The 57,477-nt window shown below is 62.4% G+C and carries 52 protein-coding genes, 1 tRNA gene and 3 pseudogenes (2 of these 56 running past the window's edge); 30 read left to right on the top strand and 26 right to left on the bottom strand.

All coding sequences use genetic code 11. The features are described from left to right. Window positions 1-1,290, top strand: partial view of a multicopper oxidase family protein gene (locus YUA_RS0121505; RefSeq protein ID WP_027532573.1) — the 3' portion only. 159 nt of this gene lie to the left of the window's left edge; the window shows 1,290 of its 1,449 coding nt (coding positions 160-1,449); its start codon lies off the left edge, out of view; it ends in the stop codon at window positions 1,288-1,290. Window positions 1,291-2,319: 1,029 nt separating this feature from the next. On the opposite strand, the gene YUA_RS0121495 is transcribed toward YUA_RS0121505, so the two are convergent. The 7 genes from YUA_RS0121495 to YUA_RS0121465 all read right to left on the bottom strand — a co-directional run bounded on the left by YUA_RS0121495 (window position 2,320) and on the right by YUA_RS0121465 (window position 10,353). Next, entirely contained in the window at window positions 2,320-2,724 is a 405-nt protein-coding gene (locus YUA_RS0121495; protein WP_027532572.1) for a hypothetical protein, read from the bottom strand. Between the two features lie 14 nt (window positions 2,725-2,738). Then, on the bottom strand, window positions 2,739-2,939 hold the full coding sequence (locus YUA_RS0121490) for a hypothetical protein (RefSeq protein WP_027532571.1): 201 nt from the start codon (window positions 2,937-2,939) through the stop codon (window positions 2,739-2,741). Window positions 2,940-3,243: 304 nt separating this feature from the next. Beyond that, window positions 3,244-6,189: a transketolase gene (locus tag YUA_RS48460; RefSeq protein WP_084292752.1), complete on the bottom strand. Its 2,946-nt coding sequence runs from the start codon at window positions 6,187-6,189 to the stop codon at window positions 3,244-3,246. Between the two features lie 395 nt (window positions 6,190-6,584). Then, on the bottom strand, window positions 6,585-7,808 hold the full coding sequence (locus YUA_RS44550) for a S1C family serine protease (protein ID WP_084292746.1): 1,224 nt from the start codon (window positions 7,806-7,808) through the stop codon (window positions 6,585-6,587). Window positions 7,809-8,042: 234 nt separating this feature from the next. Beyond that, window positions 8,043-8,600, bottom strand: coding sequence for an NADH-quinone oxidoreductase subunit B family protein (locus tag YUA_RS0121475; protein ID WP_027532569.1), 558 nt, complete (start codon window positions 8,598-8,600; stop codon window positions 8,043-8,045). A gap of 234 nt (window positions 8,601-8,834) precedes the next feature. After that, window positions 8,835-9,557: a metallophosphoesterase gene (locus YUA_RS0121470; protein ID WP_027532568.1), complete on the bottom strand. Its 723-nt coding sequence runs from the start codon at window positions 9,555-9,557 to the stop codon at window positions 8,835-8,837. 4 nt (window positions 9,558-9,561) lie between these two features. Further along, a complete protein-coding gene (locus tag YUA_RS0121465) occupies window positions 9,562-10,353 on the bottom strand; it encodes a nucleotidyltransferase family protein (RefSeq protein ID WP_051383289.1) in 792 nt (263 codons plus the stop codon). A gap of 323 nt (window positions 10,354-10,676) precedes the next feature. Between YUA_RS0121465 and YUA_RS0121460 the strand changes: the two genes are divergently transcribed. Continuing rightward, entirely contained in the window at window positions 10,677-12,137 is a 1,461-nt protein-coding gene (locus YUA_RS0121460) for a PQQ-binding-like beta-propeller repeat protein (RefSeq protein ID WP_198029470.1), read from the top strand. Between the two features lie 62 nt (window positions 12,138-12,199). Here the strand turns inward: YUA_RS0121460 and YUA_RS0121455 are convergent, their stop codons facing one another. Together YUA_RS0121455 and YUA_RS0121450 are read right to left on the bottom strand one after the other, a co-directional pair. After that, window positions 12,200-13,027, bottom strand: a complete 828-nt coding sequence (locus YUA_RS0121455) for a phosphosulfolactate synthase (RefSeq protein ID WP_245285215.1) — start codon at window positions 13,025-13,027, stop codon at window positions 12,200-12,202. Between the two features lie 20 nt (window positions 13,028-13,047). Further along, on the bottom strand, window positions 13,048-14,427 hold the full coding sequence (locus tag YUA_RS0121450) for an MmgE/PrpD family protein (RefSeq protein ID WP_027532564.1): 1,380 nt from the start codon (window positions 14,425-14,427) through the stop codon (window positions 13,048-13,050). A 378-nt stretch (window positions 14,428-14,805) separates the two neighbouring features. On the opposite strand from YUA_RS0121450, the pseudogene YUA_RS52340 reads away from it, so the two are divergent. The 4 genes and pseudogenes from YUA_RS52340 to YUA_RS52645 form a co-directional block, all read left to right on the top strand. After that, window positions 14,806-15,069, top strand: a pseudogene (locus YUA_RS52340) (DUF4167 domain-containing protein); the annotation flags it as partial. A 533-nt stretch (window positions 15,070-15,602) separates the two neighbouring features. Then, window positions 15,603-16,793 (top strand): NADH-quinone oxidoreductase subunit D, encoded by a 1,191-nt coding sequence (locus tag YUA_RS0121435; RefSeq protein WP_027532561.1) that lies wholly within the window; start codon window positions 15,603-15,605, stop codon window positions 16,791-16,793. Between the two features lie 23 nt (window positions 16,794-16,816). Then, on the top strand, window positions 16,817-17,143 hold the full coding sequence (locus tag YUA_RS44545; protein ID WP_051383288.1) for an antibiotic biosynthesis monooxygenase family protein: 327 nt from the start codon (window positions 16,817-16,819) through the stop codon (window positions 17,141-17,143). Further along, window positions 17,140-17,751: a uracil-DNA glycosylase gene (locus YUA_RS52645; RefSeq protein ID WP_084292744.1), complete on the top strand. Its 612-nt coding sequence runs from the start codon at window positions 17,140-17,142 to the stop codon at window positions 17,749-17,751. Before YUA_RS44545 ends, YUA_RS52645 begins: the two co-directional genes overlap by 4 nt. A 522-nt stretch (window positions 17,752-18,273) precedes the next feature. Here the strand turns inward: YUA_RS52645 and YUA_RS0121420 are convergent. Further along, window positions 18,274-19,689 (bottom strand): cytochrome P450, encoded by a 1,416-nt coding sequence (locus tag YUA_RS0121420; RefSeq protein ID WP_027532559.1) that lies wholly within the window; start codon window positions 19,687-19,689, stop codon window positions 18,274-18,276. A gap of 326 nt (window positions 19,690-20,015) precedes the next feature. Between YUA_RS0121420 and YUA_RS51105 the strand changes: the two genes are divergently transcribed. From YUA_RS51105 to YUA_RS0121400, 3 genes are all read left to right on the top strand, one after another. Beyond that, a complete protein-coding gene (locus YUA_RS51105; RefSeq protein WP_198029468.1) occupies window positions 20,016-20,183 on the top strand; it encodes a hypothetical protein in 168 nt (55 codons plus the stop codon). A 188-nt stretch (window positions 20,184-20,371) separates the two neighbouring features. After that, complete coding sequence (locus YUA_RS0121405) at window positions 20,372-22,363, top strand: protein-L-isoaspartate(D-aspartate) O-methyltransferase (RefSeq protein ID WP_027532558.1); 1,992 nt, start codon at window positions 20,372-20,374, stop codon at window positions 22,361-22,363. Window positions 22,364-22,511: 148 nt separating this feature from the next. Next, complete coding sequence (locus YUA_RS0121400) at window positions 22,512-22,904, top strand: VOC family protein (protein ID WP_027532557.1); 393 nt, start codon at window positions 22,512-22,514, stop codon at window positions 22,902-22,904. A gap of 219 nt (window positions 22,905-23,123) precedes the next feature. Here the strand turns inward: YUA_RS0121400 and YUA_RS0121395 are convergent. From YUA_RS0121395 to mnmA, 4 genes are all read right to left on the bottom strand, one after another. Then, window positions 23,124-23,200 (bottom strand) — tRNA-Met (locus YUA_RS0121395). Window positions 23,201-23,436: 236 nt separating this feature from the next. Then, window positions 23,437-23,799, bottom strand: coding sequence for a hypothetical protein (locus YUA_RS0121390; protein WP_027532556.1), 363 nt, complete (start codon window positions 23,797-23,799; stop codon window positions 23,437-23,439). A 268-nt stretch (window positions 23,800-24,067) separates the two neighbouring features. Then, a complete protein-coding gene (locus YUA_RS0121385) occupies window positions 24,068-24,706 on the bottom strand; it encodes a class I SAM-dependent methyltransferase (protein WP_027532555.1) in 639 nt (212 codons plus the stop codon). A gap of 249 nt (window positions 24,707-24,955) precedes the next feature. Further along, a complete protein-coding gene (mnmA, locus tag YUA_RS0121380; protein WP_027532554.1) occupies window positions 24,956-26,137 on the bottom strand; it encodes a tRNA 2-thiouridine(34) synthase MnmA in 1,182 nt (393 codons plus the stop codon). Between the two features lie 278 nt (window positions 26,138-26,415). Between mnmA and YUA_RS0121375 the strand changes: the two genes are divergently transcribed. The 9 genes from YUA_RS0121375 (at window position 26,416) to YUA_RS0121335 (ending at window position 36,273) form a co-directional block, all read left to right on the top strand. Next, a complete protein-coding gene (locus tag YUA_RS0121375; protein ID WP_371259903.1) occupies window positions 26,416-28,092 on the top strand; it encodes a flagellar hook-length control protein FliK in 1,677 nt (558 codons plus the stop codon). 13 nt (window positions 28,093-28,105) lie between these two features. Next, window positions 28,106-28,819, top strand: coding sequence for a flagellar hook assembly protein FlgD (locus YUA_RS0121370; protein WP_027532552.1), 714 nt, complete (start codon window positions 28,106-28,108; stop codon window positions 28,817-28,819). Window positions 28,820-29,215: 396 nt separating this feature from the next. Then, the gene (locus YUA_RS0121365; protein ID WP_002714638.1) at window positions 29,216-29,491 is read left to right on the top strand and encodes a DUF1153 domain-containing protein; all 276 of its coding nucleotides are present in this window, start codon (window positions 29,216-29,218) and stop codon (window positions 29,489-29,491) included. 190 nt (window positions 29,492-29,681) lie between these two features. Further along, a complete protein-coding gene (fliF, locus tag YUA_RS0121360) occupies window positions 29,682-31,298 on the top strand; it encodes a flagellar basal-body MS-ring/collar protein FliF (RefSeq protein WP_027532551.1) in 1,617 nt (538 codons plus the stop codon). Between the two features lie 14 nt (window positions 31,299-31,312). After that, window positions 31,313-32,407, top strand: coding sequence for a flagellar motor switch protein FliG (gene fliG / locus YUA_RS0121355; protein WP_027532550.1), 1,095 nt, complete (start codon window positions 31,313-31,315; stop codon window positions 32,405-32,407). Next, window positions 32,407-33,027 (top strand): FliH/SctL family protein, encoded by a 621-nt coding sequence (locus YUA_RS0121350; protein WP_027532549.1) that lies wholly within the window; start codon window positions 32,407-32,409, stop codon window positions 33,025-33,027. Before fliG ends, YUA_RS0121350 begins: the two co-directional genes overlap by 1 nt. Before the next feature lie 3 nt (window positions 33,028-33,030). Then, window positions 33,031-33,381, top strand: a complete 351-nt coding sequence (gene fliN, locus YUA_RS0121345) for a flagellar motor switch protein FliN (protein ID WP_027532548.1) — start codon at window positions 33,031-33,033, stop codon at window positions 33,379-33,381. A gap of 52 nt (window positions 33,382-33,433) precedes the next feature. Continuing rightward, window positions 33,434-34,819: a sigma-54-dependent Fis family transcriptional regulator gene (locus YUA_RS0121340; RefSeq protein ID WP_027532547.1), complete on the top strand. Its 1,386-nt coding sequence runs from the start codon at window positions 33,434-33,436 to the stop codon at window positions 34,817-34,819. Window positions 34,820-35,124: 305 nt separating this feature from the next. Further along, window positions 35,125-36,273 carry a M20 family metallopeptidase gene (locus tag YUA_RS0121335; protein WP_027532546.1) on the top strand — a complete coding sequence of 383 codons (1,149 nt, stop codon included), beginning with the start codon at window positions 35,125-35,127 and terminating at the stop codon, window positions 36,271-36,273. A 116-nt stretch (window positions 36,274-36,389) separates the two neighbouring features. On the opposite strand, the gene YUA_RS51100 is transcribed toward YUA_RS0121335, so the two are convergent. From YUA_RS51100 to YUA_RS0121310, 6 genes and pseudogenes are all read right to left on the bottom strand, one after another. After that, the gene (locus YUA_RS51100) at window positions 36,390-36,548 is read right to left on the bottom strand and encodes a hypothetical protein (RefSeq protein ID WP_027532545.1); all 159 of its coding nucleotides are present in this window, start codon (window positions 36,546-36,548) and stop codon (window positions 36,390-36,392) included. Window positions 36,549-36,644: 96 nt separating this feature from the next. Further along, the gene (locus YUA_RS0121325; protein ID WP_027532544.1) at window positions 36,645-37,226 is read right to left on the bottom strand and encodes a flavin reductase family protein; all 582 of its coding nucleotides are present in this window, start codon (window positions 37,224-37,226) and stop codon (window positions 36,645-36,647) included. Between the two features lie 32 nt (window positions 37,227-37,258). Next, window positions 37,259-37,354: pseudogene (locus tag YUA_RS52640) on the bottom strand (ABC transporter ATP-binding protein); the annotation flags it as partial. A 137-nt stretch (window positions 37,355-37,491) separates the two neighbouring features. After that, window positions 37,492-38,661, bottom strand: coding sequence for a cytochrome P450 (locus tag YUA_RS0121320; RefSeq protein WP_027532543.1), 1,170 nt, complete (start codon window positions 38,659-38,661; stop codon window positions 37,492-37,494). Between the two features lie 111 nt (window positions 38,662-38,772). Beyond that, entirely contained in the window at window positions 38,773-39,633 is an 861-nt protein-coding gene (locus tag YUA_RS0121315; RefSeq protein WP_027532542.1) for a L,D-transpeptidase, read from the bottom strand. Between the two features lie 403 nt (window positions 39,634-40,036). Next, on the bottom strand, window positions 40,037-40,999 hold the full coding sequence (locus YUA_RS0121310; RefSeq protein ID WP_027532541.1) for an AraC family transcriptional regulator: 963 nt from the start codon (window positions 40,997-40,999) through the stop codon (window positions 40,037-40,039). 217 nt (window positions 41,000-41,216) lie between these two features. On the opposite strand from YUA_RS0121310, the gene YUA_RS0121305 reads away from it, so the two are divergent. From YUA_RS0121305 to YUA_RS0121290, 4 genes are all read left to right on the top strand, one after another. Further along, on the top strand, window positions 41,217-41,987 hold the full coding sequence (locus YUA_RS0121305) for an alpha/beta hydrolase (RefSeq protein ID WP_027532540.1): 771 nt from the start codon (window positions 41,217-41,219) through the stop codon (window positions 41,985-41,987). A gap of 183 nt (window positions 41,988-42,170) precedes the next feature. Further along, on the top strand, window positions 42,171-43,046 hold the full coding sequence (locus tag YUA_RS0121300) for an alpha/beta fold hydrolase (protein WP_027532539.1): 876 nt from the start codon (window positions 42,171-42,173) through the stop codon (window positions 43,044-43,046). 63 nt (window positions 43,047-43,109) lie between these two features. Beyond that, complete coding sequence (locus tag YUA_RS0121295; RefSeq protein WP_027532538.1) at window positions 43,110-43,604, top strand: DUF302 domain-containing protein; 495 nt, start codon at window positions 43,110-43,112, stop codon at window positions 43,602-43,604. Between the two features lie 109 nt (window positions 43,605-43,713). Beyond that, complete coding sequence (locus YUA_RS0121290) at window positions 43,714-44,241, top strand: hypothetical protein (RefSeq protein WP_027532537.1); 528 nt, start codon at window positions 43,714-43,716, stop codon at window positions 44,239-44,241. A 276-nt stretch (window positions 44,242-44,517) separates the two neighbouring features. Here the strand turns inward: YUA_RS0121290 and YUA_RS0121285 are convergent, their stop codons facing one another. Next, the gene (locus tag YUA_RS0121285) at window positions 44,518-45,213 is read right to left on the bottom strand and encodes a PEPxxWA-CTERM sorting domain-containing protein (RefSeq protein WP_156947182.1); all 696 of its coding nucleotides are present in this window, start codon (window positions 45,211-45,213) and stop codon (window positions 44,518-44,520) included. 563 nt (window positions 45,214-45,776) lie between these two features. Here YUA_RS0121285 and YUA_RS52635 point away from each other — a divergent pair. Then, window positions 45,777-46,274: a transposase gene (locus YUA_RS52635; protein ID WP_027532534.1), complete on the top strand. Its 498-nt coding sequence runs from the start codon at window positions 45,777-45,779 to the stop codon at window positions 46,272-46,274. 271 nt (window positions 46,275-46,545) lie between these two features. Beyond that, on the top strand, window positions 46,546-46,740 hold the full coding sequence (locus YUA_RS0121270) for a hypothetical protein (protein ID WP_035971322.1): 195 nt from the start codon (window positions 46,546-46,548) through the stop codon (window positions 46,738-46,740). A 387-nt stretch (window positions 46,741-47,127) separates the two neighbouring features. Here the strand turns inward: YUA_RS0121270 and YUA_RS0121265 are convergent, their stop codons facing one another. The 5 genes and pseudogenes from YUA_RS0121265 to YUA_RS44525 form a co-directional block, all read right to left on the bottom strand. Continuing rightward, window positions 47,128-47,916, bottom strand: coding sequence for a LuxR C-terminal-related transcriptional regulator (locus YUA_RS0121265; RefSeq protein ID WP_027532532.1), 789 nt, complete (start codon window positions 47,914-47,916; stop codon window positions 47,128-47,130). Between the two features lie 562 nt (window positions 47,917-48,478). After that, on the bottom strand, window positions 48,479-48,973 hold the full coding sequence (locus YUA_RS44535; protein ID WP_027532531.1) for a septal ring lytic transglycosylase RlpA family protein: 495 nt from the start codon (window positions 48,971-48,973) through the stop codon (window positions 48,479-48,481). A 215-nt stretch (window positions 48,974-49,188) separates the two neighbouring features. After that, a pseudogene (locus YUA_RS44530) lies at window positions 49,189-49,770 on the bottom strand (LLM class flavin-dependent oxidoreductase); the annotation flags it as partial. Between the two features lie 132 nt (window positions 49,771-49,902). Further along, window positions 49,903-51,129 (bottom strand): acyltransferase family protein, encoded by a 1,227-nt coding sequence (locus YUA_RS0121245; protein WP_027532530.1) that lies wholly within the window; start codon window positions 51,127-51,129, stop codon window positions 49,903-49,905. An 88-nt stretch (window positions 51,130-51,217) separates the two neighbouring features. Beyond that, a complete protein-coding gene (locus YUA_RS44525) occupies window positions 51,218-52,339 on the bottom strand; it encodes a helix-turn-helix domain-containing protein (RefSeq protein WP_371259902.1) in 1,122 nt (373 codons plus the stop codon). Between the two features lie 210 nt (window positions 52,340-52,549). Here YUA_RS44525 and napE point away from each other — a divergent pair, with 210 nt between their 5' ends. From napE to YUA_RS0121205, 6 genes are all read left to right on the top strand, one after another. Continuing rightward, window positions 52,550-52,735 carry a periplasmic nitrate reductase, NapE protein gene (napE, locus tag YUA_RS0121230; protein WP_027532529.1) on the top strand — a complete coding sequence of 62 codons (186 nt, stop codon included), beginning with the start codon at window positions 52,550-52,552 and terminating at the stop codon, window positions 52,733-52,735. Between the two features lie 25 nt (window positions 52,736-52,760). Further along, a complete protein-coding gene (locus YUA_RS0121225) occupies window positions 52,761-53,072 on the top strand; it encodes a chaperone NapD (RefSeq protein ID WP_027532528.1) in 312 nt (103 codons plus the stop codon). 17 nt (window positions 53,073-53,089) lie between these two features. Continuing rightward, window positions 53,090-55,603, top strand: coding sequence for a nitrate reductase catalytic subunit NapA (gene napA / locus YUA_RS0121220; RefSeq protein ID WP_027532527.1), 2,514 nt, complete (start codon window positions 53,090-53,092; stop codon window positions 55,601-55,603). Beyond that, the gene (locus YUA_RS0121215; RefSeq protein ID WP_027532526.1) at window positions 55,600-56,070 is read left to right on the top strand and encodes a nitrate reductase cytochrome c-type subunit; all 471 of its coding nucleotides are present in this window, start codon (window positions 55,600-55,602) and stop codon (window positions 56,068-56,070) included. The genes napA and YUA_RS0121215 overlap by 4 nt, the downstream gene beginning before the upstream one ends. Beyond that, window positions 56,067-56,720, top strand: coding sequence for a NapC/NirT family cytochrome c (locus YUA_RS0121210; protein ID WP_027532525.1), 654 nt, complete (start codon window positions 56,067-56,069; stop codon window positions 56,718-56,720). The genes YUA_RS0121215 and YUA_RS0121210 overlap by 4 nt, the downstream gene beginning before the upstream one ends. Before the next feature lie 265 nt (window positions 56,721-56,985). Continuing rightward, window positions 56,986-57,477 carry the beginning of an ATP-dependent RecD-like DNA helicase gene (locus YUA_RS0121205; protein WP_027532524.1) on the top strand. 624 nt of this gene lie beyond the right edge of the window, so the window shows 492 of its 1,116 coding nt (coding positions 1-492); it begins with the start codon at window positions 56,986-56,988; its stop codon lies beyond the right edge, outside the window.

The following is a 57,477-nucleotide window of genomic DNA, read 5'->3' as shown; positions in this document are numbered from 1 at the left end:
TCAACGACGCTCTACAACGGCCAGTTTCCGGGCCCGCTGCTACGCTTCAAGGAAGGGCAGCTCGCCGTCGTCGATGTCCACAACGATACCGACGTGCCGGAGCTCGTTCACTGGCACGGCCAGATGATCCCAAGCGACGTCGACGGGGCGGCCGAGGAAGGCACGCCCTTTGTCCCGCCACACGGTACGCGGCGCATCTCGTTCGTGCCGAAGCCCACCGGCTTCCGCTTCTACCATACGCATGTCGTCGCCGGGGGCGACCTCAACCGCGGCACCTACACCGGCCAGGTCGGGCCGGTCTACATCGAGCCGAAGAACGAGCCCGGCGCCTACGATCGCGAGGTGTTTCTGGTACTCAAGGAATTCGCGCCGTCCTTCAGCCGCGGCGGCGACATGGCGATGGACTTTCTCGCCGGCGAGGAAATCAGGGAACTGAAGGATCTCGGCAAGAAGTCCGATGACGAGGCCCAGGAACAGGCGAAGGGCTTCGAGGTCGGTTACGATCTCTTCTCGATCAACGGCAAGATGCTGGGACACGGCGAGCCCATCCGCGTCAAGCAGGGCGAACGCGTGCTGCTCCAGGTCCTGAACGGCAGCGCCGGCGAGATCCGGAGCCTCGCGCTGCCTGGCCACTCGTTCAAGGTCGTGGCGCTCGACGGCAACCCCGTGCCGGCGCCGAAGGATGTGCCAGTGCTCTGGCTCGGGACGGCCGAGCGTATCTCCGCCATCGTCGAGATGAACCATCCGGGCGTTTGGATCATGGGCGACCTTGCCGACGACGACCGCAAGCGCGGCATGGGGATCGTCGTCGAGTACGCCGGCGCCAAGGGCAAGCCGCAGTGGGCGAAGCCGAAGCCTTACAAGTGGGACTACACGCTGTTTGGCAAGACAGGCGCGTCGCCGGCCAAGCCGGATGAGACGATGGAGTTCACGATTCTCAAGCGAAACGGCGCGCTGGACGGCTTCAATCAGTGGACGCTGAACGGAGAAGCGTTCTCGATGGAAACGATGAAGCCGATGTACAAGGTTCAGCAGGGTCGCCGCCATCGCCTGAAATTTCGCAACGCCAGCGACGACATCCATCCGCTGCACCTCCATCGCCACAGCTTCGAACTGGTGCGGGTCGGCGGCAGATCGACCTCCGGCGTCCTCAAGGACGTCGTGATGCTCGGAGGCTTCCAGGAAATCGAGTTCGACTTCGTCGCCGACAATCCCGGTACGACGCTCTTCCACTGCCATCAGCAACTGCACATGGACTTCGGTTTCATGGCCCTCTTCGACTACGCGTGACGCATGGATCTCACCGCCGAAACAACACCCCATGCCGAATGACATTAAGGATAGCTCTGGTTCGTTCTAGCTCTGGGTCGGTGAACTCGTGCTATGCTGTATCCCAGCGAGGACCAGCACTTTCGGCCATTTACCGAATACTGCAAAACTTACCTCTGGGACCGGAAGAGATCGGCCGGCTCTCGACGGCTTACGAACAGGCCCTGCGCGCCATTGGTGTGGAAGATCGAAGCGATCCGCTCACCGAACTGATTGCCAAAAAGATAATTGAGATCGGCCAGACCGGCGTCAAAGACCCCGCCCAAATTTGTAGTCGGGCAGTCGAAGCGTTGGACCTGCCGAAAGGGTAACCGGGAGTTGGGCAGGGTGCGGTTATCGAGAGCGGCGTCATCCGTCGTCGTCAGGGTGCACTCATTTGTACAGCGCGGTCTCCTGCCTCTGCGTCAGCTGAACATATGCACAGCGAGCGCATATCGCCCCTCACGCTTGCTGCGAATGATTTTCGGTTTGGCTTCACTTCCAGGCGACGATCGCTCCCGCTCCAGGGCGTTCCAATAGCGGAACTTTCGTATGGCTCACAAGTTTGAATGCTGAGGCAGGACCAGTAGCGAGGGTCCAGGCATGAAGCGCCTTCGGCTGAAGCAAGTGACTACCCTCGAGGAACGTCTCGCCAAGCAGGCCCGCCAATCGAGAGAGCGGGCGATGAGCCTCCCGCCCGGCCAAGAGCGAGAAGCCCTCTTGAGGAAAGCGTGGCACGACGAGACTGCTGCGCATATCACGGAATGGTTGACTTCCCCCGGTCTACGGCCCCCAAGATCCAAGATAGAGACGGTTCTCGCGCAGGAAGTCGAATGCGCGCAAGCAAGGAGCGCAGCGGTCCGACCCAGGAACCGCGCGAAACGCCGACGTCGATGAGTTAAAGACCATCGCGATCATCTGCGGCCTGGGATTGCTGCTCTCCCTCATCGCGGCAATAAGCTACGGCCTGGATCTGGCAGCCTTCTCCTGAAGGGGCCACCGCTCCGTAAATTAGGAAGCGTTCGCCCGCACGCGTTCACGCGCCTCGCGCCGGCGCTCGCGGCGTTCGCGTCGCCGCCTCACCCGCTCGGCGGGCTGCGGCAGCGGACGCACCGGCGCATCGGCCTTATCGGCCGGCACCGTCTCCATCGCCTGATCGGCTCCGGGGCGCGCTTCCATGGATTCCAGGACGAGGCGCCCCTTGGCGGTAATCTTCCAACCGCCCCTTTCGCACTCGACGAGCCTTTGCGAAAAGATGTCGAGGTCCGGCACGCGCGCAGCCAACCGCTTGGTCCGATCGGACCAGTCCCGACCGCTGGTCGCCAGGATCGCCATGTCGCGCTTGAGGTCGGCCATGAGGGCGAAGCCGTCGGGATAGGCCACCAGTATCTTCAGCACCGTGACCTGGAAATTCATCCCGCCCTCGCCGGTCAGCGCCACATGGTCGGAGCTTGCGAGAGCGCTTGGCGCCCGACCTGCTTGAGGTGGTCCGGAGATGTATCGCCTCCGGTCGCGGCTTCCAGGATTTTCGAAGCCACGTGGGCACGGGCGCCGGTCTCGGTCAGGGAAACGGTTTCGCAGACCTCGTCCAGGACCGCGCGCAAAAGCGCGGTGGTAACAGGATCAAACATGGGACCCCCCAGAAGAAAGCACTACGCAACGCAAAAGCTGCGGCGTCGAATTCAAGGGTGTTCAATAATCCGTCGAACTCTACATCCCGGCTCGGATTTGGCAATAGCCTCGACACTGAATTTCAGATCATCGATGCTGAACACCGTTCGCGATGCCCGAGCTTCGTCCGACTGGATCGCCATCCACTACGGACGCTAACGGTCGATACAGCGACAGCCTAAGACGTCGGACTTCGCCCGGCCGGAGCGCATCTGTGCGGGATGATGCGTGCGACCAAGTTTCTGGCACGCTCGGCACAATCGCTTACGCTGCAAGCCGCATTGCGTGGTCCTCGATCGCCCGGCGTGAGATGCCATAGCGATCGAGCAGCTCTTCACTCGCGCCGGAGCGTGGCAACTGCCTGATGCCGAGCCGGTGCACCGGTGCAATCGCCCCGACAGCGGCCGCGACCGCATCACCGAGCCCGCCGTCGACGGCATGATCCTCGACGACAATGATTGCACCGGTTTCGCGCGCTGCCGCCGACAGCGTTTCGCAATCGAGCGGCTTGACCGAATAGGCGTCGATGATCCGGGTCGGCATACCTCTTCCGATGAGACGATCGTGCGCCGCAAGCGCCTCGTGCAGCGTGATGCCGGCCGCCACGATAGTGAGCCGATCGTGCCGCGACGAGCGCAGGACTTTGCTCGCACCGACTGGGAATTCCTCGTCATTGGTATAGATGACGGGCGTTTTCGGCCGCGTCGTCCTGATGTAGACGATACCCTTCTCGCGCGCCGCCGCCTCGGTCAATCGCTCCGCGCTGACAGCATCGGCCGGATAAAGCACGGTGCTCTCGATCAGCGCGCGGAACATCGCGATGTCCTCGAGCCCCATCTGGGACGGGCCGTCCTCGCCGATAGAGACGCCGGCGTGGCTGCCACACAGCACGAGATGTGGCGGCCGGCTGTAGCCGGCCATCCGAATGAAATCGTATGCACGCGTCAAGAAGCAGGCAAATGTTGCGGCATATGGAATCTTTCCGCACGCCGCCAAGCCTAGCGAAACACCGACCATATTCTGCTCGGCGATGAAGCCTTCAAAGAACCGCTCCGGATATTTCGCAGCGAAGGCTGCAACGCCGGTCGAGTTCTTCACGTCTCCGTCGAGCGCCACGATCGCGATGTTGTTGCGGCCGAGCTTCTCCAGCGCGTGGCCGAAGGCCTCTCGTGTCGCCACGCGATCGCCCACCCGGTAGTTTGGTTGGGTCCGGGCTGCCCGCGAGCGCTGCTGGACCACCACTTGTCCGACACGACGAGACTCCACGTCCGGCATAGCTGCGGGTTCGCCCAGCTCTTCCAGCGCTTTTGCCATTTGCTCACGGTCGAGCGGCTTGCCATGCCATCCGCTTGCGCCTTCAAGGAACGATACGCCTTTGCCTTTCTCGGTCCGCGCAACGATTGCGGTCGGTCCACCGTGGTAGGCGGCCTGGACGGCTTCCACGATCGCCGCCATATCGTGGCCGTCGATTTCGATTGCGTGCCAACCAAATTCCTCAAAGCGGCGCGCGAACGTGGCGGTGTTGTGATGGTAGGGTGCAGCCTCGCTCTGGCCAAGACCATTGACGTCCACGATTGCGATCAGATTTGACAGGCGATTGAGCGAGGCGAACTGCGCTGCCTCCCACACCGCCCCCTCGGAGCACTCGCCGTCTCCAAGCAGGCAGAAGACGCGGGCATCGATGGCATCAAGCCGGTTGGCGAGCACCATTCCATTGGCCGCGGCGAGCCCCTGCCCGAGCGAGCCGGTGGCGACCTTGACCCAGGGATTGAGCGGCGTCGGATGTCCTTCGAGCGTGCTGTCGAGCCGTCGCAGCGACAGGGGATCCTCCGCGATCGCACCGGCCTCATGAAGGGCGGCCCAGAGAATCGGTGCCGCGTGTCCCTTGGACAACACGAACGCATCAACATTGCGCGCGGCCGGATCCTTCGGGTCCCAGCGCATCTCGCGGAAGAACAGCGCCGACACGATGTCGGCGCAGGACATGCAGGACGTCGGATGCCCTGATCCGGCTTCCGTCGTCATGCGGATTACGAGGCGGCGTAGCTTCCGGGCAACCATTCGAAGGGGATCGAGATCGTGGAACGCAGTGGCGCGATGGCGTTTCGCTTCGATCTGCTTGATCAGTGAGTCGAACGGAACGATGAATTTCTGGATGCCGTCGTTTTCGAGTTGCGCGGTGACCAGATCTAACCGCACCCCGAGCCGCTCAAGGTCGGCGATGACGCGTCGAGCCTCGGGCACTCCGCGCTCAATGGTATCATGCACCGTCCCGTGATCGCGGAACGCCGCGATTGTCTTTCTCGGCATGGTATTGACCGTCAGCGGCCCGATCAACGGCTCAACATACATGAGATCGCGGTATGCCGGATTCTTGGTGCTGGTGCTGGCCCACAACAGCCGCTGCACCTGCGCTCCCTTGCCGGCAAGCGCCTTCCAACGGTCGCTCTCAAGCGTGCGCCTGAAGCTCTGATAGGCGAGTTTGGCGTTGGCAATGGCCACCTTGCCGAGAAGATCCAGCGGGTCGGGTTGTGCGGGCGATGCTCCGTGGAGCCTGATTCGATGTCCGAGAAGCTCGTCCACAAGCACATCGATCCGGCTCAGGAAGAAGCTCGCGACCGATGCGATGCCGTCGATTGGCTGTCCTACTGCAATCCGTCGCTCGAGCGCCCGCATGTAGGCCTCGGCCACGGCTTCGTAGCTCGCGATCGAGAACAGCAAGGTGATGTTGACGTTGATACCCTCGAAGAGCAATTCTTCGACCGCCGGTGCGCCGGCGGCGGTACCCGGAATCTTGATGAATAGATTGGGCCGGTCCACGCGCCGCCATAAACGCCGCGCCTCAGCGAGCGACGCCTGCGTGTCATGCGCGAGATGTGGCGACACTTCGAGACTGACGAAGCCGTCCGCGCGCGCGCCCCGATCGTAGACTGGGCGCAGTATATCGCAGGCATTCCGCACATCCGCGGTCAGCAACTCCTCGTAGATCTGTTCAGCCGACTCGCCAGCTGCCGCGCCCCGGGCGATATCCCCATTGTAATCATCGCTCTGCGCCACCGCCTTCTCGAAGATCGTAGGGTTGGAGGTGATGCCGCGCAGGCCTTCTTGTTCGACACGTCGGGCCAAGTCGCCGGTTGCAATCATGTGCCTGGTCAGATCGTCCATCCAGCAGCTTTGACCGTGATTGATAAGATCAGCCATCCGGTTCATCTGCATCTCCGTGGGTATACCGCCCCGCTCGGGCGGGGGCTTGAGCGCCGCGAAAACAGCACTTGGGTGGATCGCGCTCTGCTCAAGGCGGGCATGATCCATCGGCAAAGTGCCTCCACTGATACCAACCCATCGACCGTCTGGCGGGTTCCTTGGCATGGGCGGGCACCAGCCGCCGTGCTCTCTCTCTCTCGTCTGCGCCACCTTGCGCGCCACGGCGACGTTCGATGACAAACTCCGAGAACATTGTTCGACCAAGACCCGGGGTCGAGCACACACTACTGCCCGTGCAGCCGACTGGCGAGGGCATGCATGCTCGTGTCCAACGGGATGTACCTGCCACCAGACCGCAGCCTCCGCGTCCAACGCAACGCCACGCGAAGCCACGTCTCGCGCTATCTTGGATTGGCCGCGGGCGAGCTGGACTGGTTGGGCAGCCGGCCCAAGGTCACGCTCAAGGGGCTCTCTTTTCCTTGCCGCAGCACAGTGAACTGCGCCGAAGAGCCGGGCGCCATCACATGGATCTTCTTGGTCAATTCGTTGGCGCTCTTGATCGGCTCGTTACGTAACGAGGAGATCACGTCCCCGCTTCTTAAGCCGGCCTTCGCAGCCGGACCGTTGTCCTGAACACTGACCACGATCGCGCCATGAGGATTGTTCATGGCAAGAACCTCGGCGATGTCAGGGGTGACCGATTGAACTTCCGCCCCGATCCACCCGCGCGTCACCGCGCCACTGTCCTTCAGTTGCGGTATCACCGCCTTGACCGTGTCGGCGGGGATTGCGAAAGCGACGCCCGCGGAGCCTCCCCCGGGTGAAAGGATCATGCTGTTGACGCCAACGACCTCACCCTGAGTATTGAAGCTTGGACCGCCGGAAGCGCCGTTGTTGATCGGCGCGTCGATCTGGAGGAAATCCTCCGACGAACTGATCTCGAGATTGCGCCCGCGCGCTGAAACGATACCGGCCGTAACCGAGCCCCCGAGTCCGAACGAATTGCCGACGGCAAGCACCCAATCACCGACGCGCGGCGGCCGGTCGGCGAGCTTTACGTAAGCGAAATCGCTGCGCCCTTCGACTTTGATCAGGGCAAGATCGCTCAGCGCATCTTTTCCGATGACCTTGGCTGAATAGATCTTGTTGTCACTGGTGCGGATCTCGGCCGTGTCGCTGTCTTCCACGACGTGGCTGTTGGTCACGGCATAACCGTCCGGCGAGATGAGGAAGCCAGACCCCATCGAGACGAGTTCGCCTCTGTCCTGTCCCTGCTCGGGAGTATCCGGAGCCGGATTTTCGTTTCTGGGGCCACGCCGTCGATTCGGGAAAGCTTGGAGCGTTGCACCGGTCATGGCGCTGACCGCGATCACAGCCGGGGCAACTTTCTCGGCGAGATCGGCGAAACTACCGGGTCCTGCATCATGTGAGGCATGTGAGGCGTCCGCAACTTGATGCTGCCATACTGCGTGCCCGGTCCCTGCGAGAGGTTGACCATGAAAATTGACGGGCTGTCCCTGCGCCAGGCTTGCGATCATAAGGATCGCGACCGCGACTGTTCCGCCGATCGCAGAGGATCGACGCCAATCGCGAATTAAACCCGCACCAGCCATCACTGCTTCCATCGCTTGTTCCCACTTGACTGACTGGACGCCACCGCATGGCACCCGCGCGGTCGTCGAATGCAGCGGCAGCGCCGGATGTGCAGACCAAATCGACCCAACAAGACTGCCGCCCGAGGAGCAGAGATGCCGCAATCGTTATGTTGTTGCCTCTCGCGGCGGTGGCGCTCGGCCTCGCCGCGCTGGGCATCGTGTTTGACCTGAGCTCAAGTGGCCGCCGCACACAGGAGGTCATATTCAGCGCTCGATCGTCCCGGTCCGGCGGATCTTCTTTTGTAGAAGCATCACACCGTAGAGCAGCGCCTCTGCCGTAGGTGGACAACCGGGGACGTAGATGTCCACGGGAACAATGCGATCGCATCCGCGGGTCACCGAATAGGAATAGTGATAGTAACCCCCGCCATTGGCGCATGACCCCATCGAGATCACATATCGCGGTTCCGGCATCTGGTCGTACACCTTGCGCAGTGCAGGCGCCATCTTGTTGCATAACGTGCCCGCCACGATCATGACATCCGACTGCCTCGGGCTGGCGCGCGGCGCAAATCCGAACCGCTCCGCGTCGTAGCGCGGCATCGCCATCTGCATCATTTCGATTGCGCAACAGGCGAGCCCGAACGTCATCCACATCAATGAACCGCTTCGCGCCCAGGTGATGAGGTCATCGGCCGCCGTGATAAAGAAGCCCTTGTCGGCGAGATCAACCCTGACGGCGCCGAAAAACTCGTCACTTATCGGCTTGCCGGTTCCCGCGTCCAGGAGCCCTCTGGCGGGTACGATCAATGGACGATCCATGCGCCTCTCCTGCGTGGCACTCACCCAACGCACGGGCAGCAATACCGTTCGTTTTCGCGAGCGTTGTTTCGCGCGAACACCGATGAACCCACCTCCCTCTGCCGCATTGTCCATCGCACTGCCTGCTATCCTAGTGGAACCGAATGGTTGGTCGAGAAGCACGGCGACAGGATCGTTAAGACAGCACAGGAGGCGCGCCAGGCCGATGACCAGAAGAGCGCGAAACCACCCAGGTCAGACCTCAATCAAGGCATAGGGTCGACCGGTGGGCTTCTCGATTGATCGGGCCACGTTGTAGACGCGCGCGCCGCCGGGCGTGCGGCCCTCATAGCGACCCTGATGAGCATGGCCGTGCACCACCGCGCTCACCTTGAATCGATCGATCGTTTCGCCGAGACGCGACGAGCCGAGGAACGGAAGGATCTCTAGTGGTTCGCCTTCGACCGTATCGGGAATCGGTGCATAATGAAGAACGACGACAGCCTGCTTGCTCGCCACCGCACGCATCGCATTTTCGAGGCGCGTCGCTTCGTCGACGGCTTCAGCGACCAAGCTCTTGACAACTGGCTCGCCGAATGAAGCAAGCATACGACGGCCAAAGCCCCCGATGAATCCCTTCACCCCGACGAAGGCGACACCATTTATTTCGTACGACTGCCCGTTGAGCAGGTGCATCCCGGCCCCCTTCAAAATGCGCTTAACGTCTTCAGCGTGCCCAGACTCGTAGTCGTGATTTCCGAGCACGCCGACAACGGGAATGGAGCAGGCGCGCAAATCCTCCGCCAGAAGTTCCGCTTCGGACGGCTTGCCGAGGTCAGTGAGGTCGCCGCAAAGGACGAGCACCTGGGCCTTGGTCGAGAGCTCGGCAAAGAGCTCCCGGAACGACAACGTGCGATCCTCCTTCACGTGGAGATCGCCAATGGCAGCGAAGGTGAGCGAGTCGGGCTTTTCAGACATCGCGCTACTCACTATCCTGATCTGCGTCGACGAATCCCCATTCCTCAATGGCCGGCGCATAGTCGACCTGCGAAAACAGGCGCCCCCGACATATCTTCACGCGCGGAGGAGGAAGTTCGAACTGGGTCTTCAGGCGGACGACGAGTTCGTCCACTAGCCAGCGCGGCACGCAATCACGCTCGCTCGGATAGGCCCAGCGGAAATTGAGTAGATGGGCCAGAAGCACCTCCCAATGCAGCTCCATGTAGGCAAGCAGACGTCGCCAGTCGATCTGATCGTGCTGCTTGAGAATGAGATGCGCGATATCCGGGCCATCGTAGCGGTGCCGCAACTGGACGAAGGCCTTGGACCAGATCAACTCCGTCGGGGCGATGATGCGCATCGGCGTACCAAACACCTCGATGCGCGGCGCGGATTCGAACCATTGGTCGGTCACGGGAGCCATGCCATGCCAGAACGCGAAGATCACATCGAAAAAGTGCTCGTCCTGGAAGACCTTGCCCAGCCAGCGTTCGTCCTCGATTGCGACGGTGTATCCAAGGCTGCGGAAGTGGTTGAGAACACGCGGATAGTCAGTCGGCTTGCACACGATATCCAGATCTTTGGTCGCGCGCGACACGCCGGTATAGGCGCTGAGCGCATATGTGCCTGCCAACAGAAACGGAAGATCGAGCTTTGCGAGCTCGCGCAAGGCCTGGGTGTAAAACACCTCCGCTCCGGTCGATGATGGGGTCGGCTCAGCGGCCGCATCGATCATCTTTGTAGATCCAGTGATCGGCCTAATCTCCTTCGCCATGACAAATTCATCGAAGCTTATCGGCTTCGGCCATTGGTGTGCCTGTTCGACAATTGAACAGACCATGCAAAGTTCCAAGTGCCCCGGGTCACACCGGCAACAAGGGCGCCGTCGATGGAACACGGGCCTCGCTAACCACCCCTTCGCGACAGTCGATCTCCCCCCACCGCCGCTCGACTTCACCGGTTGATAGTTGAGGTCAGGCCTCCTCCGACCTGACGACATCCTCAATAGCGGTGTATCCGTGGAACCGTGGTGGCGGGCAGTTGTTAAGCGCGATAGACGGTAAAGGCCCGACTTCGATGAGAGCACGTGCTGCTTTAATGGCGGGAATCTTTGCACTCGCGATCTCTCCACTGCCCGCCATCGCTCAAGACCACTCAGTTTTGACCTATCACGGTGACGACAGTCGAAGCGGCAACTTTGTCGTTTCGGCTCTGTCCTGGGAAAAGGCCGGGTCGGTGCACCTCGATCGCATGTTTGACGCTCGTATTGCTGGAGCCCTCTACGCCCAGCCGCTCTACTGGCATCCCTCTGGCTCGAATACCGGTATGCTCATTGTGGCATCCGAAGACGACATCGTGCAGTCCTTCGATGCGACGACCGGCAAGGAATTGTGGAGACGCGTGGTTGGGCGTCCCGTGGCGGGTTCGTCGTTACCCTGCGGGAACATCAATCCGCTCGGCATCACCGGGACGCCCGTGATCGATCCCACCACCGAGGCGATCTATTTCGACGCTGCCGTCGAGCGGCCGAACGGTCCTCGTCACGAGTTGTTCGGGCTTTCGCTTAAGGACGGTAGCGTCCTATCCGGTTGGCCGATCGATATTGCCGACGCCCTGCGAAGGTCGGGACGGCATTTCGACCCTCGCATACAGAACCAGCGCTCAGCGCTCACACTTCTCGACGGCATTGTTTACGTCGCCTTCGGCGGCCACTTTGGCGATTGTGAAAATTACCACGGCTGGGTGATCGGAATTGTCGCGCACGATCCGAGCAAGCTTGTCAGCTTTGAGACGCGCGCGCGAGGCGGCGGCATCTGGTCGCCCGGCGGGTTGAGTGTCGTCGGACACGACATCTTCTTCGCGACTGGGAATACGTTCGGCGCCAACAAATGGAGCGATGGTGAAGCCGTTTTTCGCATCGGCACCGACTTGCGGCGCAGCGAGAGCAGTCGTGACTATTTTGCCCCATCGGACTGGAAAGGACTCGATTCTCAGGATGCGGATCTCGGAGGCACCAATCCGCTTCCTCTCACGATCCCCGGCTCGGGCGGCCAGGCTTTGATGCTGGCGCTGGGCAAGGATCGCAAGGCCTATCTTCTTGATCGAAACGACCTTGGAGGCATTGGCGGTCAACTGGCCGTCGAAGCCGTGTCCACCATGCGGATCATCACCGCGCCGACCGCCTATCCTGTCGGCGAAGAAATTTTCGTCGCTTTCCAAGCGCCGGGATTGCACTGCCCGCAACCCGACGCCGGTCATGGATTGACGGTCTTAAAGATCGCCGGCGGCTCACCCCCGACGATGGCGACCGCTTGGTGCGGCGCGCTGCGCGGTCGCGGCTCCGCTATTGCGACCACCACGGATGGGCATTCCAATCCCATTGTGTGGGCGCTTGGCGCCGAAGGCGACAATCGGCTGCATGCGTTCCGCGGCGATACCGGCGAGCCGCTTTTTGTCAGCGAGCCCCTGAGCGGCCTCCGACACCTGCAGTCGCTCATAGCGACGCAGGACCGCCTCTATGTCGGCGGCGATGGGCGCATTTACGCGTTCAATTTCTGAATACCGCAAAGCACCACGCGATTCGCTGCGGTAATGTTCTTCATTGCGGTTGGTGCATCGAGTCATGGCGCAAGGTTTTGAATGCGGCCCCAGGTGCTCTTGGTGCCCCAAATGCCGGACCGCAGCGCCTCGAGCTGTACGATCTGGCTGTGATCGACGAACAGATTGACCTCGTTGCCATAGTTCTTGATGTACCATTCGAATACCGCGGGATCTGCGCCTTCGAACATGACCTTTTCGAGCCCGAGCTGATTGATGATACGGGCCACCACGTCCGTGCGCCATGTGCTCACGCTTTCAGTGATACCCTCGCTTTCGATCATGATGATGTCGGCGCCGGCATCGAGCGCGCGCTCGGCCTGCGCGATCAGCCAGCCGACATCCTTGGTGCCCTCGGCCGCGAGTTCTTCAGTTGCGGTGCTGCCGCCAGCGCCGAACTGAATGCCGAGCTCCGGCTTGGCTTTCAGCCCAGCGCTTTTCACCTTCTGAATCAGGCGCAGCAGGCTATCCGTTGGCAAACTGATGAAACCCGTGGAGATTTCAATGACGTCGAAGCCGAGCACCTTGGCTTCCTCAATGTAGCGATCAACCGCTTCCGGCCCAAAACGCAGCACGTTTTCTAGCCAGCCGCCGGTCGATACGTAAACATCATGATCGTGTGCCAGCTTGTTTATGCTCGTCACGGCGCTTGCAGGCATCAGCGCGAAGGATCCGCCCGCATATTTGATCCCGTCGACCCAGGCGCCGACCGTCTCCAAGACATCGGCAAGGTGGCGCGGACCATAAGCGCTGTAATATGGTCCTCGAATTTCGGTAAGACCGGTCTTGCGCGGCTTCGTCGAGCGCGCCGCCCGGGGAATGAAGGAAAACGTGGTTTCGGTCATGGTCATGGTCCTTCTCCGCACGGAAATCATGTGGCAGCGGCATGCCAGCGGATGGCCCCGAGCAGCTTCGTCAGATCGGTGATCGGACGTTCATCGAGAGTGGCGATCACGTCGGCTATCGCCGCGCGCTCCGCTGCAGTGGTGAAGACGCGGCTCACGCTGTCGAACTTGGCTCGCGCCGCCGTCCAATCAAAGGGGTTGGTATGAAAGCCGCGATAATCCTCCCGCTGGGCGGAAAAGACGGTGCCATCTTCGAGCTCTACCTCGAGTTCGGCTGGCAAGCGCTGCGGAAATAGCGCCGATAGCCGTGCTTCCGGCTTGATGGTCACATCGCGCAGCATCTGCTGGACATCGGAGCTGGCTATGCGATCAGGCGCGTACTGCTCAGGCTGCACCTGGCCGTCAATAAGGGCGACCGCCAACATGTAAGGAAGGCTGTGATCAGCCTCCTCCTTTGTGCGCACAATTCGCTTGTCGCCCTCCTCCCCACCACCGATGATCTGATGGGCCACCGCAAAGGTCTTGAGCCGCACGGCCCGCACCGTACCGGCTGCAAAGTGCGGATAGGCGCGGATATCGAGGGCTGCATCGATGGCAGACTGCGCATGGATTTCGGCATTGTGCTTCTTCAATATGGTAAGGCGCACACGCTCCAGATCTTCCTTCGACCAGTCAATCTTGAACGGCCCGGCGATCGTGTCCATGAATCCCTTGTTGCCCTCGAACACCGCCTCCGGTCCGGTGATCCCGTGCGCCGCAAGCAATGCCGCGTGCGTCGCCGCCATGGCTGTATTGGGATAGGCAAGGCCCTTCCAATGCGACAGCGCACCGGTTCGGGTCACGCGCAGCGCGTTGTTCGCGGTGCCGCTGATGGCGATTGCATTGGCAATCTGATTGCGCGAGAGAGCGAGCGCTTTGGCAACTCCGGCCGCCGCGGCGTAGGCGCCTTGGGTTGTGTGGTCGAACCCCTTGTCTCGCACCGGCGCCACATCGCTCAAACGGGTATGGACCTGATACGCGACTGCGAGTGCGGTCAAAAAGTCCGCCCCGATTGCCTGCCGCATCTCAGCTGCGGCCAGGACCGCGCCGAGATTGTCGGACGGATGACAGGTCTCGCCCTCGGCGAGATAACTGTCCATGAAATCGAGGTATCGGCTGAGCGCGCCATTGAAGAAGGCCGCCCGGTCCGGCGCGGTCCTGCCGCCGCCGATAAGGGTCGAGATAGGCTGGCCACCGAGCTCGGCGGTGAGCTTGCGAACGGCGCCGATGGGGCCGGCATCAAGCGCGCCAAGTGCGACAGCAATGGTGTCCAGCACGCGGATTTTCAGCTGTTCCACCGCCGCAACGCTGAGGTCGGCAAAACGCGCGCGTTCGACAAAACCGGCCAGCATTTCCACCTGGGTCATAGCCGGGCCTCCTTAATTTGCATGTGGTGTGGAAGGATTGAATGATCAAACGACATCCGCCGGACAAGCGCCTCGTCGCGCTGAGCGACGAAGGCCCGGGTTCCGTGCATCGAGCCGACGGAATGTCGTACAGGCCGCCATTGGGCTGACGCTAAGGGCTGCGACGAGCTGTCAACATTGAAGTCAGCGGTTTGGACTCCCATATACAACCAGTCGGCGGGCATATCTTCTGCCTAGGTTCCATGAATCCAAGAGCGGATTTCGTAACGGCCATCGAACCCGCACTGCTGCGCCATCGCAGCGCAATCGCCGACCGCCGTCACACTTGCACCTGCATACCCTCAAGCCAGTGTCGTACGCCTGAGCGGCGCCACGACAATGACTGACATGAAGACGCTATCGCAACGCAACCGCGCGGCCGCACCGCCGCGTGCAAACAGGAGAATGGCGAGCAACATGAAACCGCGAAAACCCCAGTTCCGAAGGGCCAAAGCTGCAGTGGCTCGCCACCAGGGCGCGCACATTCCGCAAGACCCACGAAGGAACTACGAACGTTACCTGGCGCTGGCTCACGCCGAAGCGCTGGCCGGCGACCGGATCGCCGCTGAGAATTACTTCCAGCACGCCGAACACTACTTCCGGTCAATGCACCGGAACTAACGAATACGGTTCGAACGGGCCATACCAGTGCAAGCCAGACCAGATAGGAACTTGGCGGACGGGACGCGCCACGCGGATCGCTGCGGGCGAGTTCTTCGGCATTGCCATGATCCTGTACGGAATCCTGGAATTCGTAACCGAAAAATGCGATCGCGGGCGTGTGGCTGTTCTTCATTGGATTCTTCCTGCATGGCGCTGCTGGTGCCGCGCGGCAAGACCAGGCACTTCGGGCACATCAACTGCTGGTGCAGCGGGTGCAGCGCGACCCTACCAGGCCGCTCCTTGGCGAAAGATCGCTGCCTGCGAAACAGGATGGGCGATCCAGAAGACCTCGGGCGGCAAACTGCAGCAAGGATAGGAACGCTATCGCCTTGCCTCGATTGAATACCTGATCCGTTCTTGAGAGCGGCGGGCTGGGGGATGCCGAAGCGCGCTATGTCCGCGCCGTCCTTACGTCGAAAGCGATCGGACAGGCGAGGAGCCGTCGGCCGACGCGTTGGAAGCGGAAGTTCGCCATGGCGGAAGCTGGCGTTCGCAACTTCACTATCAATTTTGGGCCACAGCATCCGGCTGCGCACGGTGTGCTGCGCCTCGTGCTCGATCTCGACGGCGAGGTGGTGGCACGGGTTGATCCGCATATCGGACTCTTGCACCGCGGCACCGAGAAGCTGATCGAAAATAAGACCTACCTGCAGGCGATCCCGTACTTTGACCGGCTCGACTATGTCGCACCGATGAACCAGGAGCATGCCTTCTGTCTCGCGGCGGAAAGGCTGCTCGGCCTTGAGGTGCCGCGCCGCGGCCAGTTGATCCGCGTGCTGTTCTGCGAGATCGGGCGCCTGCTCTCGCATCTGCTCAATATCACTACGCAGGCGATGGACGTCGGCGCGCTGACTCCGCCTCTGTGGGGGTTCGAAGAGCGCGAGAAGCTCATGGTGTTCTATGAGCGGGCCTCCGGCGCCCGCATGCATGCAAATTACTTTCGCATCGGCGGTGTACATCAAGACCTGCCGCCAAAGCTGATTGATGATATTGAGGCGTTTTGCGATCCCTTCCTCGGCGTGGTGGACGATCTGGACCGGCTGCTCACGGGAAATCGCATCTTCAAGCAGCGCAATGTCGATGTGGGCAGGGTGACGCTGAAAGATGCCTGGGCGTGGGGCTTTTCCGGAGTCATGGTGCGCGGTTCGGGCGCGGCCTGGGATCTGCGCAAGGCACAGCCTTACGAGTGCTACACCGAAATGGACTTCGATATTCCCGTCGGCAAGAACGGCGACTGCTACGATCGCTACCTCGTCCGCATGGAAGAGATGCGCCAGTCCGTGCGCATCATGCAGCAGTGCATCGAGAAATTGCGCCAGCCCGAGGGACAGGGGCCGGTTGCGGTCCAGGACAACAAGATTTTCCCACCGCGCCGCGGCGAGATGAAACGCTCGATGGAAGCGCTGATCCACCACTTCAAGCTATACACCGAAGGCTTTCACGTGCCCGCCGGAGAGGTCTATGCCGCTGTCGAAGCACCGAAAGGCGAGTTCGGGGTCTATCTGGTCTCCGATGGCTCGAACCAGCCGTATAAGTGCAAGATACGGGCACCCTCGTTCGCGCACCTACAAGCGATGGACTTTCTCAGCCGCGGCCATTTACTGGCCGACGTTTCGGCAATCATTGGCTCGTTGGATATCGTATTTGGAGAGATCGATCGATAGTGGCGCAAACAAGGGAGGTAGCTATGCCGCAGATCAAAGTCGGCAAACAGCCCGTCACCCAGATTACCGTCATCGAAGCTGAACCAGGAAAGCTGGCCGAAGCATTGTCGATCATGACCGAGAGAGCTCAGTTCATGGCCCGCCAGCCAGGATGCATTTCCATCAGCCTGCATCGCAGCCTCGATGGACGTCGCATTGTGAATTACGTCCAATGGGACTCTGCGGATTTGCTGAGGGCTGCGCACCAATCGCCAGAATTTCGCAAGGCCTGGAATCAGTTCGAGAAGATGACCGGCGAAATCGATCCCCATCTGTACGAGGTCGCCGAAATCTTCAGCGGTAAACAATGAGGCGAGGCTCGCCGTTTGGCGCGCAGGAATCGATGGCGGAGGCAAGTGCCGCGAACAAACGTCTCGACCACCGCCGTGTCGCACCTCAAGGTCGCTTCCGGCGGCCGCGGCTATACCTCGTGGGCGAAGCGCCGGGCGCTGTGGAAGCCGCGCAGGGCAAGCCCTTCGTCGGACCTGCCGGCAACGCTTTGCGCAAGATGCTGAAGGAGGGTGGAATCGACCCTGGACAGCTCCGTCTGGCGAATGCCATTCCATTTCGGCTCATCGAGCACTCCAAAGACTGCAAACCACGCAACCGCAGTCCAACGACTGACGAAATCCAATGCCATGGTGTAGCGGTGCTAACCGACATCCGACGCTCCAAGCCAGCTGTTATCGTTGCCCTTGGCAGCACGGCGGCTCGCCTATTCGGCGCGTCGCAGTCCGTTCGAGCGGCCCGCAAAGCAAAGCTCCAATTTGAGGGCCGTCCGCTGCGCGTCACTTTCCACCCAGCCTACGTCCGCCGCTTCGGCGGTAGAAGCGGCGACGCTTGGCGTGACATGGTCCATGATTTGCGCCAAGCTTGGGACGAGTCTGGGATTCGTTCACATTCAAGTAGCTTGAAGTGAAGCGCTCAGCGGCCTCGGTACGGTTCGAGGCGGTGCTTGGAGACAGAGCGCCGGTAAGTTCGCTGTCAAATACTGTTTCAGCCCGGCCTTATCGCATCACCGAGTTCCTTGATAGCCAGAGTCGAAATCTGCGCTGGGTCATGACTCCGCGGCGCGCGGACTGGCGATCAAAAACACGCCCGGTTACCGGCCGGCGCGGTATGTGGCCACTCAGTTGCCTTTCACCGGCTGGCCTGGTGCGCGATCCAGTGGCGGGCGTGGCTTGGCAAGGCCCGTCGCACCGGGCGGAGTCTCTGTGTTAGCCGTCCTTGTGTCGACCTGCTCTAGCGTCGTGACCCATGCCGCGATTATTGCGATTATCACAATCGCGAAAAGTACAAAGGCGGTACAGTGGCTATTCCGCTCGCTACTCATGAGGGTTCTCCACTCTAACGGAGAAACCTTGTGCGGCTTGGACGGTTCCGGTGGGGCTCTGCCGGCAACAGGCGAACCCTTGCTATTGATCCCACTATCGGGCCCAGGTCAGGCAAGGAGAATGGTGCCTATTTGGGCGCCTCTTGAGGCCACCCGCATTGGCACGCCAGTCGCCGGACGCAAGGTGATCTTCTGCATGGGCCAGATTCTGGCATTAGGCATGAGTTTCAGGTCGAACCGTCGCATGAGAACGGCAAGAACGATGGTTGCCTCCTGCAGCGCAAAAGACGAGCCAATGCAGGTCCTCGGCCCCACGCCAAAAGGCAGATAAGCAAAACGAGGAATTGCACTTCTTGCCGTCGGCAGAAACCGAGCTGGATCGAACACGTCAGGTCGGTCCCAGAGGCGCCAGTGGCGGTGCAGTACATAGGGCGCGATCACAACCAGCGACCCAGGTTTGACGTAGAAATCCCCGAGGATGTCCGCGCGACGTGCAGTCCGGCTAAGCGCGGCAATAGGCGGGTAAAGGCGCAGCGCTTCCTCAACAACCGCCCTGGTCGCGATGAGCCGCTCCGCAAGACAATCGACAGGAGCATCCAACTCGCGTTCGGCTTCCTCCTGCACTTGCGCTCGCCATTCCGGAGATTGCGATAGCAAGAAGATAGACCAGGCCAAGGCGTTGGCGGTGGTCTCGTGACCTGCCGATAGGAATGTCAGAACGTTGGAGCGCACTTCGGCAAGGCTCATCGACTGGCCCGTCGACGGATCGAGCGCGCGCAGAAGCAACGATAGGAGATCGCTCGGCTGTTCCGAACCGGACGCCGACATTCGGCGTCTTCGCTTCTCGATGATTTCATCTATGATACCTTCAAAGTATCCCATCGTCCGTCGCAAGCGCGCGCCCCCAGGTCGCGGTATGGCCGGTGGCAAGCCGAGGAGATCGAGCGCACCTATGCGCCCGATCACGCCGAAATAGGTGTTCATGGCTGACCTGAATTCGTTCAGGTCTTCCCCGATTCCATCGGAGAAGATGGTCATCGCCAGCACATTGAGGGTAATCAGGGTCATCTCGGCCGCAATGTCGACAATCGCTCCATTGCCCAACCTGGTCCATTCATCCGCGAGCCGCTCAGCAGCGTTCAGCATCGCCGTGGCGAACGAATTCACTGTTCGTTTTGAGAAGAGGGGCGCGAGCATGCGGCGCTGCGTTTGCCAACGCTCGCCTTCCACGCTCAAGAGGCCGTCCGCAAAACCGCTAGACAGAATCCGGCGCTGGATGGGGTCCTTGCGGTAATTGTCGGCGTTGTCCATCAGCACGCGCCTGATAGCGCCGGGCTCGTTCACCACAAATGCGTTCATCAACGGGAGCTTGATGTGGATGATGGGCTGATCGAAGAATTCCGCGCTCCAGCACTCGAGCGGATTGCGCCGAAGCCTCGTAAGGAGCTCCAGAAGTCCCGGTCGTTGCGCCAACGGCTCCGGTCGCGGCGGGCGATAATCGGCAGGTCCAGGGCGATACCGCATTAAAGTGCGTCAGCTCCCGCAGTGGCTGCGTCCTTCGACCGCGAGCACAGTCTCGGGCGCAGCCGATAACGGGAAAAATATGCAATTGGTTCCCAATAGATCAATGCACCCCGTCGGGAGATCATCTGATTAGCCGTTGCAGCGCGACATGGCGAGGAGATTAGCGATGCAGAGCAAGATCGTAAAATGTAGGTTTCTGCTAACCGCCGCCGCACGTCTGCCCAGCGTCAGCTTGGCATGCGCGAAGTCGGCGGCGCAGGCGGAGTTGCAGGCCTCGGCACACCAATTCGTTGAGATGCCCCGGCGCACAACATAGGGAGTTTGCGATGTCGACTGCCGCAAAATTGCTTGCACAGAAGCAACGGCTCCTGAAACAACTTGAGAGTAATCCCGGGCCGAATGAGCGCGATGAAATCGAAAGACTGCTCGAGAAGATTGAGACTGCGCTGAGCTTATTGGATCAACAAGATGCCGCCCGTCCGGGTGACGAGTGATCCAAGCTTTTTGCAGTCACAGCGTCGTTAAAATTGCCCGGTGCCTAGCCGAGCCGGCCCACACACCGAGACGGCGCCGCCCGAGCGGGACCTGGTTTCGGCGCATACGACGCCATGATCCTGTTTCAAGATTTGGAGGAACTTGTTCAGTCCTAGCCGCTTTCACGCTTCTGAAGAGGAGCGCTGCAATGACAGTATATGCTGATCTTCGCGACCGCATGGTCGACATTCAGCTCGCCGGCTGCGGCATTCGCGACCATCGGGTGTTGGATGCCATGCGACAGGTCCCGCGAGAACGGTTTGTGGAAGTCGGCTTCGAAGAGTTCGCGTATGAGGACAGCGCGCTTCCGATCGCCAACGATCAAACCATCTCACAGCCCTATATCGTCGCTGCGATGCTCGACGCGGCCGAGCTCAAATCGACCGATAAGGTCCTCGAGGTTGGCACGGGTTCGGGCTATGCCGCGGCTATTGCATCCCGACTGGCCAGAACCGTCCATACCATCGAACGGCATGGCTCCCTCGCACGGATGGCCGCGGAGCGGCTGGATATGCTCGGATATACAAATTGCATGGTCCACACCGGTGACGGTACGCGCGGTTTGGCCAAGGAAGCACCATTCGACGCGATTCTGGTCGCCGCCGGCGGCCCCTCGATTCCAAGCGCGCTTAAGCGGCAATTGGCTATCGGCGGTCGTCTCGTCATTCCGGTCGGCAATTTCGCGGACGAACAGTCGCTGCTCCGGATCACGCGGCGCACGGCAATGGACTACGATGAAGAGACCTTGGGCGCTGTTCGCTTCGTGCCTCTGATCGGCGAGCAGGGATGGGCCGAGAACGGCACGCGTTCGGCGAGCAATCTGACCCCCGGCCACTCGCGGTCCCAGTCGGTGACGGACATGATCTGCGCCGCGATCGAGCCTTTGCCAACCTTCGGCGATCCTGCGTTCGGAGCCCTCTTCGATCGATTCGCCCATTCGCGCCTGGTCCTGCTGGGCGAGGCCAGTCACGGCACATCGGAGTTCTACCAGGCGCGCGCAGCGGTCACGCGCCGGCTTATTGAAGAACACGGCTTCACGATCGTTGCCGTGGAAGCGGATTGGCCTGATGCCGCTGCAATTGACCGCTACGTTCGCGATCGCGTTAGCCCGGGCGCTCACGACTTGCCGTTCGAACGCTTCCCGATCTGGATGTGGCGAAATACGGACGTTGCCGCGTTCGTGGACTGGATGCGCGGCTACAATGAGCAAAGGCCACCAGGCGGCCGGGCCGGCTTCTTCGGCCTCGACATCTACAATATGCGCAGTTCAATTGCTGCTGTTCTGGCCTATCTCGACAGTGTCGATCCCGAAGCAGCGGCGGTCGCGCGCGAGCGCTATGGATGTTTGACTCCATGGCAGCGCGAGCCGTCGACCTATGGGCGGGCCGTTCTGACCGAGGGCTATCGCAGATGCGAGGCTGAGGTGATCCGCCAGTGTCAGGATATCCTGAAGAAGCAGCTTGCCTATGGCGCAGACGACCCGGACAACTTCCTGGATGCAGCGCAGAACGCCCGCTTGATCACCGCAGCCGAGCGCTACTACCGGATCATGTATTACGGCGGCGCCGAATCCTGGAACCTGCGCGATACGCACATGTTCGAGACCTTGGTTCATATCCTCGAGGCCCATGGTCCCAAGTCGAAGGCCATCGTTTGGGCCCATAATTCCCATATCGGCGATGCGCGTTTCACAGAGATGGGGACGGTCCGCAATGAGCTCAATATTGGCCAGCTTTGCCGCCAGCAATTCGGCGAAGCGGCCTCGCTCATCGGATTCGGTACTCACTCCGGCACGGTGGCCGCTGCCTCGGATTGGGACGGCGAGATGGAGGTGATGCGTGTTCGCCCCTCCCGTGCGGACAGCTATGAACGGCTGTTTCATGAGGCGGCCGCGACACAGGGCATGGTTGAATTCCGGCGCCATGAAGCCCTTCGGCGTCGCCTGATCGAGCCTCGCCTCGAACGATTCATCGGCGTGATCTACCGACCGGACACCGAACTGCAAAGCCATTACGCCGAGGCGTCACTGCCGCGGCAGTTCGACGGATTCGTCTGGCTGGATGAAACCCATGCGGTCACGCCCCTCGGCCCGGAGCATCGTCGGGCTGGTGCTCCGGATACCTATCCGTTCGGGCTTTGACACGCAGGCCGCGCCAACGTCGCGAGATTTCGTTCGTTCCTATTGCTGGCAAGTGACTGTCCTCGCGTGTCCGCGCATTCGAGTGGGAACCACCTCTGTGTCTGACTCGTTTTGATGTCACCGATCATTGCGTTGCAGAGATCTGAACATGGCTATCGACTTCAATCATACGATTCTGTCAGCTCGCGACAGCAAGGCGTCGGCCGATTTCCTGGCTGAGATGCTGGGGCTGCCGGCGCCGCGGCGCTGGGGGCCGTTCTATATGGTCAGGACCAACAACGACGCCAATCTCGACTATATGGACAAGCAGGGAGAGTTCGCGCGTCAGCACTACGCTTTCCTGGTTGGTGACGCCGAGTTCGATGCGATCTTTGATCGGATTCAGAAGCGGAAGCTGACCTACTGGGCTGATCCCGCGCAGCGGAAGCCAACCGAGATCAACGATCACGACGGCGGACGCGGCCTCTATTTCGAAGACCTGAACGGGCATCTGCTCGAAATCATTACGCGCCCGTACGGTAGCGGCGGCTGGAATCCATAACCGGCGAGTTCGCCAGGCAGCGGATGGTCGACGCCGAAAGCTGACATCGAATCTCGCGGCGCTGGCCAGAAACTCTTAGCGCAGCGTGGAAGAGGTGACCGCGGAAATCCGCGCCACAAGCAAGCGCTTCGGCTATCTGGACGAGTTCGGCACGAGGTTGTCACCCATGTCTCAGGTACGACCTGTTACCTATGTCTCCGGGCTGGACAATCGTGCAATTGGTAGCGGGAGAGGGACTCGAACCCCCGACCCCAGGATTATGATTCCCGTGCTCTAACCAGCTGAGCTACCCCGCCACAGGGTCGCGAGAGCCGAATAAGGCCATCTCGCGAACGCGCGGCATATAAGGAAGGGGGCGGCGGGCTGTCAAGCAAGTGGGGCTGATTGGGTGGCGCGATTTGGCGCCAGCACCGACCGTTTTCCGGCACCCGACTCGTGGAGAGTCCCCCTCACCCGGAATCCGCGCTTTTGCGCGGATTCCGGCCTCTCCCCGCGGGCGAGGAGGCGAAGGAAGGGCGCGGGCGAAAATACGCTACTTCGGCCGGACTGTGGGGTCGCCGCCGGGGCTGCCGGGGGGCGGGATGACGGGCATGGCGCCGTCGGTGCTCGGCGCGGGGGCGTGCATTTCGGGGTCGACCCCGGCCGGCGGGCAGAGCACGCCGTCGGATTTTGCCAGTTTGTCGCCGAGCGGTTCCCGGGATTGACCCGTTGTCGTGCCATCGGGCGCGGTGGCGCGGTTCGGGCGGTCCTGAGGCATGCAGTTGGCGGCGTGCTGCGGGGATGGCGGCGCGGTCGCTTGCGGCGGCGTCGCCGGGGCGGGCGGGGCCTGCGCGATCGCGGCGCCGGAGGCGGCGATCACAAGGCTGGCCAGGATGATGTTTGATGTCGTGCGCATGGGAGGGAAACGCGCGGGTCGGGTGCGATGTTCCCGGGGGAAACGCGATGTGATCGGGGGTTGATGGATCGCCGCGAATTTGGGTGCAATTGCCGCCGCGCGCTCGGTGCACCTCGCCCGCTTGCGGGAGAGGTCGGCACGCAGTGCCGGGTGAGGGTTCTTTCCGCTCGCGATATATCGCGTGTGGATAGAGCCCTCTCCCCTACCCTCTCCCGCAGGCGGGAGAGGGGGCGCACCGGCGGCTTGGCTGCGCGCCGGGCTCAGCTCGTTACGATTTGTGGTAGCGGATCAGCGAAAAATGGCCCATCGGCGGCATGGGGCGGCGCTCGGCGAGGGTGACGCCGCCGTGTTTGGCGGCCCAGTTGACGAGGCGGGCCCACGGGAATTCGGGGCGCCAGCCGAGGCGACGGGCGAGCGGGGCGAACGCGAGCTCGGAGAGTTTGCGAAAACCCTTTTCGGCGCCGATGTGGTTGACCAGGATCAGCTCGCCGCCGGGCTTGAGCACGCGCACGAACTCGTCGAGCGTGCCTTCGGGATCGGGCACGGCGGTGATGACATATTGCGCGACCACCGCATCGAACGCGTTGTCGGGGAATGCGAGGTTCTTCGCGTCCATCACCGAGAGCACTTCGACATTGCTGAGGCGGAGCGCACGCACACGCGCCTGCGCCTTGCGCAGCATCGGCTCGGAGATGTCGACGCCGCAGATCTTTGTGGTGCGCGAATAGTCCGACAGCGAGAGGCCAGTACCGACGCCGACGTCGAGGATGCGGCCGCCGATGCGGTCGGCCTCGGCGATGGTCGACTGCCGGCCGGCGTCGAACACCTTGCCGAACACGAGATCGTAGACCGGCGCCCAGCGGCCATAGGCCTTCTCGACCCCGGCCCGCGAGATGTCTGCTGCCATGCCCCCTGCCCTACGCGAAACTCTAGAGTGTGATGATTGCTGGTGAGATTGAAGCCAGCCCCGCGCGCGATCTAGCGCCTCTCCCGCTTGCGGGAGAGGTCGACGCGCTCGCAAGAGCGCGGCGGGTGAGGGTTCTTTCTGCTCGCGAGATATCGCTGGTGGAGAGAGCCCTCTCCCCAACCCTCCCCCGCGCGCGGGGGAGGGAGCGCGCCTCCACTGCCGCTAGCGTGCGATCCAATCTTGTCATGGTTAGCCGCGAACCGCTTCCACCAGCGGGCGCGCCGTGTGGCTTGCGACTTTCGCCGCCGCGCTCTGGATGAAGCCGCCGCCGAGCACGCGGGCCTGTCCGCTGGGCGCATCGTAGAACACGCAGGCCTGGCCGGGCGAAATACCCTCTTCGCCGGCAACGAGTTCGACCTCGTAATGTCCATTAGCGCCGCGCAGCCAGGCCGGCTGGGGGCTGCGGGTCGAGCGCACGCGCACGAACAGCTCGAGACCATTGCCAATCGCGCGGTCGATGTCGCCGCCGCCGATCCAGTTGACGTCGCGCAAGGAGATGCGGTGCATTCTCAGCGCGTCGCGCGGACCGACGACGACGCGGCGGTTGGCGGCATCGAGCCGCACCACGAACAGCGGCGCGGCTGCCGCGATGCCGAGGCCACGGCGCTGCCCGATGGTGAAATTGGCGATGCCGTGATGCCGGCCGAGCACGCGGCCGTCGAGATCGACGATGTCGCCGGGGTCCATCGCGTTCGGCCGCAGGCGGGTGATGATGTCGGTGTAGCGGCCGGTCGGCACGAAGCAGATGTCCTGGCTGTCGTGCTTGTCCGCGACCGAGAGACCGAAGCGACGCGCGAGCTCGCGCGTCTCGGGCTTGGTCATGTCGCCGAGCGGAAAGCGCAGGAAGTCGAGCTGCTCCTGCGTGGTCGCGAACAGGAAGTAGCTCTGGTCGCGGTCGCTGTCGGCGGCGCAGACCAGCGCGCGCGAGCCGTCGTCGCGGCGGCGCGAGGCGACGTAATGGCCGGTGGCGAGCGCCTGCGCCCCTAGCTCGCGCGCGGTCTTCAGCAGGTCGCGGAATTTGACCGAGCGGTTGCACTCGATGCAGGGCACCGGCGTCTCACCGAGCGCATAAGAGTCGGCAAAATTGTCGATGACGGACTCGCGAAAGCGGTCCTCGTAGTCGAGCACGTAATGGGGAATGCCGAGCTTTGCCGCGACGTCGCGGGCGTCGTGGATGTCCTGGCCGGCGCAGCAGGCGCCCTTGCGATGGGTCGCCGCGCCATGGTCGTAGAGCTGCAGCGTGATGCCGACGACGTCGTAGCCTTCCACCTTCAACAGCGCAGCCGTCGTCGAAGAATCGACGCCGCCCGACATGGCAACGACGACCCTAGTATCCTCAGGACGGCCTTGGAGATCCAGACTGTTGAGCATGGGCCTAGCGGTTTGATGCTTCGGGCCGGGACGTCAGCGGTCCCTGGGAACTTCGGTTCCCCGGGAGACACTGGCTTGCCCGGTCGAAAGCGGCTGAGAGCACCCTTTAATATAGGCGGCATTCCGGCGAAGCAATCGCGCCCGCCCCAAGCTTCGGGCAATTCTTGCCGGGGCGGCAGAAATGACGGGGCTGGCGGGCAGCTAGCGGCTATTGCGCCAATTCATCAAGATATTGATTTTACTATATAAATTTAGATGCGGGAGGATTGGCCCGCTCCTTGCTGACCTCCTGGTCCGAAGATGTTTTCAAGGGGTCGCCTGTGGTCGGTGTCACGTCAGACGTAGCGGCAAGCGCGCAAGTCTCGAGCGCGCGGCAAAAGCCTGCCCGGTCGCAGAGCACCAAGGACACCGCGCCGAGCGATTCCTTCGGTTCGCTGGTCGACAGCAACACCCAGGCCATCAGCAACAGCGCGCCGTCCGCAAGCCAGGACCCGGCGCCGCGGCGGAGTGATTCTTCTTCGTCGTCGTCCTCGTCGGACCGGAGCACGCGCGACGCCTCCTCGACCGACCAGTCCTCGCAGAGCAAGGCGAGCGACAGCACCGATTCCACGCCGCCGGCCGACAGCGATGCACCGGCCGATCCGACCAAGGCGACCGGGAAACCCAAGAACAAGGCTGACGCCTCCAGCACGAAGTCTGGCGACAAGTCCGACAGCACCAAGGGCGACAAGACCGACGACACCGACGGTCTCGCCGTCGCGGTGGACGCCTCTGCCGCCGCGCAGGCGGCCGCAACGCCGGCGGCGACGCCCGATCCGACCGCGGTCCCCGTCGCCGCACCGCTGGTGCCGGTCGACCCGAATGCGGCGGCCAATCAGGCCGCCAGCACCGCCTCTTCGCCGCTGACCATCGCAGCCGCCGGCATCGCCGCCAGCGCCTCGACCGCGGCGCAGATCGCCGGCGCCAAGACCGATGCGACCGGCAAAGCCGCCAAGACCGATGGCAAGACCGACGGCAAAACTGCCGACGCAAAGGCCGCGCTCGCCGATGCCGCTGGTGATGCGACCACCGACGCCATCGCGACCGATGCCACGGCCAAGGCCGCGCAGCTCACCGCGGTCGATCAGGGCACGCCGAAGACGTCATTCAAGGCGGCCGCGACCGCGCAGGGCGAGAGCGACGTCTCCAATATCGGCCAGGACGCCGGCAAGATCGCGCAGGCCGCCGCCACCGCACAAAATCCCGCGACCGCGACGACGACCAACGCCGCCGCGCATCCGCAAGCCGCAAAGCCGCAGGCTGACGCTACCGCTGCCGATGCGAAGAGCGCTGCGGCCGATCGCACCGCTGACGTCACGCCGGCCGCGCCGACCACGCACGCCCATGCCGATACGCAGGCCGTTGCCGCTGCGGCGACCGACGCCAGCGCGCAAGCCGCCAACGCCGTGCAGGCGCCGCTGACCAACACCACATCGGCGGCCACCGCCTCCACCGCGACGCTGACCGCGACCGCGGCGAATTCGACGGCCGTGCCGATCAGCGGCATCCCGGTCGAGATCGCAGCCGCCGCGCGCTCCGGCAAGACGCGCTTCGACATCAGCCTCGATCCGGTCGACTTGGGGCGCATCGACGTCCGCATCAATGTCGACCGCAATGGCCAGGTCACCTCGCATCTCACCGTCGAGAAGCCGGAGACGCTGCAGATGCTGCGGCAGGACGCGCCGCAATTGCAACGCGCGCTCGACGATGCCGGCCTCAAGACCGGCAGCAACGGCCTCTCCTTCAGCCTGCGCGACCAGAATTCGTCGGGGCAAAACTCCGGCCAGAACAACGACAATTCCGGCAATTCCCGCCGGCTGATCATCAGCGAGGATGATCAGGCCACCAGCGCACCGGTGAGCCGCAGCTATGGCCGCATGCTCGGATCGAGCAGCGGCGTCGATATCAGAGTGTGAGGAGTAATTCGACATGACCACCACGAATTCCGCCACCGCGCCTGCCGTCGTCTCCGGCACGACACAGACCTCGTCATCATCATCCTCGTCGAGCTCGAGCCTGGGTTCGTCCACGGGCGCGACGCTCGCCGGCAACTTCCAGACGTTTCTGACGCTGCTGACCACGCAGCTGCAAAACCAGAACCCGCTCGATCCGCTCGACACCAACCAGTTCACCCAGCAGCTGGTGCAGTTCGCCGGCGTCGAGCAGCAGCTCAAGACCAACGACTCGCTCTCGCAGCTCGTCACGCTGCAGCAGACCACGCAGGCGACGCAGGCGCTGGGCTTCGTCGGCAAGACCGCCGTGGTCGACGGCACCACCGCGACCATGAAGAATTCGTCGGCGACCTGGCATCTCAACGTGCCGACCGACGCGACCGTCGACATTTCCGTCGCCAATGCCAGCGGCCAGACCGTGTTCACCGGCAAATATACCGCCGGTGCGGCCTCCGACGTTCCCTTCACCTGGAACGGCCAGGGCAATGACGGCACGCAATGGCCCGACGGCAAGTACACGATCACGGCGACGGGCAAGGACGTCGCGAACAACAATGTCGGCATCGCAGCGCAGGTGCAGGGCACGGTGTCGTCCGTCGACCTGACCCAGTCGCCGCCGCTGCTCACCATCGACGGCAGCAGCTACACGCTGAGCCAGGTGAAGAGCATCGTCGCAACCAGCAGCAATTAAGGCGCGCGAGGTGAGACGCTGACGCTACACATACCGTGTCATCCCGGCGAAAGCCGGGATCCATAACCACAGGGAGAAGTTTGGCGAAGACCCGTGGTTAGAAAGTTTTGGTACTGCTACCCGCGTCTCATCGATAGATCACGCGGTATGGGTCCTGGCTTTCGCCAGGACGACAGTTGGGGCCACAGCAAGCAGCGCCCAGGCCCCGTTCGTTAGTAAAGTATTTACGAAGACCCCGCTCGGCCGGCTGAAATTGTGTTTTCAGCCGGCTGCGCCGGCTTTGTTCCAGCCAGTTTCAAGGAGAATTGTATTGAAGCCTTAGGCTTAGCGGATTTTTAAGCCCGCATGCGTAGGGTTACGGCGTGAGTTCAGTGGTTGAGAGTTTGTGAGTACGCCATGACAGAACCCCATCGCCCGAGGGTAAAATACGTCATCGGGCCGGACGGCAGTCCGCTGACGATTGCAGATCTGCCCGCACCCGGCACCAAACGCTGGGTCATCCGCCGCAAGGCCGAGGTGGTCGCCGCAGTTCGTGGCGGACTTCTCTCGCTCGAGGAGGCCTGCAGCCGGTACACCCTGACGGTCGACGAATTCCTATCCTGGCAGTTTTCCATTGACCAGCACGGTCTGGCGGGCCTTCGCACTACCCGCATCCAGCAATATCGCCAGTAAGCAATCCGGAAATCTGCTGCTTTTGACGAAAATCGGCCCCGCGTAGCGAGGCCGATTTTTTTCATGTTTGCTTTTGACGCGACTTTTGTCCGAGCTCTTAACCTTCGTTAACCATATCGAAACCATCACCTAGGCAATAATTGCCCACTCGGCCGCTCTTGGGATGCGGGTCGAATCTCGGGGCGGTTGCTTGCAAGGTCTTGCGGACTTTTTAAAGGGTATCGGCGCCGCCCGCTTCGGCGCGATGATCGCGGTCACCGCCGCGCTCGTCGGCTTTTTTGCCTTCGTCATCATGCGCGTCACCACGCCGCAGATGACGACGCTGTTCACCGACCTGTCGGTCGAGGATTCCTCCGGCATTATCAAAGACCTGGAACGCCAGGGCATCCAGTTCGAGCTGCGCAATGAAGGCAGCATCATCATGGTGCCCAAGGACAAGGTCACCCGGCTGCGGATGAAGCTCGCCGAGGGCGGCCTGCCCAAGGGCGGCGGCATCGGCTACGAAGTCTTCGACAAGTCGGACGCGCTCGGCACCACCTCTTTCGTCCAGAATATCAATCATCTGCGCGCGCTGGAGGGTGAGCTCGCCCGCACCATCCGCGCCATCGACCGGATCCAGGCCGCCCGCGTCCATCTGGTGCTGCCGGAGCGTCCGCTGTTCGCGCGCGAGGCGCCGGAGCCGTCGGCCTCGATCGTGGTGCGGGTCCGCGGCTCGCTGGAAGCCCAGCAGATCCGCGCCATCCGGCATCTCGTCGCCTCCGCCGTCAACGGCTTGAAGCCGCAGCGGGTCTCGATCGTCGACGAGGCCGGCCAGCTGCTCGCCGATGGTGCCGCCACCGATCCAGAGCAGGCGGTCGGCGACGAGCGCCGCACCGCCTTCGAGAAGCGCATCCGCAAGCAGGTTGAGGACATCGTCTCCTCCGTGGTCGGTTCGGGCCGCGCCCGCGTCCAGCTCTCCGCCGATTTCGACTTCAACAAGGTCACCCAGACCTCGGACAAGTTCGATCCCGAAGGCCGCGTGCTGCGCTCGAGCCAGACCCGCGAAGAGCAGAGCATGACCGCCGACAATAACGGCCAGGTCACGGTCAACAACGAGCTGCCCGGCCAGCAGCAGAACAGCGGTCCGGCGGCGAAGGACCAGAGCAAGAAGACCGAAGAGACCAACAATTACGAGATCTCCCGCACCACCAAGACCGAAGTGACGGAGGCCGGCCGGGTCAACCGGATCTCGGTCGCGGTGCTGGTCGACGGCATCTACACCAAGAACGACAAGGGCGAGCTCGCCTACACCGACCGCACCAAGGAGCAGCTCGACCGCATCGCCACCCTGGTGCGCTCGGCGATCGGCTTCGACCAGAAGCGCGGCGACCAGGTCGAGGTCGTCAATCTGCGCTTTGCCGACGCGCCCTCCACCGCCCCGATCACCGAGCCCTCCGGCTTCCTCGGCATGCTGCAGTTCACCAAGGACGACGTCATGTACTTCGTCGAGCTCGGCGTGATGATGCTGCTCGGGCTGGTCGTGATGTTCATGGTCATCCGCCCGCTGGTGAAGCGCATCCTCGCCTCTGACGAGGTTGCGGCCGCTATCTCCGGCGTCCTCGCCGGCCCCGCGGCGAGCGACGAGGCCGCGCCGGCCGCCAGCGGCCAGGCGCTCCTGCCGAGCGGCGCCGCCAGCGCGATCGACGTCGCCACCATCCAGGGTCAGGTCCATGCCCAGTCCGTTCATCGCGTCGGCGAGCTCGCCGAACGCAACCCCAACGAAACCGTCGCCATCATCCGCCAATGGCTGACCGAACCCACGAAATGATCGAGTGAACTGACATGGCCGGCAATCTGCAGAACGCCAACTCGAACGACATCACCAGCGTAATCTCCACGCTCGGCCAGCGCGCCGGAAGCCGTGCGGGCGGCGCCAAGGTCGAGGCGGTCGCCGGACCGAAGCGCGCCGCGATCCTGATGCTGGCGCTCGGCGAGCAATATGGCGGCAAGATCTGGTCGCTGCTCGACGACGACGAGGTGCGTCAGCTCTCGCTGGAAATGTCGACGCTCGGCACCGTCGAGGTCGACACGGTGGAGGACATGCTGCTCGAATTCGTCTCGCGCATGTCGGCCTCCGGCGCGCTGATGGGCAATTTCGACGCCACCGAGCGGCTGCTCCAGCAATATCTGGCGCCCGAGCGCGTCAACGGCATCATGGACGAAATCCGCGGACCCGCCGGCCGCAACATGTGGGAGAAGCTGTCCAACGTGCAGGAAGAGGTTCTCGCCAACTACCTCAAGAACGAATACCCGCAGACAATCGCGGTGGTGCTGTCGAAGCTGAAGCCGGAACACGCCGCGCGCGTGCTCGGCATCTTCCCCGAGGATCTCGCCCTCGACGTCGTCAACCGCATGCTGAAGATGGAGGCGGTGCAGAAGGAGGTGATCGAGAGCGTGGAGAAGACGCTGCGCACCGAATTCATGTCCAACCTGTCGCAGACCCGCCGCCGCGACGCCCATGAGGTGATGGCGGAAATCTTCAACAATTTCGACCGCCAGACCGAAACCCGCTTCATCACCTCGCTCGAAGAAGAGAACCGCGAATCCGCCGAGCGCATCAAGGCGCTGATGTTCACCTTCGACGATCTCATCAAGCTGGATTCCGGCTCGGCCCAGACCCTGATGCGCAACGTCGACAAGGACAAGCTCGGCGTCGCGCTGAAGAGCGCCAACGAGGACGTCCGCAACTTCTTCTTCGGCAACATGTCCTCGCGCGCGGCCAAGATGCTCCAGGACGACATGGCGGCGATGGGCCCAGTGCGTCTGCGCGACGTCGACGAGGCCCAGGCGCTGCTGGTCAACCTCGCCAAGGATCTCGCCGCCAAGGGCGAGATCATGCTGACCAAGAACCGCGCTGACGACGAGCTGGTGTATTGATGGGCGCTCCCGCCAAATTCCTGTTCGACACCGATTTCGCTGCGCCGGACCGGACGCGCGAGAAGGCCGCGACCGCGGCCGAGATCGCGCAGAAGGTCGCGGAAGCCGAAGCGCGCGCCTATCAGGACGGCTTCGCCGCGGGCCAGCGCGAGGCCAAGGCCGAGAGCGACCGCCGCGTCGCGCTTGCCATGGAAGAAATCAACATCGCGATCCGGGGCATCGCCGCAGGAATCGGCAACATCGAGACCAAGATGGAAACCGAGGCGGTCGACGTCGCGGTTGCCGTGGCGCGCAAGCTGTGCGCCGATCTGGTCGCCGCCGAGCCGCTCGGCGAGATCATCGCGCTGGTCAAGGATTGCTTCTCGCATCTGGTCGCGACGCCGCATCTCGTGGTCCGCATCAACGATGCCCTCTACGACAGCGCGCGCGAGAAGATCGAGCGGCTCGCCAAGCAGAGCGGCTTCGAGGGACGGCTGGTGATCCTGGCCGAGCCTGATATTGCCACCGGCGACTGCCGGATCGAATGGGCCGATGGCGGCGTCGTGCTGGAGCGCAACGCCATCGCGGCCAAGATCGACGACATGGTCGGACGCTATATCGCGTCGCGCAAGGGGAACTAAGCCATGAGCGACACCGACGGACAGGTCCCGCTGCCTGATCTCAACGGCCCGCTGCCGCCGACCAGCGCTGATGTCGGCTACAACGAGGACGAATATGCGGCCCGCGTCGCCGCCGACCTCGAAGCCGTCTTTGACGTGCCGGTGCAGGTCTCGGCCGTGCTCGGCCGCTCGAAGATGGACGTCAGCGAGCTGCTGAAGCTCGGACCCGGTACCGTGCTGGAGCTCGACCGCCGCGTCGGCGAGGCCATCGACATCTACGTCAACAACAAGCTGGTCGCCCGCGGCGAAGTCGTCCTGGTCGAGGACAAGCTCGGCGTGACCATGACCGAAATCATCAAGACCGAACGCGCGTAAAGCGAACAAGGAATGACGCGCGGCAGCGCGACCAGACGGACAGGAGACTGACATGCGGCTTCTCATCGTTGGCACATTGAAGGGCCAGCTCACCACCGCCACCAAGATCGCGATGGAGAACGGCGCTACCGTGACCCACGCCGAGGATCACGAGCAGGCGATGCGCGTGCTGCGCGGCGGCAAGGGGGCGGACCTCCTGCTGGTCGACGTCGCCCTCGACATCCGCGACCTCGTGATGCGGCTCGAGGCCGAGCACATCCACGCCCCGATCGTCGCCTGCGGCATCACCAACGACGCCCGCGCCGCGGTCGCCGCGATCCATGCCGGCGCCAAGGAATACATCCCGCTGCCGCCGGACCCGGAGCTGATCGCCGCGGTGCTGGCGGCCGTCGCCAACGATTCCCGCGAGCTGGTCTATCGCGACGAAGCCATGGCGCGCGTCATCAAGCTCGCCCAGCAGATCGCGGGCTCCGACGCCTCGGTGATGATCACCGGCGAATCCGGAACGGGCAAGGAAGTGCTGGCGCGTTACGTCCACACCCGCTCGACGCGCGCGAAGCGCCCGTTCATTTCGATCAACTGCGCCGCAATTCCCGAGCATCTGCTGGAATCCGAGCTGTTCGGCCATGAGAAGGGCGCGTTCACCGGCGCGATCGCCCGCCGCATCGGCAAGTTCGAGGAGGCGACCGGCGGCACGCTGCTGCTGGACGAAATCTCGGAGATGGACGTCCGCCTGCAATCAAAATTGCTCCGCGCCATCCAGGAGCGCGTGATCGATCGTGTCGGCGGCACCAAGCCGGTCCCGGTCGACATCCGCATCATCGCGACCTCGAACCGAAATCTGGCGGATGCCGTGCGCGAAGGCACATTCCGCGAGGATCTGCTGTTCCGCCTCAACGTCGTGAATTTGAAGATCCCGCCGCTGCGCGAGCGGCCCGCCGACATTCTCGAGCTCGCCCAGCATTTCGTGAAGAAATACGCCGAGGCCAACGGCGTGCCGGTGCGGCCGATCTCGACTGAAGCCCGCCGCGTGCTCTCCAGCAACCGCTGGCAAGGCAACGTCCGCGAGCTCGAAAACACCATGCACCGCTCCGTGCTGATGGCACAGGGCGACGAGATCGGGCCCGATGCGATCCTGACTCCGGACGGCGATCGCCTCGACCTCGCCAAGACGGCGCCGGCCGTGGCGCATGCCACCATGGCCGCCGAGCAGGTGACGCGGGCGCTGGTGGGGCGCACGGTCGCCGACGTCGAACGCGACCTGATCCTGGAGACGCTGAAGCACTGTCTCGGCAACCGGACCCATGCCGCCAACATCCTGGGCATCTCGATCCGCACGCTGCGCAACAAGCTCAACGAATATTCCGACGGCGGCATCCCGATCACGCCGGCGGGCACACCGGGTGAGTATCCGCGGATGCCGATGATTGGGGCGTAAGGCTTTACGCGAGGGAATGCGAATGCCCGGGCCAAGTCCCGGGCATTTTGTTTTGGCGGTGGGCTCGCAGCGCCGCCTCACTCTCCGCCGTCGTCCCGGCGAAGGCCGGGACCCATAACCACAGGGAGCAATTTGGCGAAGGCTCGTCGTTCGGTACTCCTAGCAACACAACTCGATAGATTCCGCGGTATGGGTCCCGGCCTTCGCCGGGACGACATTGGTGGACATGGCCGCACCGCATTCTCCGACTAGGTCGCGCCTGCACAACACCCTATAACCCGCATGAGACCCACGCGAGGAACCACATGTCTGAAGCTCAAATCACGGATTGGCTGGCGTCGCAGCGGCAGGCGATGATCGATCTCTTGCGCGACGTCGTGAACATCGATTCCGGATCTTACGACAAGGAAGGCGTCGATGCAGTCGGTGCGCGGTTCGAGCGGCATTTTGCCGAGCACGGCATTCCCTCGCGCAGGGAGAGCCACGGCACGTTTGGCGACGCGCTCCACGCCGAAGTGGCAAAACCCGGCAGCAACGAAAGGCCGGTGCTGTTGATGGGACATCGCGACACCGTATTCGGCAAGGGCGAGGCCGGACGTCGTCCGTTCACGGTCAAGGACAAGCGCGCCTATGGCCCCGGCGTCGCCGACATGAAGGCCGGCCTCGTCATGAACGTGTTCGTGGCCACCGCCTTTCACAAATTCGGCGGCTCACCGCATCCGATCAAGGTGCTGATCACCTCGGACGAGGAGATCGGTTCGCCCTCGTCGCGGCCTGTGATCGAGCGTGAAGGGCGCGCCGCGCGGGCGGTGTTCAATTCCGAGCCGGGCCGCCCGACCGGCAACGTCGTCACCAGTCGCAAGGGGGGCATCTTCATGCATATGGCCGTCACCGGCAAGGCAGCGCATTCCGGTGCCAATTTCGCCGCGGGCATCAGCGCGATCGGCGAGCTCGCACACAAGATCATCCAGATCCACGCGCTGACCGACCTCACCAAGGGCATCACGCTCAATGTCGGCCTCATCTCGGGCGGCCAGTCGGTCAACACGACCGCGCCCTACGCTGAGGGCCAGATCGACATGCGCTACCTCGATCCGGCGGATCGCGGCAAGGTGATGGCCGAGATCGAACGGATCATCGTAACGCCTTACGTGCCAGGCACCAGCGCGACGCTGACGATCAAGGGCGAGTTCGTGCCGGTCGTGCAGAGCGAGAGCTCGAAGGCGCTGTTCGAAAATTATCAGGCCGCCGCCAGGCAGGCCGGCCTCACCACGCTGCAGGGCGAGTTCTCCGGCGGCTGCGCCGATTCCGGCTTCACCGCCGCGGTCGGGACGCCGACCATCTGCGGCGTCGGGCCCGTTGGCGGGCTCGCCCATTCGCCAGAGGAATATCTCGAACTCGAGAGCATCGTGCCGCGCGCGCAGGCACTGGCGCTCGCGATTTTGCGGGGATGAATGGTGGTGCCGTAGGGTGGGCAAAGCGAAAGCGTGCCCACCGCTTCGGTCTCTGCGGAGAGATGGTGGGCACGGCCAAGTGCGCCTTTGCTCACCCTACGAGACCCGAGCAAGCTCTACGAATAACTCGGCGCGTCGGGCTTGCGGAAAATGTGGATGGGGTCACCCGGGATTATACCAGGCTGGCCGCTGAACATCGCGTAGGCGTATAGGGCAAGATACGCGATCGCCAGCACGCCGACAGCGTAAAAGGCCCAGGTCGCGACGCGCTTCATCGTTCCGCTCCACTACCGTCCCGGCGGGACGGCTCATGGCGCTTCTAGAGCGATGAGGGAAAAAAGGCCAGCCTGCGCGCCGCCTAAACGCTGCGATCAAGCGCCGCGCAAGCTGCGGACGGGAACGCTGACTTCCGCGAGCCTTGCAGCGTCCTCGTCCTGATCGACAGCCACATACTGGCCGTGCCAATAGGCGAGCGCCGCGGTCCGGGCCGAATTCTTGATGTCCCTGACGCGGCCGATGACGATGCCGTGCGAATGGCGCTCGACGATCTCCTCGACCTCGCAATCGACGACCGACAATGCGCCCACCAGCAACGGCACGCCGGAGGCGGCCGTGACCCACTGCGCGCCGGCGAAACGATCGGCGCCCTTCAGCCCACCCTTGCCGGCAAAACGCTCGGCAACGTCGAGCTGATCGGCTGCGAGGATGTTCACGCCGAAGGCGCCGTGGCGGCGGATCAGCGGGAACGACGAGGCATCGCGGTTGATGCTGACCAGCAGCGTCGGCGGATCGACCGACAGCGAGGTCACAGACGTAACCGTCATGCCCGTGATGTCCTTGCCCCGTCCGGCGGTGATGACACTGACGCCGCCAGTGAGGTGGCGCATGGCGCCGCGGAAATCGGCGGACGAGACGGGAATTTTGGTCATGAGCTCGCGAGGGACAACATTCATGGCATGCTCCCCAAAGCGGGGTTCCCTTCTATTTAGGTTCGATCATCCGCCGACAAAAGATGGCTCAGGATCGAGCCTTCGAGGCCGGCAAGCTCGACCGAGCCACGCGCGCGCGGCCGGGCCGCGTTAGAAAACGCGAAAACAACCCCATGCACAGTAGCCGGGGGCTTGCGAAAACACGACTTACGAATTATCCGAAATAAATTTGACACGTCGGGCAAAACAAGGGCACGATGGCAGGATTCGAAATGGACCGCGCGCCGGGCTATTGCAGCCATCTCACCGGCAGATTCTGCAAGCCTCGGAACGCCCAGCCGCCGATCCGCACCGGCTCGTCATCGGCGATCTCGATGTGCTTGGCACGAGCGAACACGGTCGGCAGCGCGACGTCGGCGATCATGGCGCGCGAGGCCCAGGCGCCGGCACAGAAATGCGGACCCGCGCCGAAGGCGACGCTCTTCGAGGTGTCACGCCGCACGTCGAACTGGTCGGCGCGCTCAAAATGCTTCTCGTCGCGGTTGGCGGAACCGAACATCAGGAACACGCGCTCATCGGTCTCGAACGCGACGTCGCGGATGCTCCACGGCCTTGCGATCCGCCGCGGCGACATGCCGATCGGCGAGATCCAGCGGGCATATTCCTCGAACGCCTGCAGCCACGACACCTCGCCCTTGCGCACGAGATCGAGCTGCTCGGGGTGAGTCAGCAGCGCCCACACCGTGCCGGCAATCGCCTTGCGCGGCTCGTTCTGGCCGCCTGAGATCGCGAGTTTGACATTTGCGCGCACGCTGTCCATGGCCATGCCGGAGGCGAGCAGCACGCCAAGAATGCTCTGGTCAGGATTCTTCCTCATGACCGGCAGAACGTCGTCGATCGCGGCATCGATGGCTGACGTCGCGGCGTGACAGCGTGCCTCGACCACGGGATCGCCGCCGTAATTGGCGATGCCCTCGATCATGCCTTGCGACCATGCGTCCATGTCCTCAAAACCGATATTGGTGAGGCCGGTGATCGACTTCAGGCACTCGCCGGAGAACGGCAGCGCGAAGTCGCGCATGAAATCGATCCGGCTGCCGGGTTCGATCGCATCGACGATGCGATCCGCATGGGCCTGGAACAGTGCCGTCCAATGCGCTTTCACCGTCTTCGGCGATACCGTCCGAAACATCGCGCGCCGCTCGACCTGATGCGCCTCGCCGTCCTTGCGCATCATGTTGTGGCCCATCAGCCGGTTCATCAGGCCGGCGGGCTGGTGCGAGGAGAACACGTCGATCTGTTTCTCGGAGATCGAGATGTCGTCGCGGCTCGTCAAAAGCGTCGAGCCGAGCTGCGGCACAAACGCGATCGGCGTCTCCTTGCGCAGTTTTGCGAGCATTGGATAGGGGTCGGCGCAGAAAGAAGCCGGATCAATGTCGATGCGCGGCGCGGTGCTCAAGACGGCCCCCTGGATTCTCGTTTGCTTCAGGCCAGACTAGCGAACTCCGCTGCCGGCGTCTGTCCCTAGCGATAGGGACGGACGGAATTGGGACGCAGACCGAGGACGGAGTTACTGGGCCTCGGCGATCTTCGGTCCAGATGACTGCATCTGCGCGCTAGTTGCCGAGAGCCGGTTCGACGGCGACGCCGGGTCCGGCGATCGCGAAGCGGCGTCGGGCGGCGCTCCCTGGGATGGTCGACGGGCAGTGGTTGCCGGAAGCACGATCACTTTCGCGCCGACTTTCACCCGCTCATAAAGGTCCACGACGTCCTCATTGGTCAGCCGGATACAGCCGGACGAAACCCGCTTCCCGATCGTATCGGGCTTGTTGGTGCCGTGAATTCTATATTCGGTCTCGCCCAGATACATCGCCCGAGCGCCGAGCGGGTTGCCGGGACCGCCTGCCATAAACCGCGGCAGATAAGGCTGACGCACAACCATCTCTGCAGGCGGACGCCAATCCGGCCATTCTGTTTTGCGGGCCACAGTCTGCTCACCGGACCATGCGAAACCTTCGCGGCCAACACCGATGCCGTAGCGCATCGCTTGCGCGTCGTTCAGAACGAAATAGAGGAGTGTGTTTTTGGTATCGATGATCACGGTGCCCGGCGCCTGGTGGCTGGCATAGTCAACCACCTGCCGAACAAATGCTCCGGGACCGTCAGCGGCTTTTGGTGGTTCGACCAGAGGCGCCGGAGGCGGAATCGGAGCCGGAGCTGGCGCTGATGCATGAACTGGAGTCGACACGTAAACCGGAGTTGACGATGCCACGGCTTGGGGTGCTGACGGCTTCCGTGTCGGTTGCACGCTCGCCGGGTGAGACAGCAAACCGTACCCCACTACGGCCACGGCCACGGTGCCAATTGCAACTCTCGCGGCCATTGGCAGTGCGAGCGTCTCCGCCTTTCCACGTTTGGCCCGCTTACCCATACTCTTTCCCCCAGGTCACTATGCCTGGAAGAGGTACCCAGCAAAATTTAAGAAACTTCGAAGCGATGTCGCTCAGACCGGAACCGTTAGCGATGGTTAACGCCGTACTTTTGTTCGGCGACCTGAAAAATAGAGCCGCTAAGGGCAGATATTGTTGCAAAAGTCTTTTTGGGGTGGCGAAGGAAAAATCCCAGAGCCACTGATGCCTTTTGGGCGCGACGATATGAGGGACCGTATCGTTTCACCTAAAATCGCTCACGGATCTTCGTGGTAGCCTTGAAAAGCGATGCAGCAGCGGACAGGTCCAACAATCGACTTTCGCGAGATTTTTAGGATCGTTCAATTTTCGACTTTTGCAACAATATCGGCAAGTTGCAGACATGGCGAAGGCGCTTGTTCGAGGTCAATCGGATACTTGCACTTCCGAGCCGTCCGACTGCGCGCGGCCTCCGTCGGCGCGTCGAGCGGCCCGGTAACGGCCTGGAGACTGTTCGTTATACCGATGAAACAGCTTCGAAAACGCCGCCGCTGTCTCGTAGCCGACCCGGTTCGCAATCCGTGCGATGGACTCATCGCTGGTTTCGAGCAGGAACGCTGCCTCCGCCATCCGGCGTTCGATCACATAACGTTGCATGGATTGGCCGACGAGCTTCGTAAAACGCGCCGCAAATGCCGAGCGGCCGAGCCCGACGCGACGGCCAAGGTCGCTCAGGGTCCAGGGCTGCTCCGGGTTTTCGTGAATTAGCTTGAGCGCCGGTCCGATATGCGGATCAGATATAGCCCCGAGCCAGCCGCCTTGTCCGGGACTGAGGGACGCGATCCAGCTTCGGAGCGCCTCGACAAAGAGCACTTCCGTCAGTCGTGAAAGCGCGACGCGTTGGCCGGGACGCTCGAGCGCGGACTCGCTGACCATGCGGCGCAGGATGGCTTCGAGCCAGCCACCGTCCGCCGTCGGCTTCAGCAGGAGCACGGGCGGAAGCAGCTCCAGCACGCTGCCGAACATCGGCCGTGATACCGTGAAATTGCCGCAGATCATGGTCGAGAGCGGCTTTGCGCGGCTGCCGTGACGAATGACGCCAAACCGCGACGACGCTCGATCGATATCTATAATCCGCAAAGGCTCGGCCCGGCGATCCGAATAGAACACATGGGGCTCGCCGCGTGTGATGACGACGAAATCGCCCTCGGTCATCTGGATTTCCTCTCCCTGTTCGAGCGCAAGCGTCGCCGAGCCCCGGCTGAGATAGTGAAACAACGCGTAAGGGCGCGCCGGCAGCTCCAGATTCCAGGGATGGCCGAACTCGAAGTGCCACAGCAGCGTCCCGCCGAGACGAACACGATCGAGCACCTGGGCGAGGATATCCATGCCGCCCAGATTAGACCGGTGGACGATCAGACACAACATGCGGACGATTGATCCCTACCGTCCGGAATGCCTGCGGACTACTTCATGCCGCGGCGGGCCGACGTCACGTGCGGCAACCATTTCGCCAACGGCAGATGGAAGAACCGCGACCTTGCTGGAAACGCCTGCCCATTCCCCCACGGACCTCATTCCGTCCGATACGCAACAGGACCATTCAATGCGAAATATCCTCTTCTCAGCCGCCGCCGCACTCCTGGCCGGATCGACATTGGTCGGTTCAGCCAATTCTGCCGAACTGCCCAAGGGAGCAGCCCACAACATCGTGCTCGTGCACGGCGCTTTCGTGGACCAGACGAGCTGGCAGCCCGTCGCCGATATCCTCGCGAAAAAAGGCTACAACGTCACGCTTGTCGAAAATCCGCTCACCTCGCTCACCGCCGACGTCGATGCCACCAAACAGGCGCTCGCGAAGCAGGCCGGCAAGACCGTTCTGGTCGGCCACTCCTGGGGCGGCGTAGTGATCACGCAAGCCGGCGACGATCCCAAGGTTTCGGCGCTGGTCTACGTCTCCGCCTTCGCGCCCGATGTCGGCGAATCCCTGGCATCGCTGTCAAAAGCCGGCCCGCCGACTGAAGGCGGCAACGCGATCCATCCCGACGCGAAGGGCAATTTGTACATTGACCCGAAGGTGTTTCCATCGGCGGTCACGGCTGACCTTCCGCCCGAGATCGCCGAGCACCTGGCCAACTCGCAGATGCCATTGAGACTCGCTGCGTTCGAGGCTCCCGTGACCATTGCAGCCTGGCGTGACAAGCCGACGTTCGATGTCATCACCACGAAGGACAAGGTCATCGCGCCCGAGGCCCAGAAGTCGTTCGCAGCCAGGATGAAGGCTCAGACGACGGAAGTCGCCGGCAGCCATGCCTCGCTCGTCGTCCATGCGAAGGAAGTCGCCGAGGTCATCGAAAAGGCAACGCTCGCGAAGTGACGATACCGCTCCCGGCGCTTCCGCGCCGGGAGCGTGCACGCTCGCTCAGAGGAATCTGGAACGCCTCGGACCGCGATGGCGCAAACGCGGCGAAGCGCCGGCGACATCCTGGAGAAGGCCTCGGTCGCTGCGCTACGCCGATCCCTCACTCGATCATTTTATGCCAAGCATCCGGAGGATGACATGACTCAACTCGACATCACAGGCCAGGACGCCGCCACACTCGAAACGGCGCCGACCCGTTACATCGAAGGCAACGGAATTCGCTTCGCTTATCGCCGTCTCGGCCCCGCGACCGGAACTCCGCTGATTCTTCTGCAGCACTTCTCGGGCAACATCGATGCGTGGGATCCCGCCGTCGTCAACGCTCTGGCCGCTGATCGCCCCGTGATCGCGTTTGACAACGCAGGGGTCGGCCGCTCGACCGGTCAAACGCCCGACAACGTCGCGGCGATGGCGCGAGACGCCGTCGATTTCATCGACTTGCTCGGTCTCTTCGAAGTGGACCTGCTCGGCTTTTCTCTCGGCGGCTGCGTCGCTCAGCAGATCGCCGCCGAGCACGGACAACTGGTCCGCAAGCTCATACTCGTCGGTACTGCGCCGAAAGGCGGAGAGGAACACCTGTTAGCGGTTCTGCAGGACGCGTTTTCCCAAACGGATGCGCCGGACCCCCGTCTGCCGCTGTTCTTCACGAACTCACCCGCCAGCCAGTCCTCCGGCTTGGCTTTTCTGAAGAGGACGAAGGCGCGTCAGGACGATCGGGACACCGATAACGGCAGCGCGGTCACCGATCCGCAGGCCAAGGCTCTGATCACCTGGTGCGCCACACCTGATCCCGGGCACGCCGTTCTGCGCGCCATCCGCCAGCCCACTCTTGTGGTCAGCGGCAGCCGCGACACCATGCTGCCCGCGAGCAACGCCTATGCAATGTTCAAGCAACTCAGCAACGCTCAGCTAATCCTCTATCCCGATTCAGGGCACGGCTCCCTGTTTCAGCACCACGAGATGTTCGTCAGCCACGTCCGGACCTTCCTAGAAGCGCAGCCCGCGACTGCATGATCCAGGCGCGTTCCGACGCCATCAGACGCACCCTTATCAATGAGAGTTGTTACAGAGGATAAAATGACAATCGCCAAAGTCGAGGTGGAACGTTTCAGTCTCACGAGCTCAAAACCATTCGACGTTGTTGTGGCCGCCTTCAAGTCCGCGGTCGGACAGCCTGACATAGTCGAATTTTTCAAAGAGACGAGAGCGACCAATTCCTTCCCGGATTTGGAGCGCGTTGTACAACGCAGCCTCGGCCGAACGGACCTTATGCTCTTCGCGCAATTCGACCTGGGCGATATTCTGCGTCGCGAAACCGGATCCAAGACACCTAACATCATGCGGTTTGTGGTCGGCAATCCACTCATCATGAAAGAAATGGTCAAGCACGTGCCCGAGGCTGGATCCTACGCTCCAGTCACAGTGCTTATTGATGAGCGTACCGACGGGGTACACGTCTCTTATGACAAAATGGAGAGTTATCTGCTGCATTATGGCAGTTCGGAAGCCCTTACCGTCGCTCGAGCTCTCGATGCGAAAATCACAACCTTGCTGCGCGAATGCGCAAGCTAAATCGTCCTGAAGACGTCTTCGGTCGATCGAAGCGGGTAAGTCATATCAATCGCGGAACGCGAAGGGCGTTATCATGACGCGAGCCAGACGTTGGAAGGGAAATTCCCGGATGTACAAGACACTTCTTGTCGCCCTCGCCGCCTCAGCTTTTTCGATCGGAGCCGTCGCAGCAGCTCCCGCCGTCAGGAAAGAGCCGCTGGATGCTGCGACCCTCAGTGCGATAAAATCGAGGTTCGGCAGGCTGATGGAACTGGCCAACAACCACGATTTCAAGGCTCTGCATGGGATGTTCTGGCAATCGCCCTCGACTTTATTGGTGGCTAAGAGCGCGATCCAGTCCGAGGGAAACTGGGCCGGCTTTTGGGGCAACGAGGCGGTTGATCAAAAGCTGCATGATATCGGTAGCTCCGGTCCGGTCGTGCTCGAGCCAGATTATTCGAAGCTCAAGGTTGTCGGCCTGACGCGCGACGTCGCCGAATCCTATGTGCCGTTGAACATCACGGTCTCCTATGCGGGGCAAGATGGAACAGCCAGGCCGTTTCTAATGATCATCAATTGGCTTCGCGTCGGGAAGGATTGGAAGGTCGCCTCCGAAATCATTCTGCCGGTGCCGCCTGTACCCGCCACAAAGGGCTAAGTGCGAAAGCCTCATCTGTTCGGCACCGAATTCGCATTCATCCGTGCTGGCCGCAATGTCCCAGGACTGTGTTCACGCAGCTGAATGTCAGCTTCGGGTCAGGAGCGCGCGTCAACGCAGCCATCGTACAATGTCCGGTCTCCCGCAGACAGTCGACATGGCGGCGGCCCGTTCGTTGTTCAGCTGAGAGCCAAAAGGCAACATCGCACCTAAGCACGTGGTGCAAAAGAAAAGCCGCCTCGCAGCGGCCTCTCACATCCAAATTTGTGAACCTGGTCAGGCTGCGAGCATCGCAGTGTTGCGACGCCGATAGGCCATATAGCCCAGCCCGCAGAAGCCGAGGATCATCATGGCCCAGGTGGAGGGTTCGGGGACGCCGTTGGTAAGGGTGACAGTGTTCGCAACCAGCGAGAGACGGTCACCGCCGAAATAGAAAGCGCCTAAGTTGCTGCTGTCAACGCCTACGGGTAGGTATGTGTAAGTGAACGGCGTGGTCAGAGAGGTAAGGATGGGCGCATTTGGGTCTTGGGTGTACATGTAATTGAAAAGCTCGCTGCTCGATGTCGGGGCGACAACGGCTTCGGCGCTAAAATAGCCGGTCCCCGGTACATTTGAGACGTAAAGCCCAGAAGACCACGATGATTGATTGACGTTAGGAACGTTGAACGTATTGCCGTTGATAAGAAGAGACGCGCTGATCGCCGGGCTCGATGCATGAGGACTATAGCCCGACCCTCCGTAAGTATTGGAATAGGAGCTATTCGTTACCTGATGGGCGCCGCTTAGATTCGTGTCGAACACGTAAGTGGCCGTGAAGGTCGTGTTCAAGTTCGCGCCCTTGGTCCCGAAGTATCCGGCGTAATCAGTCCCTGATACCGTGCCGGTGTAGGTCTCCGTCACGATGTCGGCAAAAGCGCTTGTCGAAAGCAAAGCGAGTACAGCCGAACTCAGCGCAATCGATTTAATATCCATTTCAGTCTCTACGTTTAATATAATTGAGCTAATATAGTTGAGCGTCTCAAAGAAGCGATTGCTCGTCAACCATTTACTCAATCGTTCTGACCAATATTCGGGGCTCCATCCCTACATTTCGACGTCGTGGCCCACGGAGCGGAGCTCGTTCCTTTGGGTTTTTAAAACGAGAGTTTGCGCCCTCAGATGTCCGTTGGGTCAATCGCGCCGGTCTGCTCCTGATTACGGGGCTTCCAGTTCACCCCCCGACTGCGGACATGTTGCGGCACCGCGCCAACTGACCCGAAGGGCCACGGGACTAAACCGCTCGCGAGGTAGGGCACAACGGCTGGCAGCGGAGCCGAGAGGATAGCGCAACGGGGCGTCCTGTCTTGAGATGAGCAGTTCGCAACCTCCACCCAACACAGGAGCATCCCCATGACCGACGAGGCCATGAGCCCATTGCGGCGGCGCATGATCGAAGACATGACGATCCGCAAGCTCGCGCCGAGGACCCAACATGACTACGTGTCACCTTCAAGTGGAAGGATTACCGCATCGAGGGCCACGAGCGATACAAGTGCATGACGCTCGGGACCTTCGAGTTCATCCGCCGCCTCCTCATCCACGTGCTGCCAAAAGGCTTGCACCGCATCCGCCACTACGGCCTGTTCGCCAAAGGCGCGTGCGCCGACAACATCGCACGTGCGCGTGAGCTGCTCGCTGTGGCAAAACCTGAAGCCCAGCCCACCGCTGCCGATGCCAGCAAGCCGACTTGTCCCTGCTGCGGCGGTCGCATGATCATCATCGAGGTCTTCACGCGGTGCAGCGCCACGGCATCGGCCGATACCTCCAGCGAACCTCATCCGGGTCGACACCTCATGACCGCGTCGCAATCCCGCCAATCTGCTCATCGCGTTCGCCGGCTCTCGACCGGCCGCGGCAGAGCGCGCTCAGATATCCCGCTGTCACCTCAAATCGTCCAACAGTTCACGACATTCGACGCGATCCGCCGCACATTCATGAACCGCTTGACCGTCGCACACCTCGCTGGGCCGGCTCGATCCCAGTCTCACACCTAGCCCGCGGCACTCAAATCCCCATAGCGCCTGCTGACAGTGGAGTCGGCTAGCCAACTTTCGGCAGTGTGGACGAGCAGGATGTCGGTATGAAGACCAACCTTGCCGCAATCACCACGAGAAGGCAGCAAGCCGTTGCACGGTTCTTCGTCATACTGCCTCCTCCTTACTCAAAGAACGAACCGCTTTGATGGTATTTTGAGCGTCCTCTACATTGCCTTCGTGAGCAGCGAACCTAACATGGTCCTTGATGCATCACACCTCTGGAGATTTTATGAAATACATTGGCGTTATCATAGCCGCAGCAGCGCTCGCAGCAGCCGTCGCCACATCGGCACTTGCCGGAAGTGCGACGGAGAACCCCGAGTGGCTAATGAGGCAGAAGGCTTGCAAGAAGGAAGCTTCTGCGCAGGGGCTTCATCTGTCGAAGAAGCGCGCGTATGTCAAAGAGTGCATGGCTAAAGGCTAATATTTGCTAGCTAGATTGCATCAAAACCCCGCTTCGGCGGGGTTTTTCCGTATCGTTTTCTGCCGTTATCATCGCGCGCGTTCATGACGTTCCGGCTCAATGAGTTCCTGCCTTGGGAATGGAAGAAAAACCCCGTCCAGTCCGCCGCCTGATCGGACCATAGCGCGACGCAATTATCCCGCGGCTCTCACCGGACGGTTACTGACGTTCTCGAAGCGCTGTGAAAGCGAATGATGTGCGCGAGCAACTTCGCGTTCGGCCGAGAATTGCGCCACCGTCTCGGCGCTGCGGTTCCTCTTCAATGTGACGCTGGATCGCCTCGACCTCGGCGGGCGGACCGCGTCTCCGCTTTGCTTCCGGAAGCAGAGATCACGCACTTAAAATACCCTAGTTCAGGCGGCCAGGCCCTGCGAGCAGCCGCAGCACGATTCCGAATAACTCGTTCTGCGAGGAGATGCCGAGCCGTTCATAGGCGCGCTTGCGGTAGGTCAAGGTCGAATGCAGGCTGATGCCGAGCGCCTGCGAGATCGCTTCGGAGCTGAAGCCAAGCAGGATACGGCGGCAGACGTCCTGCTCGCGCGGCGTCAGCGCGGAGAGCGGCGCGCGCGTCGCGAACAGCGCGGCGAGATTCTGGTCCGGCGTTGCGGTCGCGGCCTGCTGGAAATGACGTGCGACGCTGGCGCCGATCGCAGGCGCAATCGCCTGCAGCCGTGCACGCTCGGCATCGCGGAAGCGGCCCTGAGACGTGATGCGGTAGAAATTGACGTAGAAGCAGGTGTCGTCGACCCAGATCGCGGTCGCGCATTTGTCGACGATCCTGGAGTCATTGAAGAAGATTTTTCGGTAGCGCGCGCCGTACATGCGCGGCGCGAACGACGGCAGCACGATCGGCGCGCTGCCCTCGCCCTCGAACAGCGCATCGCGATTGGGATCGGATTCGTGAAATTGCCCGGCATAGGCCGCGCCGAGATCGCCGCCGGTCGGGATATTACCGACATCGAGCAGACAGCTCGCCGCGCCGGCGCGCGTCAGCGCAAACACCATGCAATGGCCGACGCCGGCCTGCCGGCGCAGCGTGTCGATCAGGATGTTCGGGAAGCCTGGGCGACCGATGGCGAGCACCGCGGGCGTGACGTCGCCGGCCGCCAAGCCTGATATTGTCCCGTGGAGCCGCATCGTTGTCCTCCGCCTAACGTCTTTTGACGGAGGATAGCAGCAAGGGGAATTCACCGGAAGCCGGTGAGCGCGGCGTATGCAGCGGCTGGGTCGACTGATTCCGACTCACCAGTCCAAGCTACCTAAGTATGCCCCCTTCATACCCGTGCGCATTGGCGCCATCCGAGTGCCTGATGCTACCAATAAATCCAGAGTGAAAAGCAACGGAACCGGACTTGCGAGCCGGCAGTTGCGGGGCAAGGTCGGCGGCGTAGCGCCCGCCGGCCTTTCTCGACTGAGTGGCGCGTTGCCGCTCAATTGGTGTCTACTGTCACGCTTGGCCGCAGAGAGTACGCCATGAGAATCATCGCCGATCTCCTGATGCGGTTCTGGCAAGGGGGCCAGTCCACATCCAATACCGAGGTTGGGGCTACTGCCGAAAACCGAGATCGATCCAGCATGGCTGATTTTGTCCGGATCCTGCAGTCCTACGATCAAGTCCAGTACGGCAGGAGCTAGGGCGCGTCAGTTCGCGATGCGATCGATTTGCCCGAGATGTGCACGACCTCGTTCGCATGGACGTTCAGCCCATCGGCCCTAGTGTCCAATTGTCCCCTGCAAGTGGGCTAACTTTCACGTCCTTGATAACTCCGCGCTCCAGGCTTGGATCGAAATGGCGCATCGTGCGCTCGTTGAAGTCAATGATGCGGCCGGGCCTGAGAGGTCCCACGTCATTGATCTTGACGACGACCTTCTTGCCGACGGCCTCGACGAGGGCATATTTCGGCCTCTCACCAAATTGGACCCCACCGAATTTCCTGCGCAAACTCGTCTTGATGGCAGCCGCCCAGTCAGAGGGATCATAACGCTCACCGGAGGCCGTGCTCGGACCGCCCTCCTCTTTGCCGGGCTTGAACGGATTGTACATGGATGCGGCGCCGACAACGGCATTCCCGGAGGCGGCATCAACGACGGCGCTTGAGTGACTTCCACGCATTTCACCTCGAGCAACGGTAACGGAAACGGCAAGCGTAACCAGGGCGCCGCAAATTGCGGCGCTCGAGCGGAACAGCATCATAACTCCTGTGATTTTTTCGATCGTCGGTTCCCGACACCGCAAACAGCGCAAGCGAACGCGGAAGCGTTCATGAAGCTTGCGCCGATGTTTTGCGGATTCGAGCCAACCCCTTGGCTATGGAACCGTTGTGCGAACCAGAGTGGTTCCCACACAGTGTTTTAAGTTGTCACCCGTTAAGACAGAGATTGCGTCAGCAACATGACTTGACGAACAGGCTATCCCGCCGTCGCCTTGGCCGGCGCGACATTGATCGTGAGCTTGCCGTAGCGATCCGTAAAAGCCTGGGTGTCGATCTCTTCCAGCTGGATCTCGCCGCTCATGACGCCTCGTTTCCATTCGGCTTGTGCCGGATCGTTCTGGAACTCCGGCATCACCTCGCGGCCGAACAGCTCCAGCGATTCGCAGATGTGCTCGTGGCTGTTCTTGCCGGCCTGGTTGAGCAGGATCACCTGGTCGATATGCGACGACTGAAAGCGCTTCAGCTTTTTGCGGATTGTCTCCGGCGAGCGGATCAGGCCGCCGCGCAAGGCCGCCTCCTGTGCTTCCGGATTGTCGCGCTTCCACTTGTTGTACTCGTCCCACATGTTGACGGTGTAGGGCGCGGGACGCTGGCGGTTCTGCGAGGCGCCGTAGAAGCGCAGCGCGAACTGGAAGAAGGTGGCGCCGTCGGCACGCGCGCGCGCCTCTTCGTCGGTCCTGGCGCACATGAAGAACGACACCAGCGCCATGTTCGGATTGATCTCGTAGTCGGCGAGCTTTGCGAGACGCTTGGTTATGGCGTTGTAGTAAGCATGCACTCGTCGCCGGCCACCCAGGGCCGCGGCAGTTGCAGCTCATAGAAGATGCCGAACTTCATGACGCGGTCTCTCCCAAGCTTTCTGCCCGCTTATTTTTTGTTGCGGGCATCTTAAGGCGTGGGGCGGCGCTGTCTACGCAGTCGCAATTCCGCTGCGCGGGAGAACGCGCTTGATGGCGCGGCGGCCATTCAGGATCGCACCGATGAAGGTGAAGCGCACCAGCAGATGATAGCTCGCCAGCATCGGAGGAATCGCGACGACGAGAATGATTGCGAACTTGATCAGCCCGGGCCAGTCGAGCTGCGACAGCGCGACCTGGAGCGCCATCACGATCGGCATGTGGATGAGATAGAGCCAGTAGGACGCATCGGCGAGGTAGCGCCAGGTCGGGCTGAAGCCCGACATGAAGCGGAGCGCGAGACCGATAACGGCGAAGGTCGAGATCCATATCGCCGATGCATAGAGGATCGCGCAGACAAGCCTGAGCGTGGTGGCACTGAAGGGCAGTTTCGGTGCACCTGGTGCGGACGAGACCACACCTGAGAGCACGAAGCTGATCAGGATCAGGCAGAGCGCGAGCAGAAGATACGGAAGCCAGCGTCGCTCGAGAAGCCGCAGCAGATCAATCTGCCGATGCAGCAGCCAGCCGATGCCGAAGGCCGTGCCGAAGCCGATCCAGGCCTGCGCGTTGGTGATGAGCGATTGATCCGGCGTCCTCACGCCCATCGCGTTGATCCAGCGCTGATCGAGGCTGAAAGCGATGCCGATCGGGATCGCAAGAACCAAAGGCGCCAGCGGACTGCGCATGATCCGCGCGAAGAGGCGGTCAACGGCCGCTCGCCAGGCGCCGGACGCATCGAGCCAGACAATGGCGCCGCGCAACAGCAGCATCGCGACATAGAGCTCCAGCAGCACATAAAGGAACCAGAGATGGGTCAGGGGGAAATTCGGCAGCACCGGCGGCCAGCTGCGCGACGAACCGCCATTCGGGAAATGAGATGCCCAGATCACGATCAGGCTCATGGGCGCGAATATGATCGGCCAACCGATCACGAGCGGCAGCCCGATCCTCTGCAGCCTGTCCCGGACGAAGCCCCAGCTGCCCCGACGATGAAAGCTCATGCGGGCGAAGAAACCGGCCATCAGGAAGAAGGTCGTCATCCGGAAGACATGGATGGCGAAGGACAGCAGGCCGAGGAGCAGGCTTGGATGGGCATCCCTGACGAACCAGAACTGGGCCGAGCCGGGCAAAAATGACAACGTCGCGTGCAGGACGATGCCAAGCAGCAGGGCGCCGCCCCTGAGCGCATCAAGGGCATGCAATCGTTCCGCAGGGGTGGCGGCGGTCGAGTGGGACATGGCTGGGCTCATGCTGGCTGGCGAGGGGTTTCTCGCCGGACAGTCTGCCCAATCGGAGCACGGCCCTCTCGCCCGATCAAAAAATCGGCTAGCCGATTTCTCGGCGCGGCTGGCCGATCTCAGCCATGTCCGGCCGGCTCAGCGCCTCGCGCCGGAATTCGGTCGGGGTTGCGCCGGTCTCGGCCTTGAAGGCGCGATTGAAGGGGCCGATCGACTGGAAACCGGCATCCATGGCGATGGTCAGCACCGGGACCTCCCGCTGCGTCACATCGGACAGCGCCAGCTTGGCATCCTCGATGCGATAGCGATTGAGGAACGCGTTGAAGTTCCGATAGCCCAGCCCTTCGTTGATGGCCTGACGAAGCCGGTGCTCGGGAACGTCGAGCCGCGCCGCGAGCGCGCCGATCGTGAGACCTTCCTGCCGGTAGGTTCGCTCCACGGTCATCAGATGGTCGAGACGCCGCAGCAGGACGGGATCGACGACGACCCGCTCCGCGGCGGCGCGATCGGCGACGAGGGCCGGCCTTCCCGCATCGCCGGATGCGATCGCGGCCGTGGCGTCGCTGACGCCCACCTCCGGCGGACTGAGCAGGCCGAGGCCCGCAAGCGTTGCCACCGCGAACAGGCTGAGCGCGGTCGGCAGACTGCCGGAGGCACCGGGCGCCGCGACGGGAATATCGGCGAAACCCGCAACAGCGACGAGGGCGATGGTCACGACATTGATGGCGAGCACCGCCAGCCGCAGCCGGCGCCGCCGCATCACCAGATCCACACCCCAGGTCTTGACCGTCTGGACCGCGGCGGCGAGTGCCAGCACCAGGGCCACGGCCGCCAGGACCTTGCCGCCGTCCTTGGCCAAAGCGGGCCAGTGCGGCCAGACGAGGGACACCGCAAAGCCGAACGCCACGATGGCTAACCACAGGGCGCCGTGCCAGCGTTTGAGCACGAAATCGTCGTCGAATGCGGCGCGCGCCCACAACCAGAACATTGCAGGCATCGCCGACAGGATCGGCAACGTCCACCACCATGACGCCTTGGGAAAGTACGGCGCGGTCACGATCGCATAGAAGGCGCCCGCGGCGCACATGGCGATGCCGAGATAAGCGTTCTGATTGGCGGCCCGGCGCTGCAACGTCACGAGAGCGATCAACAGGAACACGCCGCTCGCCGCGCCGCGAAACCCAAGATCGATGGCCGTCAGCCCGCTCACGATATTGATTCTCCGCTCGAGAGCCTAACTTTCGCATCGCCTTCGCGCGTGCACAATCTAAACTTGCGGTTGCGGTCGTGGCGAGGACCACCATCGCAACTTGAGCGATTGATCCAGATCAACGCGACAGCCGGTCTGCTGCATTTAAGGTGCAGCAAGGTAACGGCCCGGATGCCGCCCCGATTCCCATACCTTTCAGAGAGACCGAATATGTCGGCCCCTGACGATACGACTTCGCGCGTGCGCCGTAAGCGCATGGAGATTTTCGCGTTCCTGTTCCTGACCGCGGTCGTGATGCCAGTCCTCGCGGTCGGAACGGTCGGCTCTTATGGCCTCGGCGTCTGGATCTACCAGATGTTCGCCGGTCCTCCCGGCCCACCCCCTTCCCCGCATTGATCCCCGCAAGCGAAAGACAGGCATCATGGCTCACGCCACACTCAACCGCCGCGCATTGATCACCGGACGGGTGCTCAGCACCGACCGCATCGTTGCGCCTCCCGGCTGCGAGATCGCCAGCATTTTGGTGCAGGCCCGCCCCGAGCGGCTGGACGAACTGGAAGCCGAAATCGCTGCGATGCCCGGCTGCGAGATCCATGGCCGCGACGCGCGCGGAAAGCTCGTCGTGGTCACCGAAGCGCCTGACGCCGGCAGCCTCGGCACCCTGCTCAACACCATCCAATCGCTGCCGAACGTCTATTCCGCGGCGCTCGTCTTTCACGCCATCGAAACCTGAAGGCCGGGAGAGCCATCATGACATCGCCAAAGCTCGACCGCCGCCAGATGCTGAAGCTCGAGGCCGCCGCGATCGCGGCCGCCGCCGCGGGCATGCCGGCGCCGGCGCTCGCCGCCAATCTCGTCACTGAGCGCGACACATCCGAATTGAAATGGGACAAGGCCGCCTGTCGCTTCTGCGGCACCGGCTGTTCGGTGATGGTCGCGACCAAGGACAACCGCGTCGTCGCCACCCACGGCGACATCAAGGCCGAGGTCAACCGCGGCCTCAACTGCGTCAAGGGCTACTTCCTCTCCAAGATCATGTACGGCCATGACCGCCTGACGCAGCCGATGCTGCGCCAGACCAATGGCAAATACGACAAGAACGGCGACTTCACGCCCATCAGCTGGACCGAAGCCTTCGACATCATGGAGTTGAAGTGGAAGGAGGCGTTCAAGAAGCGCGGGCCGAACGGCGTCGCCATGTTCGGCTCGGGCCAGTGGACGATCTGGGAAGGCTATGCCGCGTCAAAACTGTTCAAGGCCGGCTTCCGCACCAACAACATCGATCCCAATGCACGGCACTGCATGGCGTCCGCGGTCGCCGGCATGATGCGCACCTTCGGCATCGACGAGCCGCCCGGCTGCTATGACGACATCGAGGCCACCGACGCCTTCGTGCTGTGGGGCTCGAACATGGCGGAGATGCATCCGATCCTGTGGACGCGTCTCGCCGACCGCCGGCTCTCAGCGCCGCATGTCCGCGTCGCCGTGCTTTCCACCTTCGAGCACCGCTCGTTCGACCTCGCCGATATCGGCATGGTGTTCAAGCCGCAGACCGATCTCTACATCCTCAACGCCATCGCCAACCACATCATCAAGACCGGCCGGGTCAACAAGGATTTCGTCGCCGCGCATACGATTTTCCGGCGCGGCCAGACCGACATCGGCTACGGCTTGCGGCCGGAGCACCCGCTGCAGAAGAAGGCGACGGGCGCGGCCAAGGCCAACGACTCCACCGACATGAGCTATGATGAATACGTCAAGTTTGTCTCGGACTACACGCTGGAGAAGGCGGCGCAGATGTCCGGTGTGCCGCTGAACCGGCTGGAGGCGCTGGCCGAGCTCTATGCGGATCCGAAGACAAAAGTGGTCTCCTTCTGGACCATGGGCTTCAACCAGCACACCCGCGGCGTCTGGTGCAACAACCTCGTCTACAACATTCATCTCCTGACCGGAAAGATCTCCTCGCCCGGCAACAGCCCGTTCTCGCTCACCGGCCAGCCCTCGGCCTGCGGCACCGCGCGCGAGGTCGGCACCTTCTCGCACCGCCTGCCCGCCGACATGGTCGTGACCAACAAGGAGCATCGCGACAAGGCGGAGCACCTCTGGCTGCTGCCCGAAGGCACCATTCCCGACAAGAACGGCGCACACGCGGTGCTGCAAAGCCGGATGCTGAAGGACGGCCTGATCAACGCCTATTGGGTCCAGGTCAACAATAATTTGCAGGCCGGTCCCAACGCCAACGAGGAGACCTATCCGGGCTTCCGCAACCCCGACAATTTCATCGTGGTCTCGGACGCCTATCCGTCGGTCACGGCACTCGCCGCCGATCTGATCCTGCCGACCGCGATGTGGGTGGAGAAGGAGGGCGCTTACGGCAATGCCGAGCGGCGCACGCAGTTCTGGCACCAGCTCGTCCACGCGCCCGGCGAGGCCAAGTCCGACCTCTGGCAGCTGATGGAATTCTCAAAACGCTTCAAGGTCGAGGAAGTCTGGCCGGAAGAGCTGATCGCCAGGAAGCCTGACGTTCGCGGCAAGACGCTGTTCGACGTGCTCTACAAGAACGGCCAGGTCGACAAATATCCCACCTCGGAGATCGAGGAAGGCTATGCCAACGAGGAGTCCAAGGCTTTCGGTTTCTACGTGCAGAAGGGACTCTTTGAAGAGTATGCCTCGTTCGGCCGCGGCCACGGCCACGACCTCGCGCCGTTCGAGAGCTATCACAAAGAGCGCGGCCTGCGCTGGCCGGTGGTGAACGGGCAGGAAACGAAATGGCGTTTCCGCGAAGGCAGCGATCCCTACGTCAAGCAAGGCACCGACGTGCAGTTCTACGGCTACCCCGACGGCAAGGCGCGCATCTTCGCGCTGCCTTACGAGCCGCCGGCGGAATCGCCCGACAACGAATATCCGTTCTGGCTCTCGACCGGCCGCGTGCTGGAGCACTGGCATTCCGGCACCATGACGCGCCGCGTGCCCGAACTCTACAAGGCTTTCCCGGAAGCCGTCTGCTTCATGCATCCGGACGACGCGCAGGAAGCAAAGCTCCGGCGCGGCGACGAGGTGAAGGTGGCCTCGCGCCGCGGCTTCATCCGCGCCCGCGTCGAGACACGTGGCCGCGACCGGCCGCCGCGTGGGCTGGTGTTCGTGCCGTGGTTCGACGAGTCCAAATTAATCAACAAGGTGACGCTCGACGCCACCGATCCGATCTCGCTGCAAACCGACTACAAGAAATGCGCCGTGCGCATCGAGCGGGTGACCCAGTCATGATGAAAAGATTTGGCATAGCCCTGCTCGCTTGCGCGATCGCCGCCGGCGCGAGCTCGCTGACCGCCCAGACAGTAACGTCAGGCCTGCGCGGCCCAACCCCGCTCGATGACGAAGGCCCAGCGCCGCCGATGCTGCCGAACCGCAACACGTCCGAGCGGGAGTCGCGCAACTATCCGGAACAGCCGCCGGTGATCCCGCATACGATCGACGGCTACCAGATCGACCTCAACGGCAACAAATGCCTGTCCTGCCACGCGCGGGCGCGCACCTCGGAATCGCAGGCGCCGATGGTCTCGATCACGCACTTCATGGACCGCGACGGCCAATTCCTGGCCTCGATCTCGCCGCGCCGCTTCTTTTGCACGGAATGCCACGTGCCGCAGAACACCGCGACGCCCCCCGTCAGCAACGACTTCACCGACATCGACACGCTGCTGTCGCGCGCTAGCCCCGGTGGCCACCGATGACGACGACCGCTGACGAGCCCCAGGAAAAGCTGAAGCCCAAGCGCGGCTTCATCGCGCGAGCCTGGGATTTCGCGCTCGAGCTCTGGCAGGTGCTGATCCGGCCGAGCTCGGTGTTCGGGCTCGGCGTGCTGGTGCTCGCGGGCTTTGCCGCCGGCGTGATCTTCTGGGGTGGCTTCAACACCGCGCTGGAATTGACCAACACCGAGAAATTCTGCACCGGCTGCCACGAGATGAAGGACAACGTCTTCGCCGAGCTGAAATCGACCATCCACTTCACCAACCGCTCCGGCGTGCGCGCGACCTGCCCCGACTGCCACGTGCCGCACAACTGGACCGACAAGATCGCGCGCAAGATGCAGGCCTCCAAAGAGGTCTGGGGCAAGATTTTTGGCACCATCAATACCCGCGAGAAGTTCGTCGACCACCGGCTCGAGCTCGCCGCGCATGAATGGGCGCGCTTCAAGGCCAATGATTCCCTGGAATGCCGCAACTGCCACAGCGCCGATTCCATGGACATCACCAAGCAGTCGCCGCGGGCCTCGGTGGCGCATCAGCGCTTCCTGTTCACGGGCGAGAAGACCTGCATCGACTGCCACAAGGGCATTGCCCACCACCTGCCCGACATGCGCGGCGTTCCCGGCTGGCAATAGCCGGTCTGGTCTTCGCGGGGTCTGAGCGAGCGCCTCTCCTTCGAGACGACCGCTTCCGCGGTCTCCTCAGGATGAGGCTGAGCGGCATCTTCGCCTGTGAAGATTGCCGCCGCGCACTCCGACCTCATCCTGAGGGCCCTCCGAAGGCGGGCGTCTCGAAGGATGGGCCGCAGGGAAACGGCCTCCCCACGCTTGAACCCTTGGGGCGAATGGTTAGTTTTGGGGGATGGCGAATCGCCTCGTTTCGCCCTTCCTCAAGACAGACATGGCCACTTTCACCCCGCATCAGGATGCCGCGCTCAAAGCCGTTGGCGACTGGCTCAAAGCCAAACCCGGCCGCAACGGCACGCCGCCGATATTCCGCCTGTTCGGCTTTGCCGGCACCGGCAAGACCACGCTGGCCCGGCACATTGCCGACGGCGTCGACGGCGAGGTGAAGTTCGCCGCCTTTACCGGCAAGGCGGCGCTGGTGATGCGCAACAAGGGCTGCGACGACGCCTCCACCATCCACTCGCTGATCTACCGCGCCCGCGAATCCGGCGAGGAGCAGCCGAGTTTTGAATTGTGGGACGACGCGCCGGCCTCCAAGGCCAAGCTGATCGTCATCGACGAATGCTCGATGGTCGACGCCGAGCTTGGTCGCGACCTGATGTCGTTCGATTGTCCCCTCCTCGTGCTCGGCGACCCCGCGCAGCTGCCGCCGATCCAGGGTGGGGGCTTCTTCACCAATACCGAGCCTGATGCGATGCTCACCGAA

It is taken from the genome of Bradyrhizobium sp. WSM3983, from assembly GCF_000473045.1.
Lineage (GTDB): Bacteria > Pseudomonadota > Alphaproteobacteria > Rhizobiales > Xanthobacteraceae > Bradyrhizobium.
This window is presented reverse-complemented; position numbering and strand designations above follow the sequence as displayed.

Coding starts and splice junctions, on each gene's coding strand:
- napE (WP_027532529.1), top strand. CDS start 52,550: ATGTCGGCCCCTGACGATACGACTTCGCGCGTGCGCCGTAAGCGCATG.
- YUA_RS0121295 (WP_027532538.1), top strand. CDS start 43,110: ATGACAATCGCCAAAGTCGAGGTGGAACGTTTCAGTCTCACGAGCTCA.
- YUA_RS0121335 (WP_027532546.1), top strand. CDS start 35,125: ATGTCTGAAGCTCAAATCACGGATTGGCTGGCGTCGCAGCGGCAGGCG.
- YUA_RS0121365 (WP_002714638.1), top strand. CDS start 29,216: ATGACAGAACCCCATCGCCCGAGGGTAAAATACGTCATCGGGCCGGAC.
- YUA_RS52645 (WP_084292744.1), top strand. CDS start 17,140: ATGAGGCGAGGCTCGCCGTTTGGCGCGCAGGAATCGATGGCGGAGGCA.
- YUA_RS0121265 (WP_027532532.1), bottom strand. CDS start 47,916: ATGCGGCTCCACGGGACAATATCAGGCTTGGCGGCCGGCGACGTCACG.
- YUA_RS0121400 (WP_027532557.1), top strand. CDS start 22,512: ATGGCTATCGACTTCAATCATACGATTCTGTCAGCTCGCGACAGCAAG.
- napA (WP_027532527.1), top strand. CDS start 53,090: ATGACATCGCCAAAGCTCGACCGCCGCCAGATGCTGAAGCTCGAGGCC.
- YUA_RS52635 (WP_027532534.1), top strand. CDS start 45,777: ATGACGCTCGGGACCTTCGAGTTCATCCGCCGCCTCCTCATCCACGTG.
- YUA_RS0121210 (WP_027532525.1), top strand. CDS start 56,067: ATGACGACGACCGCTGACGAGCCCCAGGAAAAGCTGAAGCCCAAGCGC.
- YUA_RS0121450 (WP_027532564.1), bottom strand. CDS start 14,427: ATGACCCAGGTGGAAATGCTGGCCGGTTTTGTCGAACGCGCGCGTTTT.
- YUA_RS0121420 (WP_027532559.1), bottom strand. CDS start 19,689: ATGCGGTATCGCCCTGGACCTGCCGATTATCGCCCGCCGCGACCGGAG.
- YUA_RS0121385 (WP_027532555.1), bottom strand. CDS start 24,706: ATGGCAGCAGACATCTCGCGGGCCGGGGTCGAGAAGGCCTATGGCCGC.
- YUA_RS0121270 (WP_035971322.1), top strand. CDS start 46,546: ATGAAATACATTGGCGTTATCATAGCCGCAGCAGCGCTCGCAGCAGCC.
- YUA_RS0121340 (WP_027532547.1), top strand. CDS start 33,434: ATGCGGCTTCTCATCGTTGGCACATTGAAGGGCCAGCTCACCACCGCC.
- mnmA (WP_027532554.1), bottom strand. CDS start 26,137: ATGCTCAACAGTCTGGATCTCCAAGGCCGTCCTGAGGATACTAGGGTC.
- YUA_RS0121285 (WP_156947182.1), bottom strand. CDS start 45,213: ATGGATATTAAATCGATTGCGCTGAGTTCGGCTGTACTCGCTTTGCTT.
- YUA_RS0121470 (WP_027532568.1), bottom strand. CDS start 9,557: ATGTCTGAAAAGCCCGACTCGCTCACCTTCGCTGCCATTGGCGATCTC.
- YUA_RS0121325 (WP_027532544.1), bottom strand. CDS start 37,226: ATGAATGTTGTCCCTCGCGAGCTCATGACCAAAATTCCCGTCTCGTCC.
- fliG (WP_027532550.1), top strand. CDS start 31,313: ATGGCCGGCAATCTGCAGAACGCCAACTCGAACGACATCACCAGCGTA.
- YUA_RS0121310 (WP_027532541.1), bottom strand. CDS start 40,999: ATGGATATCCTCGCCCAGGTGCTCGATCGTGTTCGTCTCGGCGGGACG.
- YUA_RS0121495 (WP_027532572.1), bottom strand. CDS start 2,724: ATGAATTTCCAGGTCACGGTGCTGAAGATACTGGTGGCCTATCCCGAC.
- YUA_RS0121245 (WP_027532530.1), bottom strand. CDS start 51,129: ATGTCCCACTCGACCGCCGCCACCCCTGCGGAACGATTGCATGCCCTT.
- YUA_RS0121435 (WP_027532561.1), top strand. CDS start 15,603: ATGGCGGAAGCTGGCGTTCGCAACTTCACTATCAATTTTGGGCCACAG.
- YUA_RS0121290 (WP_027532537.1), top strand. CDS start 43,714: ATGTACAAGACACTTCTTGTCGCCCTCGCCGCCTCAGCTTTTTCGATC.
- YUA_RS0121390 (WP_027532556.1), bottom strand. CDS start 23,799: ATGCGCACGACATCAAACATCATCCTGGCCAGCCTTGTGATCGCCGCC.
- YUA_RS0121475 (WP_027532569.1), bottom strand. CDS start 8,600: ATGGATCGTCCATTGATCGTACCCGCCAGAGGGCTCCTGGACGCGGGA.
- YUA_RS0121215 (WP_027532526.1), top strand. CDS start 55,600: ATGATGAAAAGATTTGGCATAGCCCTGCTCGCTTGCGCGATCGCCGCC.
- YUA_RS44535 (WP_027532531.1), bottom strand. CDS start 48,973: ATGATGCTGTTCCGCTCGAGCGCCGCAATTTGCGGCGCCCTGGTTACG.
- YUA_RS0121225 (WP_027532528.1), top strand. CDS start 52,761: ATGGCTCACGCCACACTCAACCGCCGCGCATTGATCACCGGACGGGTG.
- YUA_RS0121300 (WP_027532539.1), top strand. CDS start 42,171: ATGACTCAACTCGACATCACAGGCCAGGACGCCGCCACACTCGAAACG.
- YUA_RS0121455 (WP_245285215.1), bottom strand. CDS start 13,027: ATGACCATGACCGAAACCACGTTTTCCTTCATTCCCCGGGCGGCGCGC.
- YUA_RS51105 (WP_198029468.1), top strand. CDS start 20,016: ATGTCGACTGCCGCAAAATTGCTTGCACAGAAGCAACGGCTCCTGAAA.
- YUA_RS0121315 (WP_027532542.1), bottom strand. CDS start 39,633: ATGGGTAAGCGGGCCAAACGTGGAAAGGCGGAGACGCTCGCACTGCCA.
- YUA_RS0121460 (WP_198029470.1), top strand. CDS start 10,677: ATGGCGGGAATCTTTGCACTCGCGATCTCTCCACTGCCCGCCATCGCT.
- YUA_RS0121350 (WP_027532549.1), top strand. CDS start 32,407: ATGGGCGCTCCCGCCAAATTCCTGTTCGACACCGATTTCGCTGCGCCG.
- fliN (WP_027532548.1), top strand. CDS start 33,031: ATGAGCGACACCGACGGACAGGTCCCGCTGCCTGATCTCAACGGCCCG.
- YUA_RS0121405 (WP_027532558.1), top strand. CDS start 20,372: ATGACAGTATATGCTGATCTTCGCGACCGCATGGTCGACATTCAGCTC.
- YUA_RS0121465 (WP_051383289.1), bottom strand. CDS start 10,353: ATGGCGAAGGAGATTAGGCCGATCACTGGATCTACAAAGATGATCGAT.
- YUA_RS51100 (WP_027532545.1), bottom strand. CDS start 36,548: ATGAAGCGCGTCGCGACCTGGGCCTTTTACGCTGTCGGCGTGCTGGCG.
- YUA_RS0121305 (WP_027532540.1), top strand. CDS start 41,217: ATGCGAAATATCCTCTTCTCAGCCGCCGCCGCACTCCTGGCCGGATCG.
- YUA_RS0121490 (WP_027532571.1), bottom strand. CDS start 2,939: ATGTTTGATCCTGTTACCACCGCGCTTTTGCGCGCGGTCCTGGACGAG.
- YUA_RS44550 (WP_084292746.1), bottom strand. CDS start 7,808: ATGGAAGCAGTGATGGCTGGTGCGGGTTTAATTCGCGATTGGCGTCGA.
- YUA_RS44545 (WP_051383288.1), top strand. CDS start 16,817: ATGCCGCAGATCAAAGTCGGCAAACAGCCCGTCACCCAGATTACCGTC.
- YUA_RS0121370 (WP_027532552.1), top strand. CDS start 28,106: ATGACCACCACGAATTCCGCCACCGCGCCTGCCGTCGTCTCCGGCACG.
- YUA_RS48460 (WP_084292752.1), bottom strand. CDS start 6,189: ATGAACCGGATGGCTGATCTTATCAATCACGGTCAAAGCTGCTGGATG.